A 57311-nucleotide genomic window follows, 5' to 3' on the forward strand; every position below is an offset into this window, starting at 1 on the left:
CGTTGTAGGCGAGCACGGCGGTGACGCCGGCCCGGTGGACCTGTTCCGCCTGGGCGAGACCGCCGGTCTCGGTGGGCGGGTTGGGACCGAGGACCGTCAGGTCCGCACCCGCGGCCCGGGCGGCGGCGCTGGCCGCCCGCCGGAGTTCCCGGCTGGTCCACGAGCCGCGCGGCCCGGCGAGCAGCGCCATCTGCCGGTGGCCCAGACCGGCGAGGTGCTCGATGGCCGAGCGGGCGCCCTGACCGACGTCCATCAGCACGCACGGCAGCCCGGCCAGTTGCCGGTTCACCACCACCAGCGGCACCTCCCGGCTGAGCTGCTCGATCAGGCTGTTGCTCATCCGGGGGCTGCACAGCAGCACCCCGTCGACCTGCTTGGCCAGCGCGTGGACCAGTTCCTCCTCGGCGGCGGCGTCCTCGTTGGTGTCGGCGACGAAGACGTGGTAGTCGCGGTGGCGGGCCTGGCTCTCCGCCGCCTTGATCAGTGGCGGGAAGAAGGGGTTGGCGATGTCGGCGATGATCAGCCCGATGTTGTGGGTACGGCCGGTGATGAGTGCGCGGGCGGCGCGGTTGGGCCGGTAACCCAGGTCCTCGGCGCACGCGAGCACGCGTACCCGGGTCTCCGGGTTGACCAGGTGCGGCGCCGAGAAGGTGCGGGAGACGGTGGAGATGTGCACTCCGGAGGCCCGGGCGACGTCCCTGATGGTGACTGGCATCCAGGCCCCCTTCGTCGATGTGTCGGCGGTCACGGTGCCGCCAATTAATGCAAACGGTTGTGCCACTGTCAACGGTGGATGGTTACAACTGTGTTTCGGCAGACCGCTTGCCATGCACAGGTAAGCCCTTCAATCGGGGCAAAGGCCGCCGATTTTTCCGCCGTCGTTGACGCGAGCCGATCGACCGTGGTTACTTCGATGCAAAGGTTTGCAGAAAGATCGAGGAGGATCGCTCCGTGTCACCGCTACCCGGCACCCGGGCCCGGTACGCCGTGGTCGGCACCGGCGCCCGTGCCGAGATGTTCGTCCGGGCGCTGGTGCGCGAGCACGCCGACACCGCCGAGCTGGTCGCCTTCGCCGACGTCAACCAGGCCAGGATGGACGCCCACAACCGGTGGCTGGGTGAGCTGGGCCACCGGCCCGTGCCGACCTACCACGCGAGTGACTTCACCGCGATGCTGGCCAAGGAGCGCGTCGACGTGGTGCTGGTGACCTCCGTGGACGTCACCCACGACGGGTACGTGGTGGCCGCGCTGGAGGCCGGCTGCGACGTGGTCTGTGAGAAGCCGATGACCACCGACGCGCCGCGCTGCCAGCGCATCCTCGACGCGGTACGTCGCACCGGCCGACGGGTGACGGTCGCCTTCAACTACCGCTACAACCCGCTGCACGAGCAGCTGCGGCGGCTGCTGGCCGACGGCGCGGTCGGCGAGATCGGTTCGGTGCACTTCGAGTGGTTGCTCGACGTACGCCACGGCGCCGACTACTTCCGCCGCTGGCACCGCGACAAGGCCAGCTCCGGCGGCCTGATGGTGCACAAGGCGAGCCACCACTTCGACCTGGTCAACTGGTGGCTGGACGCCACACCCGTGCAGGTGTACGCGGCCGGCCGGCTGTTCTTCTACGGCGACGACGGCCGCCGGCACGGCTACGCTCGGGACTACGACCGGGCGCACGCCTCGCCGGCCGCCGACGACGACCCGTTCGCGTTGCGGCTGGCCGAGCACCCCCGACTGCGCGAGCTCTACCTGGACGCCGAGGTCGAGGACGGTTACCACCGCGACCGCAACGTCTTCGCCCCCGGGGTCAGCATCGAGGACGACATGGCGGTGCTGGCCACCTACTCCACCGGGGCGACCATGACCTACCACCTCACCGCGTACGCGCCCTGGGAGGGATACCGGGTGATGGTCAACGGCAGCCGGGGCCGCCTCGAACTGGAGGTCACCGAGAGCGAGTTCGTCAGCCCGGCGGCCGCGGGCGCGCTGAAGGGTGCCGCGCTGCACGGCGACCAGGCCGCCGCCGAGGGTGGCGCCGCCACGCTGACCCTGCGCCCCTTCTGGGCACCGCCGCAACGCATCGAGGTCGACGGCTACACCCGGCACGGGCACGGCGGGGCGGACGCCCGGATGACCCAGGTGCTGTTCGGCGGCGTACCCGATCCGCTGCACCGCGCGGCGACCGCCCGGGACGGGGCGCTGGCCCTGCTCACCGGCCTGGCCGCCAACCGGTCCTTCGACACCGGCGCCCCCGTGCGGGTCGCCGACCTGCTCACCCTCGACTGACACCGACCACAGGAGCCGCTGCCCGTGCCCACCTCGACCAGACCCGACCTGCTCCTCCCCGCCGAGCCGGGCCAACGCGCGCTGGCCCGGGAGCTGTACGCGCTGGTGGCGCGGTTGCCCATCATCTCCCCGCACGGGCACGTCGATCCGGCGTTGCTGGCCGAGGACCAGCCGTTCCCCGACCCGTCGCAGCTGCTCATCGTGCCCGACCACTACCTGACCCGGATGCTGCTCAGCCAGGGCGTCTCCCCCGGCGAACTGGGCGTGCCCAGTCGCGACGGCAGCCCGGTGGAGACCGACGGGCGGCGGATCTGGCGTCGCTTCGCCGCCGGGTGGCACCTGTTCCGGGGCACCCCGTCGCGACTGTGGCTGGAGCAGACCTTCACCGAGGTGTTCGGGGTCGACACCCGGCTCACCCCGGGCACCGCCGACCAGGTGTACGACGCCCTCGCGGCCCGGCTCGCCGAGCCCGGCTTCCGGCCCCGGGCACTGTTCGAACGGTTCAACATCGAGGTGCTCGCCACCACCGAGTCGCCCCTTGACGACCTGGGTCGGCACGCCAAGCTCGCCGCCGACGGCTGGGGCGGCCCGGGTGGGCGGGTGGTCACCACCTTCCGCCCCGACAACGTCGTCGACCTGGACTTCGAGGGCTGGTCGAGCAACGTCGACGCGCTCGGCGAGATCGCCGGAGAGGACACCGGGACGTACGCCGGCTATCTGGCCGCCCTGCGGGCGCGGCGGGCCGCCTTCATCGCCGCCGGTGCCACCTCCTCCGACCACGGCCACCCCACCGCCCGCACCCTCGATCTCGGTGCCGACGCGGCGAGGCTGTTCGACCGGGCACGGCGGGGCGCGGCGGAGCCGGGCGACGCGGAGGCGTTCCGGGCCCACATGCTGCTGGAGTTCGCCCGGATGTCGCTCGACGACGGCCTGGTCATGCAGTTGCACCCGGGCGCGGTGCGCAACCACAACCGCTGGCTGCACGCCCGGCACGGTCGCGACGTGGGTGGCGACATCCCGCAGGTCACCGAGTACGTGCACGCGCTCGCTCCGCTGCTGGACGCGTACGGCAACGATCCCCGGCTGCGGGTGGTGCTGTACACCCTCGACGAGGACACCTTCACCCGGGAGCTGGCGCCCCTGGCCGGTGGGTACGCCGCGCTGCTGCTCGGCGCTCCCTGGTGGTTCCTGGACTCCCCCGAGGTGCTGCGGCGCTTCCGGGAGTCGGTGACCGAGACCGCCGGCTTCTACAACACGGCCGGGTTCGTCGACGACACCCGGGCGTTCTGTTCCATCCCGGTCCGCCACGACGTGGCGCGCCGCGTCGACGCCGGCTTCCTGGCCCGGCTGGTCGCCGAGCACCGGCTGCCCATGGACGAGGCCGCCGAGACCATCGTCGACCTGGCGTACCGGCTGCCGAAGCGGGTCTTCAAGTTCGGGGAGAGCGCATGACCAGCATCACCGAGGTGACCGTGCACGACGTGCGGTTTCCCACCGCCGCCAGCGGCGACGGCTCCGACGCGATCAACCGCGGCGACTACTCGGCCACCTATGTGGAGCTGAGCACCGACGACGGCCCGACCGGTGCCGGGTTCACCTTCACCAACGGCCGCGGCAACGAGATCACCTGCGCCGCCGTCGAGGCCCTGGCTCACCATGTACGGGGACGGGGCCTGGCGGAGATCACCGCCGAGCCGGTGGCGTTCTGGCGTTCGCTCGTCGCCGACGTGCAGTTGCGCTGGCTCGGCCCGGAGAAGGGGGTCATCCACATGGCCACCGGCGCGCTGGTCAACGCGGTGTGGGACCTGCGGGCCAAGGTGGCCGGCAAGCCGATGTGGCGCTACCTGGCCGAGCTGCCCACCGACGAGTTGGTGGCCAACGTCGACTTCACGCACATCACCGACGCGCTCACCGCCGACGAGGCCGCCGCGATCCTGGACAAGGGACGCGACGGGCTCGCCGACCGGCTGGCGCTGCTGGAGCGGGACGGTTTCCCCTCGTACACCACCTCGGTGGGCTGGCTCGGCTATCCCGACGACAAGGTCCGGGCGCTGACCCGGGCCGCGTACGCGCAGGGGTGGCGGGCGATGAAGATGAAGGTCGGCGGGCCGCCCGCCGACGACCTGCGGCGGGCCCGGATCATCCGGTCGGAGATCGGCCCGGACGCGCTGCTGATGATGGACGCCAACCAGGTCTGGGACGTCGACGAGGCGATCACCAACATGACGGCGCTGGCCGAGGTCGACCCGTACTGGATCGAGGAGCCGACGCACGCCGACGACATCCTCGGCCACGCCCGGATCGCCCGTGCGATGGACGAGCTGACCGACGGACGGTGCCGGGTCGCCACCGGCGAGGTGGCCGCCAACAAGGTCATCTTCAAGCAGCTGTTGCAGGCCGAGGCGATCGGCGTGATGCAGATCGACGCCTGCCGGGTCGGCGGGGTCAACGAGGTGCTCGCCGAAATGCTAATGGCGGCGAAGTTCGGGGTGCCGATCTGCCCGCACGCCGGCGGTGTCGGCCTCTGCGAGTACGTGCAGCACCTGGCGATCTTCGACTACCTGCGGGTGGGCACGAGTCTGGAGGGACGGATGGTGGAGTACGTCGACCACCTGCACGAGCACTTCGTCGACCCGGTGCGCACCCGCGACGGGCGCTACCTGCTGCCGACCGCGCCCGGTTACAGCGCCACCATGCGGCCGGAGTCGATCGCCACCTTCCGCTTCCCGGACGGCCCGGCATGGCGGTGACCGTGGGCGCGTCCCGGCTCGGGCTGGGCGCGGTGCGCAGGTTGCCCGCCGAGGCCCGCCCACTGGTCCGCCCCGGCACCGTGCCGGCCGGCGTGGTGCACCTCGGGCTCGGCGCCTTCCACCGCGCCCACCAGGCGGTCTACACCGAGCAGGCGATCGGCCTGGCCGGCGGCGACTGGGGCATCGTCGGCGTGGCCCCCCGCAACGCGGCGCTGGTGGCGACCCTGACCGACCAGGACAACCTGTTCAGCGTCAGCACGCTCTCCGCAGCCGACCAGCGCACCCGGGTGGTCGGGTCACTGGCCGGGGTGCGGCTGGCCGCCGCCGATCCGCAGGCGGTGGTGGCCCTGCTGGCCGACCCGGCGATCCGGGTGGTCACGCTGACCGTGACCGAGAAGGCGTACCAACTCGATCCGGCCGCCGGCACGCTGCGTCCCGACGCCGACCTGGTCGCCGACCTGACCACCGAGCGACCGCCGGCCACCGTGCCGGGGCTGCTGGTGCGTGGCCTGCTGGCCCGCGCCGCCGCCGACGCCGGGCCGATCGCCCTGGTCAGCTGCGACAACCTGCCCGCCAACGGCCGCCGGCTGCGCGGCCTGGTGACCCAGTCCCTGGCGTACGCCGGCACACCGCACAATGTGGTCGACTGGGTCGAGGCGCAGGTCGGTTTCCCGGGCACCATGGTGGACCGCATCGTCCCGGCCAGCACCGCGCAGACCCTGTCGGCAGCCCAGCGGGCGCTCGGCGTCGAGGATCTCGCGGCGGTGGCGGCCGAGCCGTACACCCAGTGGGTCATCGAGGACGACTTCCCCGGCGGTCGGCCCGCTTGGGACCGCGCCGGGGCGGTGCTCTGCGCGGACGCGGGCCCGTGGGAGCGGCTGAAGCTGCGCGCCCTCAACGGCGTGCACTCGGCGACCGCGTACCTCGGCGCGCTGGCCGGCTGCGAGACGATCGCCGAGGCCCTCGCGCTGCCGCACCTGGACACCGTGCTGCGCCGGCTGATCGCCGAGGACGTGGCCGCCAGTTTCGTCCCGCCCGACGGGGTGGACGTGGTCGACTACGGCGAACAGGTGCTGGCACGATTCGGCAACCCGGCGATCCGGCACCGTACCTTCCAGGTGGCGATGGACGGATCGCAGAAGCTGCCGCAGCGCATCCTGCACACGGTCGCCGACCTGCGCGCGGCCGGACGGCCGGCCCGGTGGGCGGCGCTGGTCGTCGCCGCCTGGATCCGGTTCGCCCAGGGCAGCGCCGACGACGGCCGGTCGCTCCCCCTCGACGACCCACTGGCGGAGCGGATCGGAGCCGCGCTGGCCGCCGCGCCACGGACCCCGGCGGGTGCGGTGGATGCCATGCTCGGCCTCGACGAGGTCGTGCCGCCCGAGGTGGCCGCCGACGCGCAGGTCCGCACCGACGTGATCGGCTGGCTCACCGACCTGCACCAGCACGGGGTACGCGCCACCCTGGCCGGTGCACGGTGACGTCGGCTGATGGGGCCGCGGCGGGATCGACCCGCGTCGACCCCGCCCGCGCCGCATTGGCTCGCACCACGGCAACTCGGGGGTCGCGCGGCACCCAGGTGCCCCGGGTGGCGCTGGTGGGGGCGAACGGGCACGGGCGCTGGCACCGTCGGGTGATCGGGCCGCTGCACGAGACCGGGCGGGTCCGGCTGGTCGCCCTGGTCGACACCCGGCCGATCGAGTGCGAACCGGCGGCGCCGGTGCCGACCGGCGTGCCGGTGTTCACCGACCACCGGGCGATGCTCGCCGACGTCACCCCGGACGTGGTGGTCATCTGCACCCCGCCGCACACCCACCTGCGGATCGCCCGGGACGCGGTCACCGCCGGGGCGGACGTGCTGCTGGAGAAGCCGCCGCTGCTGTCCACCGCCGAGCACGAGGAACTGTCCGGGGCGCTGGCCACCACCGGCCGGGTGGTACAGGTCGGGTTCCAGGCGCTCGGTTCGGCGGCCCTGAGCGCGTTGACGGACGCGGTGTCGGCCGGCCGGGTGGGCGCGGTGAACGGCATCGCCACGGTGGCGGCCTGGCAACGCCCGGACGCCTACTACGCCCGCGCGCCGTGGGCCGGGCGCCGGCTGCTGGACGGGCGACCGGTGCTCGACGGCGCGCTGGCCAATCCCCTCGCCCACGCGGTGATGCAGTGCCTGGCGGTCGCCGAGGCGCTCGGTGGCGGACCGGTGGAGCCGGTCAGCATCGAGGTGGAGCGGTACCGGGTACGGCCGATCGAGGTGGACGACACCGCCGCGCTGCGGGTACGGACTCGGCACGGACCACCGATCGTGGCCGCGGTGACCCTCGCCGGGGAGGACTTCATCGCCGGAGAGGTGATCGTCACCGGCGCCGCCGGGCGGGCGGTGCTGGAGTACCCGACCGACCGGCTGCTGCTGCCCGGCGAGGCCACCGCCCGCACGGTGCCCGGCCGGCGCGGGCTGCTGGAGAACCTGCTTGCCCACCGGGCCGATCCACAGGCACCGCTGATCGCGCCGCTGGCCCGGACCGCCCCGTTCACCGCCGTCCTGACCGCCCTGCGGGCGGCACCCGAGCCGGCGCTGCTGCACGGCGACCTGGTGGAAACTGTCGGTGCCGGCGCGCAGCGGGTGCTGCGAATACGCGGGATCAACGAGGTGCTACGTCGGGTGGTCGACGAGGGCCGACTGCCGTCGGAACTCGGCGTGTCGTGGGCGACGGCGCCCTGGCGCGCCGAACCAGGCGGGCAAGAATAGGAGGCACCACCGCAACAAACTGCAAATTCCCAACCCACGCAGAATCAGCAACAACGCGATGAGCAGCGATTTCCCGACAGAGCATGTCGGGGCGATGCCACCCGACAGAACTGACTGCAACAAATCTGCACATCATTAATATTGACCCTTGTGAAAACGCGACCGTAACCTTCGTCACTAATAAGAAACAACGACGAAGGAAACGGAACGAGCCGATGCGCAGACTTGCCGCCGCCGCGGCATCGACGATTATCGCCCTGACCGTCCTCCCCACCGCCGCCGTGGCGCAACCGTCGGACGACGCGGGTACGCCCTCCGGTAACCACCGCGACCGGGCCGTCCGGGCTCCACTGTCCACGTTGGCCCGACAGCTCGGCCGGCAGGCTCTCCCGGCCGGTGACGGCTGGGCCGCCGCCGGTCCCGGCACCACCGGCGGATCCGCCGCCGCGGCCGAGCAGATCCACGTGGTGAGCAGCCGCGCGGAGTTGGTCGCGGCGCTCGGTGGCGACAACGCCACGAACGCGACGAACGCCACCGCCAAGATCGTGTACGTCAGCGGCGACGTCGACGGGTTCGAGGACGCCGACGGTCGACTGCTCGACTGCGCCGACCTGGCCGATCCCGGGTACTCGCTGGAGGCGTACCTGGCCGCGTACGACCCGGCGGTGTGGGGTCTGGTGGCACCGAGCGGGCCGCTGGAGGAGGCGCGGCGACGGTCGGTGACCAACCAGACCCACCAGACCCAGATCAACGTCGGCCCGAACACCACGATCATCGGGTTGCGCGGAGCGCGACTGACCGGCCTGACCCTGATGATCGACCGGGCGACGAACGTGATCGTCCGCAACATCACCTTCGACGACGCCCGGGACTGCTTCCCCGCCTGGTCACCGACCGACGGCGAGGCCGGCAACTGGAACTCGCAGTACGACCTGGTCTCGGTGCGCCGCAGCGAGAACGTCTGGATCGACCACAACACCTTCACCGACGGCGACAACCCGGACAGCGCCCAGCCCGTGTACTTCGGACGGCCCTACCAGGTGCACGACGGCGCGCTGGACATCACCCACACCGCGAGCCTGGTGACCGTCTCCTGGAACCGGTTCTCCGGTCGCGACAAGCTGATGCTGATCGGCTCGTCCAACACGGTCGGCCCGGACGTCGGCCGGCTCAACGTGACCCTGCACCACAACTTCTTCGACGGCGGGCTGCAACGGCTGCCCCGCGTCCGCTTCGGCCAGGTGGACGTCTACAACAACGCCTACCGGCTCGGCGGTGACGGCTTCCAGTACGCCATCGGCGTCGGCGTCCAGTCCGCCGTGCACGCCGAGAGCAACCACTTCACCCTCGGTGCCGACGTCAGCTCCGCCGATCTGCTCTACGACTGGGGCGGCACGGCGATCACCACCCGGGGCAACTGGGTCAGCTCGGCCGGTGCGCCGTCCCGCCCGGTGGACCTGGTGGCCGCGTACAACGCCGGACACGATCCCGACCTGGGCCCCGACGCCGGCTGGACGCCGACGTTGCGGCACGGCCCGGTGCTGCCGGCTCCGCTGGTGCCGCTGGTGGTCCGTCCACTCGCCGGGGCCGACCGCCTACCGCTGTAGATCCCACACCACCACCAACCAGGAAGGTGAGACGAGGATGAAACGACAAGTCGCACTCCGGCTCCTCGCGGGGCTGGCCACCACCGCCGTGGGAGCCGCGGTCTGCGTGACGCTGACGACGCCGCAGGCGTCGGCCGCGGTCGGCAGCGCCACCGGCTTCGCGACCGGCAACGGTGGCACCACCGGCGGCGCGGGCGGGCAGACCGTACGCGCCACCAGCGGCACCCAGATCCACGCGGCCCTGTGCAACCGGGCCAGCAGCAGCACCCCGATCACCATCCAGGTCGAGGGAACCATCAACCACGGCAACACCACCAAGGTGTCCGGTTCGAGCTGCAACACCGCCGCCGACGTGATCGAACTCAAGCAGATCAGCAACGTCACGATCCTCGGTGTCGGCAACGGGGCCGTCTTCGACCAGATCGGCATCCACATCCGCGAGGCCAGCAACATCATCATCCAGAACGTGACCGTCCGGAACGTCAAGAAGTCCGGCTCGCCGACCTCGAACGGCGGCGACGCCATCGGCATGGAGGCCGACGTCCGCAACGTCTGGGTCGACCACGTCACCCTGGAGGCCTCCGGTGGCGAGTCGGAGGGCTTCGACGGCCTGTTCGACATGAAGAACAACACCCAGTACGTGACGCTGTCCTACAGCATCCTGCGCAACTCCGGCCGGGGTGGCCTGATCGGGTCCAGCGAGAGCGACACGTCCAACGGTTACGTCACCTTCCACCACAACCTGTACGAGAACATCGACTCCCGTACGCCGCTGCTGCGCGGCGGCATCGCCCACATCTACAACAACCACTACGTACGCCTCAACGAGTCCGGCATCAACTCCCGGGCCGGAGCACGCGCCAAGGTGGACAACAACTACTTCCAGAACTCCAAGGACGTGCTGGGCACCTTCTACACCGACGCGGCCGGTTACTGGCAGGTCAGCGGCAACATCTTCGACAACGTGACCTGGTCCTCGCGCAGTGGCGACACCAACCCGGCCGGCCCCAACCCGACCTCCAACACCAGCGTCAGCATCCCGTACTCGTACCGGCTCGACGCGGCCAGTTGCGTGCCGAGCATCGTCAGCCAGACCGCCGGCGCGAACAAGGGCATCCGCACCTCCAACGGCAACTGCACGCCGCAGAGCCCGACCGCCGGGCCGACCAGCCCGACCCCCGGACCGACCACCACCACCGCGCCACCGACCAGCAACCCGACGCCGACGCCGAGCCAGCCCACCGGCACCAACCTCAGCATCGGTGCCGGATCCGACGGCTCCAGCAAGGCCAGCGGCACCAGCTACGGCGACGTGCGCGACGGCAACATGAACACCGCCTGGTCACCGAGCGGCACGACCGGCCAGATCTCAATCAAGTGGGGTTCGGCCACCACCGTGTCGAAGATCAACATTCGGGAGGCGTCCGGCTCCGTCGGCACCATCCGCAACTGGCGGGTGCTCAACCACGACACCGGCGCCGTCCTCGCCACCGGCACCGGCGCGGGCGTCATCAGCTTCAACTCGACCTCCCTCCGCAAGATCACCTTCGACATCACCAGCTCGACCGGCACCCCACGGGTCGCCGAGTTCGAGACGTACGCCAGCTAGCCCGCACCGACCCGGTGGGAGCCGTCGCCACCCGACGGCTCCCACCACTGTTCCCTCCGCCCCCTTTGCTCTGCTTCAACCCACGCACAGGTTCCGGGGTGAATCCGTTGCGTCGGTTGAAGCAGAGCAAAGGGGGCGCACCATCGCCTCCGGCCAGGTGCACGGCCCGGCCCGGCAGCCCGACGCCGCCCAGCCACCCGGGTCGAGGCCTGGTACGCGGCGGTCTCCGGCCGGATGTGCCACGCCACGGGCGCCGGGGCACCGCCGCGTCCACCGACGGGAGCACGGCAGTGATCGCGTACGGCAGAATCTGCGGGCGATGCACGCGGCGACCATCCTCACCGCGCTCGCCGACCTGGCCCCGGCCGGTGCCGAGCGGATCCTCGACGTGGCCGGAACCGGCCGACCGCTGGTCTGGCTGCCGGAACCGCACCGGGGCCCACGCGGCGCACGACTGGACCGGCTCGCCGCGCTGGACGCCCTGCACCGCGACGAACGGATCCTCCGCCTCGGGCTGGCCTTCCTGGTCGGCACCGCCGACCTGGACGGCACGCGGCGACGAATCCGACTCCCCCTGCTGGCCCAGCCGGTACGCCTGCACCGCGGCCGGCGCGACTACCGGGTCGTGCCAGCCGGTGACCTCGAACTGACCCCGCTGATCGAGGACCGGGAACTCGCCGCCCGGCTGGAGGCCGCACCGGGGCTGGCCGGACCCGGCTGGCTGACGGCCCCCGGCACCACCGCCTGGATCACCGCGGCGGCCGAGGCCGTCGGCGCGAAGGTGACCAGGGTGCAGGCGCGACCGCCACGTGGCGTCGACGACGACGTCATCGGGGTCGCCGCCGCAGCGCTCTTCGTCACCCGCGACGTGTTCGCCGGTCGCCTCCGGGACACCCTGTTGAGCTGGGCAGGCCGGCCCGGGCTGGCGGACACCGCCCTGAGCCGGCTCTACCTCGGCAGCGACGGCGCCACGGATCCGACCGAAGACGACCACGGCGACGGGGACGAGGTGCTGTCGCCGCTGCCGCTGAACGCCGCGCAGCGGGACGTGATCCGGCGGACCAGGACGGCACAGGTGGTGGTGGTCTCCGGTGCACCGGGCAACGGCAAGAGCCACGCCCTGGTCGCCGCCGCACTGGACACCGTGGCGCGCGGCGGGTCGGTACTGGTGGCCACCCAGTCGACCCACGCCGCCGAGGTGCTGGGGGAACTGCTGCGCCGGCATCCTGGCCCACCACCGGTGCTCTTCGGTGACGCGGAACGGCGCGGGACCATCGCCACCGAACTCGCCGGAGGCGTCGCCGTCGGGGTGGACGACGCACAGCTGCGCCACGACGCCAGTGCCGTGTCGGCCGCCCGCGACCGGGTCGACGGGGTCCGGGCCGGCATCGCCGCCGCGCTGGAACAGGAACGCCTCGCCGCCACCCTGCCCGACTGGCAACCGCTGCTGCCCGCCCTGAGCCACGACGTCCCGGCCGTGTTCCAGCCGGACACCGACCTCGACGCGATCCGCGCCGCCCTGCACGCCGCGAGCCGAGCCGGCGAGCGCTGGTGGTCCCGGTGGCGCCGGTCCCGCGCCGCCCATCGACTCCACCGGCTCACCGGCGCCGGCCCGGCCGTACCCGTGTCCCAGCTACGGGCGGCCGTGGACGCCGCACACGCGGTACGTGCCGCCGCCCGACTGTCCGCCAACGGCGGCACCGACCTGACCGCCGCCTGGCGCGCGCTGGCCGAGGCGGACATCGCGCTCGCCCAGGCGGTCGGCACGGCGCTGCGGAACCAGACCGCCAGCGCGCGACGGTGGACCGGAGACGCCCGGCGCGCCGCCAGCGGCCTGGGCACCGCACTGCGGGCCGGACGCAACCGCCGCCGGGAACTGCTCGCCACGCTGGACGCCGAGGCGCTGGTCCGGGCGCTGCCCCTGTGGGTGGGCACGGTGACCGACGTCGAGGACCTGCTGCCACCGGCGGCCGGCATGTTCGACCTCGTGGTGCTCGACGAGGCGGCACACATCGACCAACTGCGGGCCGCTCCGGTGCTGGCCCGGGCCCGCCGGGCACTGGTCGCCGGCGATCCACGGCAGCTACGGTTCGTGTCGTTCGTCGCGGACGCCGACGTGACCGCGACGCTGCACCGGCACGGCTTGGACCACTACACCGACCGGCTCGACGTACGCCGGGCGAGCGCCTTCGACGTGGCGGCCGGCGCCGCACCCGTGACCTGGCTCGGTGAGCACCACCGCTGCGCGCCGCACCTGATCGGCTTCTCCGCCCGCCGGTTCTACGACGACCGGCTGGAACTGGTCACCCGGCACCCCGGCAACGAACGGGCCGACGCCATCGACGTGGTGACCGTCGCCGACGCCGCCGTCGCCGACGGCGTCAACCAGGCCGAGGTGGCGACCGTGCTCGACCTGGTCGCCGCCCTCGCGGCCCGCCCCCCGCAGGGCGGCGTCGCGGTGATCAGCCCGTTTCGCGCCCAGGCCGACGCGGTGGAGACGGCGCTGCTGGCGGCGTACGACGTCGACGAGATCGAACGGTTGGGCCTGCGTACCGGGACCGTGCACGCGTTCCAGGGCAGCGAGGCGGACGTGGTGATCGCCACGCTCGGGCTGGTCGACGACGACCCGACGGCCCGGCACCGGTTCGTCGCCGAACCGAACCTGTTCAACGTCCTGGTCACCCGGGCCAGGAAACACCTCACGGTGGTCACGTCGCTCCGGTCGCCGGAGGGCATCGTCGGCGACTACCTCCGGTACGCCGGACAACCGCTGGACGCCACCCAGGCCGGAGCGCTGGACACGACCTCTGCCGGACCGCCGGACACGACCGGGACGGGAGCCGCCAAGCAGGAGTCCTGGACCCGGGCGCTCGCCGTCGAGCTGACCCGGATCGGGCTGGCCGTGCGGCCCGCCTACCCCGTCGGCCGCTGGCGGGTCGACCTGTGCGTCGGCGACCACGGCCCGGTCGGCCTCTGCTGCGCGGTGCATCCGGACGGCGTTGCGGCACACGTGGAGCGGCAACGCACCCTGACCCGGGCCGGCTGGCGACTGTACGACGCGTTCGCCAGCCGCTGGGCCGACGACCCGATCCGCGCCGCCCTCGACCTCGCCACCCGCATCCGCGACGCCGGCAGCGGTCACAGGTAGGCGAACCGGACCGGTTCCTGACGTACTGTCGGGCGCGAATACGGGGCCAGCATGGCGGGTCCGTGACCGTGGTTAGACAGCTTTAAAGACGGTGTCCAGGTGCCATTCGAGGTACTCGGCGTTGGGTCGGTCTATCCGCCGTTCCGGGAGTGCGATGGACGTCCCGGCCCTTGCGTAGAACTGGTCGCCGTTGCCGAATTCACTACGCAACCGAGGGCTGACCATCAGTCGGAACTTGGGGTCCACACCAAGATATCCCCGGTCGAAGAGGATATGCACGTCCGACTTGAGCAGCAGGCCGTTGTCGATCCGGTGCTCCCCGCCCTGCGGCAACGGCCGGATGTGAGCCGCCTGCAACACCGGCTGGACCTTGTTGCCGGTGATGGCGCAGCGCCGTCCGTAGGCACCCAGCACCACGGCTTTGAACGACTGCTGACCAAGGCGCTGCGGCACGAGGCGCGGGTCACCGTATACCGGCCCGGGCCGGTGCCAGGGCTCGCTGAAGTCCACTTCAATGGCCACCCCCAGCAGGCGGTGCAACAGGACGTCGAAGTACCCGGCCGCGGACGGGTCGGCGAGATTGTACGTCTTGCCCTGCACCACGTTGGACGCGAATCCCGGTGGTGGGCCAACCGCCGAGTCATCGGGGAAGAAGACGCTGTCGCGGACGAAGATGCAGCCGATGACCGGATCCTCGTCGGTCCCAATCTGCTGCTTGCGGTACCGGCCGACGCTGCGACGCATTTCATCCAAGCTGGCGACACCGTTGGCCTCGCCGAACAACTCCCACGCCTCGGAGATCCTCAGCCGAACGAAACCGCTGAAGAAGCCTCCGCCAACAACGTGATTGAGCGGGTAGTGGGCCTTGAAAAAGAAGGGTTCGCCGGGCGTCAGAGCACGGAAGCCGCCGCCGGAGGGTCGCCAGAAGTTGACCTCGGTGAGGCCAGGTCGCTTGGCCAGGAACCGGTACCACTTCTCGTCCGTCACGCCGACGAAAGCCTTCACATCGGTCAGACTGCACCGGTTTTGATCTACTCGCTACCCTCCCAACGGTCGGTTCTCGCCGGACGCCGACGTCAGGGCTCCCGCATCCAGAGCTTGGGATCATTGACGAATACGCCCTTGCCTTGGTGTCGCCAAATGACCCGAAGGGCCTCCAGCCGCACGTAGACCTGCTTGACCGTTGACGGGCTGACGTTGTACCTCGCTGCGAGTTGCGCGATCGAGGGCAGCTTGTCACCCGGCGTGAGCTTCTTCGCTCTGATGTCGGCGACGATCTGATCGGCGATGCGGATGTAGTCGGCGGTAATCGGCATGACCTTCCCCTTGCGCGGCATGCCAATTCGATCACGCAATGACACTCCACAACAACTCACCGTTTGACTAGGATGACTGGGACAGCTAAGTTGATTCCTGCCTCTCCCCTTGCGTGGCAACAAGGAGCAGAGGCATTCCCCCTGGTCGGGGCGGGTGCGCGTGCCCGTCCCGACCCACAAGGCTGCTCTGTCGTCGTACCGCCGAACTGGGCTGCGGCGGCCGAGCGGGCGGGCCGTGCGGACGCCGGCCACGCACGGCCCGCCCTTCCAACCGCACCACACCTTCGCGCTTCCGACTATCCGGAGAGGACCCACGTGGCCCAGGTGTATCGAGGTGGCCGGCCCTTCGGGACCGGCTATCCGACCCGGCTGACCCCGCACGAGGTGCGGACCCGCGCGTTCGACCCGCGTCGTCGTGGGGTCGACGCCGATCAGGTACGCGAGTTCCAGGCCACGGTCGCCGACGAGCTGGCCGACCTGCACCAGGAGCTCCGCCGGCTCGCCCAGGAGAACGACCGGCTCAAGCGGACGCTGCGCGACTGGCAGTCGATGCATGCCCGGCACTGCCGACCACCGAACCAGGGCCCCTGGTGACGGTACGCCCCGAGCCCGGCGACCTGCTCCGGATCGACAGCCGCGCCTCGGTGCAGTTCGCCGGCAGGCGAGCGCTGACCCTGCGGGTCGTCTCGGCCAGCGACCGTCATGCGTACGACGGGTGGATCTGGCTGACCGGATACGTCATCGACCGGCGCGGCAACGCCACCGCCAAACGCGAGGTCTATGTCCGACTCGCTGGCCTGCGCGCCGCCCCGGAGTCCGCGCCAGCCGCTCGGACGGTACGCGGCACGGCACGGCAACGGCCCTGGCGGGGGCCGTTGGTCGGGTCGCTGTCGTCCACTGGGCAGGCGTCGTTGTCTCCGCCGGCCGCCAGACGTGCCTCCGCGCACCAGCCCGCGACGAGTGGTCGGGCCAGGTGAGGCTGCGACTCTCTGCGTCCGTGCCGGTGCCGGGTCAGCCCTGGTGGGCTGCGGCGGGTCGGCGGGCCGCGAGGATGGCCAGGGTTTCCCGGCGTACGGTGTCGGGCTCGTTGATCAGGCGACGATGGGCGAAACGGACCACCTGGATGCCGATCGTTGCCAGCAGCGCGTCCCGGCGCAGGTCGATTTCGCGCTGGCGCGGGTCGCCGTGGGTCGTCGCCCCGTCGAGTTCGATGTTGACCTGTTCCCGCTCGGCGAACAGGTCAAGGTACATGGTGCGGCGTCCGACGGTGATCCGTACCTGCCGTTCGAAGGCGGGCATTCCCGGGCCGACGAAGACGTGCTCGTGTCCCCAGATCTCCAGCGGGCTGCGGCAACCCTCGGCCAGCAGGGTCAGCAACATGCACAGCGCGGCCCGGTCCGGCAACGTCGACGCGGCACGCAGGGTCGATGCCATCCGCTTCGGTGTGGTCAGCCGCGCGTTGACGGCCCTGATGATCGGCTCCCGTCGCTCGGCGGGCGACAGCATCGGCCACGAGTCGACGAGGGCCTGCTCGACGCGGGTCACCGGATGTCCCTGGCGCACCACCACCTGCGGCGGTTCGACGGTGAAGCCCCGTCGTCGGTGCACCCGTGCACCGGGCTGGCCGCGCAGGCCGCTGTCGAACGGCACGCTGAGATGCAGCGGCTCACCGTCCGCGGGGCGGCGTAGGCCCCACAATTCGAGCGCGGTGAGGTGACTGAACGCAGCCCGGCCCCGCGTCCACGCGCACACCGCACGGCGGGCCACGAACGGGTCGAGTCGGTTGAGCGCGGGAACCTGCTGTGGCCCGCGAGCCAGCAGGTGCGCCGCCACGAACACCCCCGGCAGCACCCGCACCAGGTCGCCGGTCCCACACGCACGCTGAAGAATCCACCGCGGCACCACCTGCTGGACCCCGGTCCGGGTCACCACACCGCCGCCCCGCGCCACCAGTTCCCGAAGCACCCCGTTCACGCCGCCGACCGTGCCGCCCCACCCACCCGCTCCGCCACCCCTCGGGACGCCGCCTGTGGACAGCCACCCCACTGTGGAAAACCCCCACAACGCCACCAAATCTGCTACCAAACCCACCACGCCGGACCCCGGGACTAGGAGCTGTGGCAGTGAAGGTGGACCGAGTTCGGCGTGTCGAGCGCCAGGACTGCCACAGATCGAGAGACGTCACCTGGGTTCGGCGTCAGCGGCGGCGGGCGGCGGGCGGCGGGCGGCGGGCGGCGGGCGGCGGGCGGCGGGCGGCGGGCGGCGGGCGGGGATGGTGTCGCGGGTCCGCCGGATCGTGGGGACGATCCGATATAAGGGACGGATGGAGTTGCCGCCGTATCTGGCCAGCATGCCGATGCACGCGATCACCGAGATGCACGGTGAGGCCGGGCTGCGGGAGCGGTTCCGGCTGGAGATCGAGGGGTTCGGTGCCGCGGAGCGGCAGCGGCTCGACGAGGCGTTTCATCTGGCCGCACGACTGCACCGTGATGATCGACGGTCCCGGGAGCCGTACGTCAATCACCTGCTCCGGGTTGCGATCCGGATGCTGCACCACTATCAGGTACGCGACGTCGACGTGATCGTCGCCGGGCTGCTGCACGACGCCGTCGAGGATCATCCCGCCGAGCTGGCCGGCGGCGGGGGCGACGCCGAGAATCTGACCGAGGCGGCGTTGGCGGTGCTGGCCGGGCGGTTCGGGGTACGGGTGGCGCGGCTGGTCGCGGCGGTCACCAACCCGCCGTGGGATCCCGGGCGCGACCGGTACGAGCAGTACCGGGAGCATGTCGCGGCCAGTCTCGAACGGGAACCGTGGGCGCGGGTCATCAAGATCTCCGACTTCACCGACAACGGTGTGGGGGTGATCCATTCGGTCGGCCCGAAGGTCGAGTCGTCGGCCCGCAAGTACCGGCCGTTGGTGCCGGTGTACCGCGACCTCGTCACCCGTGCCGACACTCCCCTGCCCGAGGCGGTCAAGCGACACATCCTGGACCAGCTCGACCTGGCCGAGCAGCGCTTCAGCGCCATCCTCGACCAACCCGCGCACCCCGCCTGAAAGCCTTCCGATCGACGCCGCGTAGGCCACACGAGTGACGCTGCGATGCCGCGCCGAGGTTGCGCCAGGGCACGTGGAACACGTCGCCGCCGGAGACGACGACGCCCCTGATCCGTCCGGGCCCTCAGCTCGACAGCGCGCGGCACACAGGGCGTGGACGCCCGCGTCACCCCACCTGAGCAGCACCGTCCGAACCCCGAGTCCGCCTCGGTAGAAGCCGTCCCGTGCTGTTGGCTCGATGCAGCAATGCCGTCCGTCGCCGGACAGCCTGGCCACGGCGGGCGCGGATCGTCCACCCGTCGCGGGTGCGTCCACGCTGGGTAGGATGCGGTGATCTAGGCGCTTTCCGACGACCTCTCCGATAGGAGCTCCGGCATGCCCAGCCCGCCCCCTGATCGGCGGTGACGGTGAATCCGCTGACCCAGTTGTCCCTGGCCGAGCTACGGCGACGCACCAGCGTCAAGTGGCGCCAGTACGCCGACGACGTGCTGCCGCTGTGGGTGGCCGAGATGGACGTCCCGCTGGCCGCGCCGGTCGCCGAGGCACTGCACGACGCGGTCGGGCGCGGTGACACCGGGTACGCCTGCGGGACGCACTACGCCGAGGCGCTCGGCGATTTCGCGGCCCGCCGGTGGGGGTGGTCCGACCTGCCGGTCGACCGTACGACCCTGGTTCCGGACGTGATGCTCGGCATCGTCGAGGTGCTCCGGTTGCTCACCGGTCCCGGCGACGCGGTCGTGGTCTGCGCACCGGTCTACCCGCCGTTCTACGCCTTTGTCAGCCACGCCGACCGGCGGGTGATCGAGGCACCGCTCGGCGCGGACCAGCGGATGGACACCTCGACGCTGGAGGAGGCGTTCCGCCGGGCCCGCGCGGACGGTCGCCGGGCGGTGTTCCTACTGTGCAACCCGCACAACCCGACGGGCGTGGTGCACCGCCGCGACGAACTCGAAGCCGTCGCCGACCTCGCCGGCCGGTACGGGGTGCGGGTGGTCTCCGACGAGATCCACGCCCCGCTGGTGCTGCCGGGGGCGCGGTTCACGCCGTACCTGACGGTGGCCGGTGCCGAGGACGCCCTGGCCGTGCTGTCCGCCTCGAAGGCGTGGAACCTGGCCGGATTGAAGTCGGCGCTCGTGGTGGCGGGCCCGCAGGCGGTCGCCGACCTGCGGCGGATCCCGGAGGAGGTCAGCCACGGGCCGAGTCATCTGGGCGTCATCGCGCACACCGCCGCGTTCCGCGACGGCGGTGAATGGCTGGACCGGCTGCTGGTCGGACTCGACCACAACCGCGAGCTGCTGGGAATGTTGCTGGCGCGGCACGCCCCGGCCATCCGGTACCACCGTCCCGAGGGCACCTACCTCGCCTGGCTGGACTGCACCGCACTCGGCATCGACAGTGGTCCGGTCGGCGACGAGCCGGGGGTGGTGACCGACGTCGCCGGGCCGGCGAAGCTGTTCCTCGACCGCGGGCGGGTCGCCCTCAGCTCCGGGCATGTCTTCGGCACCGGCGGTGCCGGCTTCGTACGGCTCAACTTCGCCACCGCACCGGACATCCTGACCGAGGCGGTGACCCGGATGGGCCGTGCTGTCGCCGAGCACCACGCGACGGCCGGTTAGGGCTGCGTCGCGGCGGGGGCACGGTCAGGCGAAGAACCCCTCGCGCAGGTTGATGCCGTGTTCCAGCCACGCCTTGAGGCAGCAGAGCATCTGGGTCCAGCCCTGGCAGTTGCCGTACGAGGCCTCCTGGCCCTCCGGGGTGGGCCGCCACCCCTGCTCGGCGATGGTAACCAGGGTTTTGTCGTCGCCGAGTGACTCGAACTCCATGGTGACGGTGGTGAAGTAGGACGCTCCGCTGACCGGGGTGTCGGTGGTGGACTGGGCGCCGTCGGCGGCCTCCCAGCGCAGCACGATCCGCCGGTCCTGCTCCACCTCGACCACCTCGACCGGGAAGGCTCCGGGGAAGTCGGCGAAATCCCAGGTGACCGTGGCGCCGGTGACCAGCCGGCCCTTCGCGCCACCGGTGGTGAAGTACCGGGAGAGCTGGTCGGGGTCGACCACCGCTTCGAACACCTCGTGCACCGGGCGGCTGATCCGCCCGGCGATCTTGAATCGCAGGTCCACGGCGTTCCCCTCTCACATCCTCGACATGTTATAGCTTTATAACATGTCGAGTCGCCAGGGAGAGCGTTCCGGCCCGGAACCGGTCGACGAGGACCGCGTCTTCAAGGCGCTGGCGTCGTCGACCCGCCGACAGATCCTCGACGCGTTGAAGAACCAGCCACGCACCACCGGTGCTCTCTGCGAGCGGTTCCCTCAGCTGGACCGCTGCACGGTGATGCAGCACCTGCGGGTGCTGGAGGCGGCCGGGCTGGTCATCGCCCAGCGCAAGGGCCGCGAGCGGTGGAACCACCTCGATCCGCTACCGATCAAGCACATCCACGACCGGTGGATCGGCGACTACGCCAGCGCCGCAGTGGGAATGCTGGCCACCCTCAGATACGACCTCGAAGGCCGTGCGCCCGGCCACCGGGCAGGGTGACCGCCGTACCGGCGCCGTCAGCCGGCGGCCGTCACGAAGACACAGAACGGGTGCCCCTCCGGGTCGGCGTACACCCGGAACGGTTCGTCGGGGCCGGCCAGCCGGTCGGCCAGCAGGCGACCGCCGAGGGCGAGCACCCGCTCGTGCTGCGCCACCAACTGCTCGACAGAGGTCACGCTGAGATCCAGATGCAGCTGCTGGGGCACCGGGCCGTCCGGCCAGCTCGGTCGCGGCAACGAATCAACCTGCTGGAAGGCCAACTGCGGGCTGCCCTCCGGGGTCCTCAACACCAGCCAGTCAGCTCCGCGCTCATCGACCTGCCCGGGCTCGGGCGGCTCGTCGCCGGGCCGGTAGACCAGGCCCAGCAGCGCCCGGTAGAACTCCGCCAGCGACCTGGCGTCGGTGCAGTCGAGCACCACCTGACACAGCCTGGGAGTGTTCTCCCGCTCGACCATCCCGGGTCACCTCCGACATAGGTGGGAAACGCGGCTCGGTCAGTCCCGGCTGGGTGCCGGCCCGTTGTCGTTGAACCGGAAGCTGCTCGTCGGCGGCCCGTCGCCCAACTCCTCCAGGATCAACCCGGCGTCCCGTGACGTCCGCAGGTACGCCGCGTTGTTGCTGATCAGGAACCCCTCATCCGCGTCGGCGGCGGTGATGGCGAACTGCTGTCGTGGCTCGTCCTTCCGACAGGCGGCGCCCTCCACCAGCAGCGGCCGGCCGCCACCGGGGTTGCGGACCTGCCAGCAGACCGGGTCGCCGGTGCCGGGGCCACCGCCGGCCCCACGGTACGACCAGATCAGAAAGTCCTGCCCGCCCAGCGGGGTCGGCACGAACAACTGCCGACCACTGTCGTCGTCCACCTCGGCCAGGCGGCCGTCGTCGGTCAGCGACAGTCCGGCCTCGAAGCCGTCCATCCGGGTGATGGTGATCTGGCGGGTGCCGGACAGCACCGCCGGAGTGGCGGTCGGCTCCGGGCTGGCCGACGTCGACGCCGTGGGCATGGGCACCGTCGTGGTGGTGGCCTCGGCGATCGGTGAACCCGTCACCGTCGGCGAGGCGGAGACGTCGTCGGTGCCACCCGGGTCACCGCACCCCACGGCGCCCACGGCCAGTGCCACCACCCCCGCCGCGGCGAACCGGCTTCGCTTCGACATTCCTCGCTCCCCATCCCGGCCCGTGCAGGCTTTCCGGTCGGCGCACCGCCCCGGGGCCGTCCTCGTTGATCGACGTACCCGGAAGGCCGCACGGGTATGCAAGGGAGCTGATCGAGGCGGTCCGGCGCCCCGACGCGCGATATCGATGCATACCCGGTATTCTCGCGTGTCATGCGGTCTGGACCCGACAACCGACACGTGGCGCTCGCGGCGGTGCTGGGCGGCATGCTGCTCGGCGCCGTCGACTTCATCTGGATCAAGTACGTGCCGTATCCGGTCGGCAACCTCGGCAACTCCAGCGCGGTGTGGGCGGTTGCCGCCTTCATCTTCGGCTGCTGGGTCCGGTCGGGCCTGCTGCGCGCGGCGGCGGGCGCCGCTGTCGCGCTCGTGATCGCGGTGCCCGGCTACTACGTCACGGCGGCACTCGTGCAGGGCGACGACTGGGCCGTGCTGTGGGCACCGACATCCCTGCTGTGGATGTGTTTCGGTGTCCTCGCCGGGGTGCTCTTCGGCATCGCCGGGACCTGGGCACGCGGCACAGGCTGGCGACAGGTGGTCGGACCGGCACTGCCGGCCGCCGTGCTGTTCGCCGAGGCGGGGCTGGAGATTCGCCGGATCGGCGACCCCAACTACGGCGACGACCCGATCTGGGACGCGCTGATCAGGATCGCGCTCGGCCTGCTGGCCCTCGTCCTGGCCGCGCGGACGAACCGGCAGCGGGTACTGGCCCTCGCCGCGGCGGTGCCGCTGGCGCTGGCGGGCCTGGCGGCGTTCCTGCTGGCCGGGTTCCGCTGACCCAACCAGACTGCGCACCTCAGGCCAGTGACAGGAACAGCTTCTCCATCTGTTCGAGGTTGGCCTTGCGGTCCTCCCCGGCGGAGCCGCTGACACACTGCTCCAAGCCGCTCGCAATGATCTTGAATCCGGCCCGGTCCAACGCGCGCGAGACCGCCGCCAACTGAGTCACCACCTCGGCGCAGTCACGCCCGTCCTCGAGCATGCCGATGACGCCGCGAATCTGACCCTCGGCACGGCGCAGTCGCTTGACCACATCACCGACCGCGTCCTCGTCGACCTGCATCTCCCACCCCTCCCGGCTCGTCGAACAACAGTACACCGGGGGGTATTTCCCGACGCCCGGCCGCGAGCCGTTTGCCGTTCGCCGATTCGTGGTCAATACTCGAATCAGATACCCCCTAGGGTATATCACCGAACCTGAGGATGGAGTGTCCGTGACCGCCAGGAGCAGTTCCCCGACCATCGACGTGCCCACCGCACGAGCCCTGATCGCCGACAACCCCGACGTGTTGATCGTCGACGTGCGCACCCCGGGCGAGTTCGAGACCGCACACGTGCCGGCCTCGATCAACCTGCCGCTCGACCAGGTCGACGCGCACCTGGGTCGGATCGTCAACGACGCGGGCGGCCGGATCCTGCTGATGTGTCAGTCCGGCAACCGGGCCACGGCGGCCTGCACCCGGCTGGCCGACGCCGGTCTGACCGACGCCACCGTCATCACCGGCGGCATGAACGCCTGGGTGGCCGCGGGTGGCCCGGTGGAGCGCGGCCGGCAGCGGTGGAGCCTGGAACGCCAGGTCCGCCTCGTCGCCGGCGGGGTCGTGCTGCTCGCCGTCGTCGTCAGCGTCTGGGTGCCCGCCGCCCGATACGTGGCCGGTCTCGTCGGCGCCGGCCTGACCTTCGCCGCCCTGACCGACACCTGCGCGATGGGCGCGATGCTGGCCCGGCTCCCCTACAACCGCGGCGCCGGTTGCGACGTCGACCGGTCCCTGGCCCGGCTGCGCACCGAGCGGCACCAGGCATGAACGGTACGCAGTACCTCCGACCGGACCGCGACGGCCTGGCTCGGGTGGTGCCCCTGCTCGGATGGCTGCGCCACTACGACCGCCGCACCCTGCGCCATGACCTGATCGCCGGGCTGACCGTGGCGGTCATGCTGGTCCCGCAGAGCATGGCCTACGCCGCCCTGGCCGGCATGCCGCCCGTCGCCGGCCTCTACGCCTCGGTCGTGCCGCTGCTGGTCTACGCGCTGCTGGGCAGTTCCGGATCACTTGCCGTCGGGCCGGTGGCCATCACCGCGTTGATGACCGGCACCGCGCTGGCTCCCCTCGCCGACGGCGACCCGGCCCGGTACGCGGCCCTCGCCGGCCTGCTCGCCCTGCTGGTCGGCGCGATCCAGGTGCTGATGGGGGTGCTGCGGCTCGGCGCCCTGGTCAACTTCATGTCCCACTCGGTGTTGTCCGGCTTCACCTCCGCCGCGGCGATCGTGATCGCGGCCAGTCAGGTGAAGGACCTGTTCGGGCTCGACGCCGGGCGGGCGGAGACGTTTCCGGCGATCGTCGCGTCGCTCTGGCGGTCGGCCACCACGATTCACCCGTTGACCGTCCTCGTCTCGCTGGCCAGCGTCGCCGGTCTGCTGCTGGCGCGTCGACACCTGCCGAAGCTGCCCGGTGCCCTGCTCGTGGTGGCCGGCGTCACCGTGGCCAGCGCCGCGTTCTCCCTCGGCACACACGGCGTACGGATCCTCGCCGAGGTTCCCGGTGGGCTTCCCGCCCCGACCGTTCCCGCCCTCGGCGGCTCGGACGTGACGGCGTTGCTGCCCTCCGCCGTGGCGATCGCACTTGTCGCCTACCTGGAGGGCATCGCCGTGGCCAAGTCCCTCGCCGCGCGGGCCCGCCAGCAGGTCAGCCCCAACCAGGAACTCGCGGCGGTCGGCTCGGCGAACGTCGCGGCTGGTCTGTTCCAGGCGTTCCCGGTGGCCGGCGGTTTCTCCCGCAGCGCGGTGAACTTCTCCGCCGGGGCCCGGACGCCGCTGGCCAGCGTGGTCACCGCCGTGGTGGTGGCGCTGACCGCGGTGTTCCTGACGCCGGCCTTCCATCACCTGCCCAAGGCGGTGCTCGCCGCGATCGTGGTGGTGGCGGTGCTCGGACTGGTCGACCGCCGGGCCGCGGTGACCGCGTGGCGGACCCGCCGCTCGGACGGCCTGACCCTGGTCCTCACCTTCGTGGTCACCCTGCTGTTCGGGGTCGAGCCCGGTCTCGCCGCCGGCGTCACCTTCGCGCTGGCGATCTTCCTGTGGCGTTCGGCCCGGCCGCACCTGGCCGAACTCGGCCGGGTGCCGGGCACCCAGACGTACCGCAACGTGACCCGCTACACCGGACTGGTCACCGACCCTCGGGTGGCGATCGTCCGGGTGGACGGACCGCTGTACTTCGCCAACGCCCAGTTCCTGGCCGACCGCCTGCTCGGCCTGGCCGAGCGCCGGCCGGAGCTGACGGCGCTGGTGCTCGACGCCAGCGCGATCGGCGACGCCGATGTCGACGGTGCCCATGCCGTCGCCGAGCTGCACGAACGCCTCACCATCCGGGGTGTGGCGCTGCACCTGGCAACGGTCCGTGGGCCGGTACGCGACCTGCTCGCCCGGGCGGGTGTGTGGCAGACGGTGCATGGCGCCGGTCGGGTGCACCCCGACCTGACCGCCGCGCTGGCCGCCGTGGACGGCCGGGCGGAAGAGCGGCTGGTCGACGCGGCCGCACGGCCGCCGTCACCCCAGGAGGTGTTGTAGTCGTGTCCGATCGGTTCGCCACCCTGCTCAGCTGTATCGACGGCCGCATCCAGCGCCCTCTCGACGAGTGGGTGCGACGGCATCTCGACGTCGAGTACCTCGACACCATCACCGAGCCCGGACCGGAGGCGGTGCTGGCCACGACGGGTGAGGCCCGGCTGGACGCGCTCCTGGCCAAGGTGCGGGTCTCGCAGCGCGCGCACGGCAGCGCGACCCTGGTCGTCGCCGCACACTCCGACTGCGCGGGGAACCCGGTGAGTCTGACCGAGCATCATCGCCAGCTGCGTACCGGCCTGTCCCGGCTGGCCGGACGGCTGCCGGGCACCCGCCTGCTGGCCGTGCACGCGGGCCGATGCGGCCACCGGTGCTGGACACCGGAACTCGTCGCGGAGGTGACGCCGCCGGAGAGCGGCCCGTAGCCCTTTGCCCATCATATACCCCCAGGGGTATACATGACCTATCAGCCGTACCGTCCGTGAAGGAGCTGACCATGCTGTTCACCCAGTACTACCTGGACTGCCTGTCCCAGGCGTCGTACCTGATCGCCGACGACACCACCGGCCGGGCGATCCTGGTCGACCCGCGCCGCGACGTCGAGGAGTACCTCGCCGACGCCCGGGCGCGCGAGCTGAGCATCGAGGGCGTCATCAACACCCACTTCCACGCCGACTTCCTCGCCGGCCACCTGGAGGTGGCCGCGGCGACCGGCGCCTGGATCGGGTACGGCCGACGCGCCGAGACCGAGTACCCGATCCGCAAGCTGACCGACGGCGACCGGATCAGCCTCGGCGAGGTGACCCTGCAGATCATGGAGACGCCCGGCCACACCCCGGAGTCGGTGAGCGTGCTGGTGTACGAGCACGCCGACGACCCGGTCCCGTACGGAGTGCTGACCGGTGACGCGTTGTTCATCGGCGACGTGGGTCGACCCGACCTGCTCGCCTCGCTCGGCGTCACCGCCGACGAGCTGGGCAGCATGCTCTACCACAGCGTGCACCACAGGCTGATGACCCTGCCCGACCAGGTGCGGGTCTTCCCGGCCCACGGCGCGGGCTCGGCCTGCGGCAAGAATCTGTCGACCGAGCGGCAGTCCACGATCGGTGAGCAGCGCCGCACCAACTACGCCTGCGCACCGATGAGCGAGGAACAGTTCGTCGCGCTGGTCACCGGCGGTCAGCCGGCGGCACCGGGATACTTCGCGTTCGACGCGGTGCTCAACCGTAAGGCCCGCGAGCTGTTCGACCACGCCCGCCGCCCCGCCCGGCCGCTCACCCCCGCCGAGTTCCTCGCCGCCCGGGCCGACGGCGCCGTCGTCGTCGACACCCGTGACCCGCACGAGTACGCCGCCGGGCACGTTCGTGGCGCGCTCAACATCCCCGCCGACGGCCGCTTCGCCGAGACCGCCGGCAGCGTGGTCGCCCCGGATCGCACCATCCTCGTCGTCGCCCACCAGGACCGCGAGGAGGAGATCGTGACCCGCCTCGCCCGGATCGGCTTCGACCATGTCGCCGGTTACCTGCGCGACCCCGAGCACGCGTTCCGCGAGATGCTCGCCGAGCTGACCCCGGCCAGCCGGGTCACCGCCACCGAGCTGCGCGACGCCCTGGACCGGCCCGAGCCGCCGCGCGTACTCGACGTGCGCAACGCCGGCGAGCGCGAGCAGGGCGCCATCGACGGGTCGCTGCACATCCCGCTGGCCGAGCTGCCCGGGCGACTCGCCGAGGTGCCCGACGACCGGCCCGTCGTCGTGCACTGCGCCGGCGGCTACCGCTCCTCCGTCGCCGCCAGCCTGCTGCGGGCGGCTGGCCGTACCGACGTCTCCGACCTGCTCGGCGGCTACGGCGCCTGGCAGGCGCTACGACAACCCACCGCGGCCTGAGCCCTGACCGGGTGCGGGCGGGGCCGCCGCTGTCGCGGTCACGCCCGCACCGGGCAGCATGAGAGACCCGCCCTGCGTCAGGTCAGCAGCCGGAGCGCCCGTTGGCGGATGTCGACGTAGCGCTCGTACACCTCCGGGGTGCCGGCGGCGGCGACCTCCTCGGCCACGACCGGCCACTGTGGCGGTTCGGCCGCACCGGACAGCGCCCAGGCCGCCTGACGCGCCGCGCCGAGCGCGACGTACTCGCCGGGGCTCGGCACGCCCACCGGCGTGCCGAACAGTGCCGGCGCGATCGCCCGCACCGCGCGTGACCTGGCCGCGCCACCGACCAGTAGCACCCGGTCCACCGGAATGCCCTGGGCCCGCAGGGCGTCGAGGGCGTCGGCGAGGCCACCGAGCATGCCCTCCACCGCGGCCCGCGCGAGGTTCGCCGCCGACGCGTTCGTCCGGGTCAGCCCGGCGAGCAGACCGCGGGCGTCGGGCAGATTGGGCGTGCGTTCCCCGTCCAGGTACGGCAGGAGCGTCAACCCGCCCGCGCCGGGCGACGCCGACAGCGCCAGGTCGTCGAGTTCGGCGAGTGACCGGCCCAGCAGGTCGGCGACGGCGACCAGCACCCTTGCCGCGTTGAGCGTGCACACCAGCGGCAGGAACCGGCCGGTCGCGTCGGCGTAGCCGGCCACCAGCCCACTCGGGTCGGCGGTCGGCACCTCACTCAGCCCGAACGCACACCCCGAGGTGCCCAGCGAAACCACCACGTCGCCGCTTCGCAGACCGACCCCGAGTGCCGCGCCCATGGTGTCGCCGGTGCCCGCCGCGAGTATCGCCCCGGACGCGGTCTCGCCGACCGTCTCGGCAGGCCCGGCGACCCGGGGCAGCGCCACGTCCCGACCGAAGGCGAGCCGCACCAGGTCTCGCCGGTACTCCCCGGTCGCCGGAGACCAGTACCCGGTGCCGGAGGCCTCACCGCGATCGGTCGTCGGCTCTCCCCCACCCGCGCGCAACCGGTGGGTGAGCCAGTCGTGCGGCAGCAGCACCGTGCGGGTCCTAGCCGCGAGTTCCGGCTCGGCGCGGGCGAACCAGCGCAGTTTGGTGACCGTGAAGCTGGCCACCGGAACCAGCCCGACCGCGTCGGCCCAGGCCTGCGGGCCACCGAACTCGTCGGTGAGGTCGACCGCGGCGCGCGCCGATCGGGTGTCGTTCCACAGCAGCGCGGGACGCACCACCTCGCCTGCCTCGTCGAGGCAGATCATGCCCTGCTGCTGCCCGCCGACGCCGATGGCGGCCACCCCGTCCAGCAGCCCGGCACTCGCCCGCTCGAAGGCGGCCCACCACAGGTGCGGGTCGACCTCGGTCCCGTCGGGGTGTGCGGCACGACCCTCACGGAGCACCTCCCCGGTGTCCGCGTCGCACACCACGACCTTTGTCGACTGGGTGGACGAATCCACGCCGGCAACCAGTGCCATCGCACGCTCCACAGGGTCCGGTGCCGGTGGGTGGCGGCACTCGACCGATGTTGTCGAGGCCGACTCTACGGGCGTCGACCAAACGCTCGGCTTGGCCAACGTGGTGACCGCCACCGACCGCGTCGTGCCGTCGCTCCGAACGGTCACGCGGCTCGCGCGCCGGGCGACGGGTACGGCTCCCGAAAGGTGAAGGCCTCCGGCGACGGGCCGGCGGTCAGCAGTTCCAGCCGTTCGGCGGCCTCGGTGATGGTGGGCAGGACGCCGGCGGGAATCCACCACAGCACGAGGTGGGGGCGGTCGAGTGGGACGAACCACTCCCGCCGCCGGCGCATCGGCTCCAGGTGCGCGGTGCGGTACACGAAGCCGCGCAGTGCCTCGACCGACTGCCAGACGGTCAGGTTCACGATGATGTCCGGTCCGAAGGGCCGCAGCGCGGTGGCGTCGCCGGACTCGTCCTGCAGTCGCCAGACGTAGCCGGGCGACCGCTCGGCCAGGCCGTTGATCTCCGGAAGTTGGGCGACGAAGTCGGCGAGTTCGGGGCTGTCGATGGGGGCGCGCAGTCGGGCGATGTTCAGTTGCGCCAGATGATGGTCGGCCATGCGACCAAGCCTATGTTCTATGTCAATCCTGATTGTTTTTAGACCGGATCACGACGCAGCACCCGGTCGGGCCGGGGTCGAGCCGGACGTCCCAGCCACGATCGCCCACCAGACCGTCGAGCAGCGCCAGGTTCAACCCGCAGACCAGCGCGGGATACGCCTCGGCCAGCGCGTGGAAGGGACAGTTGCGCAGTCGGATCGTCTGGTCGGCGTCCACGAACGGCTCGTAACCGAGTGTCCCCAGGCGCGCGAACACCTCGCCTCCGGCGAGCTTCGCACCCAGCTCGCGCGCCGCCGCGTGGACCGCCGGTTCCACACCGGACCGCTCGACCGCACTCGCCAGCACATCGGCCAACAACCGGTAGTCGCGCGGCGGCAGCGTCACCGCGTGTTCGGCCGCCGACCGGCGGTACAACTTGGCCGGCCGGCCCGCACCCGGCCCACCGCTGCGCGGCGCGTACGCCGTCTCCAGCAGCCCCGCCTCGGCCAGCTTTTCCAGGTGGAAGGCCGCCAGGGTACGGCCGATGGCCGTCGCCTCGGCCACCTCGTTACGGCTCACCGGCTCCGCCCGCGCGACCACGTACTCATAGACTGCCCGGCGCACCGGCTCCCGCAGCGCCCCGATGGCCTCCAACGACATGCTGCCGACGCTACCCGCCCGAGCACGGTCACCGGCCGAGGCCGCGGCGACCGGCCAGGGCCGCCGGTCCGGGCGGCGGCACCGTCAACATGTCCGGGTACCGCACTAGTCTGCCCGTCATGGCGAGCGCTGAACTGGATGAGTTGATCGTCGCGGACGCCGACGCGCTGCGTACCTGGTTGTCGGCCAACCACGCCACCTCACCCGGCGTCTGGCTGGCCCTCACCAAGAAGGGCGGCTCGGTCACCACCCTCACCTGGCAGCAGGCGGTCGACGAGGCCCTGTGCTTCGGCTGGATCGACGGGCAGGCCCGGAAAGGGGATCACCAGACCTCCTGGATCCGGTTCACCCCGCGCCGGCCGCGCAGCTCCTGGTCACAGCGGAACGTGGCACACGTCGCCCGGCTGGAGGCGCAGGGGCGGATGCAGCCACCGGGTCGCGCCGTCGTGGAGGCCGCGAAGGCGGACGGCCGGTGGGCGGCCGCGTACGCCCCACCGTCGGAGGCCGAGGTGCCGGCCGACCTGCTCGCCGCCATCGCGGCCGACCCCGCCGCCCAGGCCATGTTCGACGTCCTCACCAAGACCAACCGGTTCGCCCTCATTTACCGGCTCAACGCCGTCAAGCGGGCCGAGACCCGCGAACGGAAGATCGGCGAGTTCGTCGCCATGCTGGCCCGCCACGAGACGTTCCATCCGCAGAAGGCCCGGCCCGCACCGGCGGACTGAATTCCTCGAAAAAATCTTGGCGCACCTGTCGATCGGGGCTGGTCCTCTTCGTAGCTGTGGTGAGAGCCCGGCACCGAGCCGGGACACACGCCTGGAGGGCACGATGAGCACCACCGCGAACACGACCCGCGCCATCACGTCGACCATCGGGACCGGCGTCGTCGCCACGGCTGCCGCCAGCGCCGCCACGATGGCCGTCGCCGCCGCCGGCAACGCGGCGGGCATCAGCCTCGACATCGGCGGAGCCCCCATCCCGATCACCGGGTTCGGCGTGCTGACCGCCGTCTTCTCGCTGCTCGGCGTGGCCATCGCCGCGCTGCTGTCCCGCTTCGCCCGGCATCCCCGGCGTGCCTTCGTCCGTACGACGGTGGTGCTGACGATGCTGTCGCTGGTGCCGGACGTGATCGTCGACGCCAGTCCGGCGACCAAGGCGCTGCTGATGTTCACCCACCTGGTCGCGGCCGCGATCGTGATCCCCGCTGTCGCGCGCCGCCTGGCCGCCTGACCACACCCAACCATCGAACCACCGGAGGATCGTCATGAAGCAGTACCTGCTGTCCGTGCACTTCGTCGAGGGCGCGCCGGAGCCGACCGAGGAGGAGATGCAGACCGTGTTCCGGGAGACCGCTCTGATCAACGACGAGATGCAGGCCGCCGGCGCCTGGGTCTTCGGCGGCGGACTCCGGTCGCCGGACACCGCCACCGTCGTCCGGAACGAGAACGGCGCCACCACCATGAGCGACGGGCCGTTCGCCGAGACGAAGGAACACATCGCCGGCTTCTGGGTCATCAGGTGCGCCGACCTGGACGAGGCCCTCGCCTGGGCCGAGAAGTGCGCGGCGGCCTGCGGCCCGGTCGAGGTACGCCCCTTCGACGACCTGTCCCAGGCCTGAACCGGACCGGTCACCCGAAATGGACCTGGCGAGCGTCTACCGCGCGGAGTACGGCCGCTGCGTCGCCACCCTGACCCGCCTCCTCGGCGACCTGCACCTCGCCGAGGAGGCGGTCCAGGACGCCTTCGCCACGGCGGTGCAGAAGTGGCAGACCCTGCCGCCGAACCCGGGCGCCTGGATCGTGACCACCGCCCGCAACCGGGCCGTCGATCGGCTCCGCCGGGAGACGACCCGCGAGGCCCGGTACGCCGAGGCCCTGCTGCTGCACCAACAGGACGAACCCCAGGAGGTGGGACCGGTGCGCGACGACCAGCTACGACTCATCTTCACCTGCTGCCACCCGGCGCTCGCCCCAGACGCGCGTACCGCCCTCACGCTCCGCCTGCTCGGTGGCCTCGACGTGCCGGAGATCGCCCGGGCCTACCTGATCCAGGAGGCGACCGTCGCCCAGCGGATCGTGCGGGCCAAGAAGAAGATCCGTGACGCCGGCATCCCGTACCGGGTGCCCGCCGAACACGAGTTGCCGGATCGGCTGCCGCCCGTGCTCACCGTGCTCTACCTGATGTTCAACGAGGGCTACACGACCACCGCCGGGCCGCTGATCAGAACGGACCTGTGCACCGAAGCGATCCGGCTCGCCCGGGAACTCGCCGCGCTGATGCCCGACGAACCCGAGGTGCTCGGCCTGCTCGCCCTGCTGCTGCTCACCGAGGCGCGCCGACCGGCCCGGCTCGGCCCGGCCGGTGACCTGGTGCCGCTGGCCGACCAGGACCGGTCGCTGTGGGACCGGACGCTCATCGCCGAGGGCCACGACCTGGTCCGCCGCTGCCTGCGCCGCAACCGGCCCGGGCCCTACCAGATCCAGGCCGCGATCGGCGCGGTGCACACCGACGGTGCCGCCACCGAATGGCGCCAGGTCCTGGCACTGTACGACCAACTGTTCGCGCTGGTACCGACCCCGATCGTCGCGCTCAACCGCGCGGTCGCGGTGGCCGAGGTACACGGACCGGCGGAGGCCCTCGCCGCATTGGCAGAGATCGACCTCCCCGGCTACCACCGGCTGCCCGCCACCCGCGCCGAGTTGCTGGCCAGGCTCGGCCGCGTCACCGCCAGCCGGGCCGCCTACGACGAGGCCATCGCGCTGGCCACCAACGACACCGAACGCACCCACCTGGAACGGCGTCGCACCGAACTCACCCGCACGAGGAGAACAGCATGATCGTCACCTACACCTTCGACGTCTTCTCCAGCCTCGACGGCTTCGGCACCCACCGTGGGGACTGGGGCGGCTACTGGGGCAAACAGGGCCCCGAACTGCTCGCCCACCGCCTCGCCGCGTACCGCCCGCGGCAGCGCATGGTCTTCGGCGCCGACACGTACCGGATCTTCGCGCGGTTGCTGGCCGAGAGCACCGACGAGTCCGAGGTACGGGACGCCTGGGTCACCCAGATGCGCCACCTGCCGGCGACGGTGGTGTCGTCCACCCTCGACGGGCCCCTCGACTGGCCGGACGCGACAATCGCGCGCGGCGACGCCGTCGACGTCGTCGCCCGGCTGAAGGAGGAGTCCGAGGTGCCGCTGCGGTCGCACGGCAGCCTGTCGATGAACCGGGCACTGATGGCCGCCGGACTGGTCGACCGCGTCCAGGTGACGATCTTCCCGGTGATCACGGGCCAGACCGGCACCGAACCGATCTTCCAGGACGCGGCCGACTTCGACCTGGAGCTGATCGAGAGTCGGACCCTCGACGGTCACATCCAGGAACTCGTCTACCGTCCCACCCGGCACGGCTGACAACGCGGCCACGCCGGTCGAAGGAGACCGCATGACCCGCGACACCGAGGTACCCGCCCGGGTGCGCCGCGCGCTCGCCCGCGCGTCCGCGCTCGGCTTTCCGGGGGTCTGCGAGGACCCGATGGGCCCGCTGCTGGCGACGTTGGCGGCCGCGGTCCCACCGGACGGTCGGATCCTGGAACTGGGCACCGGTACGGGTGTCGGCACCGCCTGGCTGGCGGAGGGGCTCGGCCAGCGCGACGACGTGCGGCTGGAGACGGTCGAGCTGGACGAGTCCCTGGCCACGGCCGTCCGGGCGGACGACTGGCCGCCGTACGTGACGGTCCACACCGGTGACGCCGAGGCGTTGCTGCCCACGCTGGGCCGGTTCGATCTCATCTTCGCGGACGCGGTGGCCGGCAAGTGGACCGGCCTCGATCTGACGATCGACGCGCTGGCCCCCGGTGGGCTGCTGGTCGTCGACGACATGGACCTGGCCCGGTACACCGACCCGCGGCACCGTGCCGCGGTGCAGCGGGTCGAGCGGACCCTGGCCGACGACCCCCGCCTCGTCGTGGCGCGGATCCCGGCCGGCACCGGCCTGATCATGAGCACCCGACGGCCGGACCGCCGCCCGTCCCGGAGCCGGTACAGCTAGTGCGGTGTCACGTCAGTCTGATGCGGACTCGCCGGTTCTGCCGGCCCTTGCTCTCGACCTTCGTGACCGTGACCCGGCCGATCTGAGCGGTCGACGCCACGTGCGTGCCCCCGTCGGCCTGCACGTCGAGGCCGACGATGTCCACCACCCGCACCTGCGGCAATTCCGGAGGCGCCTTGAACTGGGTGCGTACCAGGTCGGGAGTCGCGTCCGCCTCCTCCCGGGAGAGCATCCGCACGACGATCTTGCGGTCCGCGGCGATCTCGGCGTTCACCGCGTCCTCCAGGCTCTGTTTGAAGCCCGGCGGGATCTCCGGCAGGTTGAAGTCCATCCGCGCCTCGCCGGGCTCCATGTTGCTCCCGGTCACCAGGACGTTGAAGTCGCGGAAGACCGTGCCGCACAGCACGTGCAGTCCCGAGTGGGTACGCATGAGCGAGGTGCGGCGGTCGTCGTCGATCGCTCCGGTCACCGTGGTGCCGACCGGGGGCACCGGGTCCCCCGGGGCGGGCAACAGGTACAGGTCGTCGCCCTTGCGGGTGCCGACGATCCGCGTCTGCACGCCCTGCCAGATCAGCACGCCGTGGTCCGGCGGCTGACCACCACCGCCGGGATAGAACGCGGACCGGTCCAGCACGATGCCCTGCTCGGGATCCGCCGGATCCGACCACAGCACCGTGCAGTCCCACTCGCGGAGGGTGACGTCGGCCCAGTCCAGCCGGTGGGTCCGGCCATGGTGATCAATACCCATAGGTTGATGGGAGGGCGGCCGTCACCGACCCGCCACTCCGTCTCCCTTCAGCACTCGTACGGTCATCAGGACTATTCGTAACTGGACACCGGCGACGAACATCCGATGTCGCTAGGTGATCAGACGCAGCACCGCCGCGGTGCCGGCGCCCAGGGCGACGACCAGCAGGAACGGTGCCCGCAGCAACGCCGCCACCAGGGCGACGGCAAACCCGGCGGCGCGCGCGTCGAGCACCAGATCGTGGCCGGTGGCGAAGGTCTGCACCGCCACCAGGGCGGCCAGCAGCGCCACCGGCAGCAACCCCGACGCCTGCTGCACCTGCGGCTGTTCCAGCACCGACTTCGGCACGCACAGCCCGACCAGCTTGAGCAGGTACACCCCGAGGGTGCCCAACAGGATCGCCGTCCACATCAGCGGCCACCCGCCCGACGGGCGGCGAACGCCGCGACGATGGCGGTCAGCCCGGCCACCAGCACCGGTGTCCCGGCCGGCAACAACGGCACCATGACCAGCGCGAGCCCGGCCGCGGCGACCGCGAGCGCCCACAGCCGCCGGCCGCGCAACCGCGGCAGCAGCAGGGCGACGAACGCGGCCGGTGCGGCCACGTCAAGGCCGAGTGCCTCCGGGTCGGGCAGCACGTGCGCGCCGAGCGCACCGCCCAGCGTGGCGATGTTCCAGAGGACGAAGACGGAGATCCCGGTGGCCCAGAACGCCAGCCGTGCCTCGCGTGGGTCGTCGCGGGCCGTCGCCATCGCCGAGCTCTCGTCCAGCACCAGATGAGCGCCGACCAGGCGCCGCACCCCCCGCAGCCGCAGCAGGGATGCCAGATTCAGGCCGTAGAGGCTGTTCCGCACCCCCAACAGGGTTGCCGTGGCCGCGCCGGTCAGTGCGCCACCGCCGGCACCCAACACCCCGACCACGGCGAACTGCGACGCGCCGGAGAACATCAGCAGCGACAACGCGCAGGTCTGCGCGACGGAGAAACCGGCAAGTACCGACAGCGCGCCGAAGGAGAGCCCCAGCGCACCGACCGCCACGCCCACCCCGAACGCGTCGCGCAGGACGGCGGTACGCGCCCTCGGCCAACTTCGATCCGCGATCGTGCCTGTCGTACTCACGTCGGCGTCCCTTCGCGTACCTGCTCGCACCGCTCGTGCTGTCTTGCCGTACCTACTCGCATGCCGGATCGCGGCGGCGCGGTCGGATTGTCGGCGGCACCGAGGGTTCGGGAAGCCCGCACCTCATTGGGCACAGCTCGGCGCAGCGGGCACCAGTGCGCTTCTCACCCGCGAGCAGAATACCGAGGTCGGTGCCGTGGTGGGGGCCCGCCAACCCCGGGCCAGCGACGCCCAGCCGGTGACGCTGCCTACGGCGGCGCCCCGGACCGGGCATCGCGGCCAGGACGCACAGCGGGAGGTTCCGCCGCTGGTCCTCGCTGAAAGTCGGGTGGTCAGCAGCGGTCACCCGGCATGCCGGACGTCCACCGCGAGGACGTTGTCGAACACCTGAACCCGGAACGGCAACTCGTCGCGCACGCCTACCGCCCAGGAGAGACGCCCTCGAAATCACCGATTCGGCCGACCTCGGTCACGGCGAAGGTGCCGGCGCCGTCGAACCGCTGCGGCCCGGTGTACGTCGGCTGCCCCGTACCGGTCCGCTCCCGGCCCGACGCGAGCTGCATGCGGACGACGATCACGGCGTCGCCCCGGATCGTCACCTCCGCGCCGGAGCCGGCTTCGACGATCGGGCGTTCCTCGTACGACACCTCGTAACCGGGCACGCCCTCCGGGAACCGGAACGTGATCCGGTCGTAGCCGGCATGCAGCCCGGTCTCCACGTCGTTCAGGAGATGGAACTCTTCGGACGGCTCGGTGTTCTCAGGCTGCGTATTGACGTCGGGCAGCACCTCGGTGGGCTCGCCTCGGGCATCGAGCGTAACGGCGATCTCGTCGGCATCGGTGTACCCGATCACCCGATCGGTCCGTGACTGCGCGACGGGCACGACCCAGGCCCGCACCTCGGTCCCGCCGATGTCCGACGGGCGGAACCCGGCGGTGCCGTCGCCCGCGGTGCCGACCAGGACGCGAGGCAACCGCGGCGCGGCCAGGCCGCCGATCGCTGCGGCATCGCCTGGCACGTCGAGCGGACTCACCGTGAGATCGGCGGCCGGCCCACCGCCGGGCCAGCACGCCTGATCACCTTCGGTGCCGTCGGCACGGGCCACCAGGCACAGCTCGTCGGCGGTACGGATGGCCACGACGTCGAACAGCTCGTAGCGGGCGACGACGGTCCGTTCTCCGCCGCCCCCGGCACCGTCGCCGTCGTCCGGTGGCGGTGCGGTGAAGGTGAGGCTGGCGATGATCTGGTCGAGCACCTTCGAGTTGCGCGAGAAGTCACGCCCAGGCGTGTCGTGGGTAGTGGCGATGAAGCTGCCGTCGGCGATGTTGACGACCCAGTCGTAACCCAGCGTGCCCTCGTCGAGCAGCCCTTCTCCCGTGGCTTCGGCGACGACGGCCACGGCCTCCCGACCGTCGACCATGCCGGAGTCGCGGGAGCGAACCTCGCCGAACGCGTCGGGCGACGACGCGGTCCGGTAGCCGGTCTCGGTCGCGCGCAAGACGATCGCCACGGCTGGTTCGGTGCCTTCGCCGACCGATATGGGTTCGGGGTCGAAGTAGCTGCATGCCGCCACCACGTCGCCTGAGTTGGTGTGCCAGTCGCTGGGATACTGCACGGCGTACCCGACCTGGTCGTTGCTGCATTCCGCCAGCCCGGGAGCCGGTGCCGTCCCGGTGGTGGGGGCGGGGCCCCCGGTTCCGTTGTCGCCGCCGTCGGCGCATGCGGCCAGGCTCAGTGACAGCACGGAGACCGCGCAGACCGTCCAGATGGTTCGCATTCTCTGCCTCCTCGTCGACATCGATGAAGAAGTTCTCCGTCCCGCAACGGTGCGTGCTCGTACGCCCCCGGTGGTTCTGCTCGACGGCGTCGCCGCCCTCGTCGGTGGCAGCTACGGGTCACCACGACTCGATGGCGGGCTGGCTTCCTACCGCCTGCGCCATCGACTGTCGCGGAACTCAGTAGACCCAGACCGTGGTGCCGATCGGCATCTGGTCGGCTCGCCACAACCAGTCCATGGCGGCGATGGTCACCCGGACACAGCCGTGCGATGCCGGGTAGGGCGGAACCTCGGGATAGCCGTGGACGGCGATCCCCTGGCTGTGGAAGTACTTCGGCCGGTACAGCCGGCCGAGGGGGCCCGGGTCCCAGGCGTCCACCTGCCAACCGATCTCCCAACGCCCGCGTGGCGTGTCCGCCAGAAAGCGTTCACCGTCGTGGGTGTAGTACTCCCAGGTGCCGGTCGAGGTGCTGAAGATCTGCTCGACGGTGCCGTCGTCGACAAGCATCATCAGCTGCCGATCGAGATCCACCTCGACCACCCGGCCCTCGTCGCTGCGGGCCGACGGGCGGATGCCCTCGTCCAACGCCTCCCGGGTTTCGGGCCCGACGATGCCGTCCCGGCTTCCCCCGGCGGCCTTCTGGACCGCGTAGACCGCCTGCTCGGTCAACTCACCGAAGACCCCGTCCACCGAGCCGACCCAGTACCCCAGCTCGCGCAGCCGCCGCTGCACCGTCTCGACCGCCTCGCCGGTGTCACCGCGCCGCAGCAGCTTCGCACCGGATGGAGTCGGCGAGGGTACGTCAGGCGGCGACTCCGGTGGTGTGCTCGGAGGCGCGGATGACGGGCTCGAAGGCGTGGCGGTGACTGGTGGCGTGGTACGCGGCGGCGTGCCGCCCGGCACCGTGGCGCTCGGTGTCGCCACGGTGGGCGAGCCCGTCGCCCCAGCCTGCTGCCCGTTGTCCGGTTGGCATCCGCTGGCTCCGACGAGCACACTCGTCCCGACGATCGCCAGCCATCCGGCGAACCTTCGCACTACTCTTCACTCCTCCGGCTTCGACTCGAGATGACCGGCCACCAGCACCGCGCCGGCCACCAGCGCGAGCGCGCCGACGATCACCCACTCCAGGTCGAGCTCCAGCCACACCAGCAAACCACCCACGGCCGCTCCGAGCACCGCGTCTACGGCGGCGAGTCGCGCCACCACCGCGAGCCGGTGTCGCCATCCGATCCCGGTCACCAGCCCCACGAGCAGACCGGCACCGGCGAGGCCGGCAGCGGGCAGGGCTGCGGGCGCGTCCAACCCGGTGGTCGCCAGGAGTACGAAGAATCCAGCGTAGAACCCGACCGCCGCTGCGACGACCGCAGCGGCGGTGACGATTACCGCCCGCATGCTGGCACTGCTCCTCGATAGCCTCGGTCGGCCCGGTGAGCTGGACGAACCGACGGGCGGCCGCGGCCGTCCGGTCGTCACCACCGGGATGTCGGTCTACCTAACTCTTCTCCGGCCGGGTTGGGTCGATGGCGCCTCACCTCTGTGCCGTACCCAGGCACCAGGCGAGGTGAAACCGGCAAACGGGAATGCATCTGGCGCCTCCGGGTGTACCGGGCAACCGGCAGCACGTCTGTCGTGGGCACTCACCGGGCACCAGTGACAGCGGGCGGGGTCACCCTGTACCGCACTTTCACCACAGGGTGGGCCGGTGGGTCATCGCGACCGTGCCCGCCGCGCTCTCCGCCGCGTCGGGTGAGTGCTCGGGAGGCAGCAGAACCACGAGGAGGGAGGCCCCGCTCCTTCATGCCATCAAGACACCGCCGGGTGGAGGGTTCTATCCTGGGTCTCGGCGGTTCCGGGAAGTGACTGCTCCGAAGAGCCGGCTTGGGGATGCGAGTCGGTCACGCTGGAGCCAGCTGTCGTTCCCGTTGTCCTCCCGGGCCGCCGTCGTGGTCACCGCGTCGTTGGTCATGTTGCGGTAGACGATGTCGGACAGCAAGCAACGATCGGCGGTCGTCGATTGTGTTTCGGATTTTCAGCGCCCGTTGTGAGTGCTTGTGGGATGTCCCGCCGCAGTTGCCTATCACTTCGTCGCGGTCGCACAGCAGCACGCTCATGGGGACTGCGCTCCTGTATGTGGCGGTGATCCTGTCGGTCACCACATGGGTGGCCCGCTCTCCCCCCGCGGGAACGAGATTGGGCAGCTCGCCCACCGAGCTGTGTCCATGCCTTCTGCACAGGGCGCCGGTTGCTATCGTTACTGACCCCCGCGTTGACCGTCGTCGCTGGGGCCCTGACCTGCCTGCTGTCCCTGCGCGGGCTGGTCGTCCTGCCCATGTGAGCTGCGGCGCAGCGCACGAGCGGAATCCCGGTCGGAAATTGCGCCAGTGATCGGGCCTCGAGCGGCCGGCCGACGGCGTGGCGGGCGTCGTCCAGGCGAAGCCGAGCAGGACGAGCACGGGTCGGACGGTCAGCCGCCAGGCGAGGGACGCTCTAACCGATAGGGCACCGCTGCTCCGCCCTGCGCTTCGGCGGCTACGTCCGAGGCCGGATCCGAATCTGCCTGAGCTGCTTATTCAGGTGGTGGTCGGCGGCGGATGACGAGCAGGGCGATGTCGTCGGTGGGGTGTTCCTCGGTGCGGGACATGATGTGGTCGCACAATGCGTCGGCCGGCCCGGCTTGTACGGCATTGGCGAGGCGGTCGATGCTGGTGTCAATCAGTTCGCCGCGGCGTTCAATGAGTCCGTCGGTGTAGAAGACCAGCGCCGAGTTCGGCGGCAGGTCCAGAACCTTAGTGTGGCGGTTGGTCGGTGGCCTGCCCACGCCCAGTGGCCGGTCCACGGTCAGGGTCACCGGTCGGGTCGGCCGGCCGGGGAGGGCCAGCAGCGGTGGTAGATGTCCTGCGGAGGAGAGGTGCACGGTGGTGCGGTCGGGGGCGATGAGGGCGTAGATGGCGGTGGTGAGGGTGCCGGCCTCGAAGTGGTGGATCTTGCGGTCGAGGGCGGTCAGCGCCTGGGCCGGATCGTCGCAGTCGAGCGCGTAGGCGCGTAGCGCGCTGCGGATGCGTCCCATGACAACCGCGGATGGCAACCCGTGACCGGAGACGTCGCCGATGACGACACCCAGCCAGCCGGACGGCAGCGTGAATACGTCGTACCAGTCGCCACCGATGCCCAGGTCATGACCGGGCACGTACCGGGCGGCCAAGTCCAGACCGGAGATGTCGGGTAGCCGGCTGGGCAGCAGACTGCGTTGCAGGGCCAGCGCCGCCTGCTGGTCGAGGATCTGCGATCGGGCCTGACCTACGAGGCTGGCCCGATCGGCGACGAGTTGCAACAGCCGCACATCGTCGGCGCCGAACCGCCGCAGGGTCAGGGCACCGACGTGCAACACGCCGACGAGGTCGCCGTTGGCGAGCATGGGGACGCCCAGCAGGGAACGAACGCCCGCGTGAAGGAGAATGGGGTTGACCACGTCGGCAGGCGTGACGTCGTAGATCGTGACCGGCAGGCGTGTCGCCGCCACCCGACCGGCGAAACCGCGCCCGACCCGGACGCGGAATCCTCGGCGTACCTCCTCCTCCAGGCCCTTGGCCGCCGTCGCGATTAGTTCGCCGGTATGGCCGTCGAGCAGCAGGATGGTGGCGGTGTCAACCTTGAGCAGGTCCCGGACCCGTTCGAGTAGCTCATCGAGGAGTTCGGCGACGCTCAACCCCGATAGGGCGGCATCGGTGATCGCCTCGATACGGCGTAGCCGTTCCTCATTCGTCATCAACTCGGCGTCGGCCACACACGCAGCCTAGACGCCGGCTGGTGCGCAAGGAGTTGCAGCATCAGGTGTCGGTTCAGCCATGTCGGGTAGCTGCCGTGGTACGTGGGTGCTTCGGTCGGTGGTCGGGACCGTTTGGTCGCAGTCGCCTTCCGCGGTGCCGTCGGTAAGGTCATCGGCCTACACGTTCGCAGCGAGGGGGAACAGTGGCGGACCCGACGTTCGACCCGCGACCTCGCGCCGCCGCGAAGCCCTTGCTCTCGACATCGTTCACCCTCAAGGACCTCGCCCGTGTGCGCGGCGAGGTCGAGGCAGCCAGTCGCCGGTGCGGCCTCGACGACGACCAGGTCGAGGACTGGATCACCGCGGTCAACGAATTGATGATCAACGCGATCCGGCACGGGGGCGGCCGGGGTACGGTACGCCTGCTGCTGGTGAACGACCGGATGGCCTGCGAGATCGGCGACTGCGGGCCTGGGTTCAACATCGCTGACTATGTTCCGCGCCGAGAGCGGCCATCCTTGTCCAGCAATGGCGGAATGGGGCTGTGGGTGGTGGAGCAGATGACCAAGTTTCTTCTGCTCGACAGCGGCCCCGCAGGCACCACCATCCGCATCACGCCGCGCACCGGCGACGCCGGAGAATTCCCCGCGCCCTCTTGAGAGTGGCCCGTCCATGCCCGTCCTGAGCTGGACGTACGGTTGACCTGTCGTTCCCAGCGTAGTGGCTGCGGCTGTCCGCTGTTCCGGCTGGCGGTCAACTGCCGGATCACTCCGCCGCTGATGAGCAGGGTGGGCGCCGTGATCCGGGCGACGATGGCGGACCATTCTGGATCCGGATCGTCGATCGCGGGCCGGACCTGCCCCACCAACTGCCAGTCGAAGGAAAGGTCTCCTGCGGGACGGTCGGGAAGTCCCGGGGGCCGAGGGTGCGGGTAACCGATGTCCTCCAGCAAAAGTTCTCGGACGTGTCCCTGGCCTTCGGCGGCCACCCGCAGGCCACCAGACCGCCGAGGGAAATGACCGACCAGGTCCACCGCGCCGAGGTCCAGCTGGTCCAGGATGCCGGTGACGTCTTGGATAAACAGTTTCAGGCTGCACGTGCCGGGCCAGTCAGGCCGTGTCGCAGCACCTTCATGTGCTCGAGCGATTCGGCCGAGTGCAGGCGCCATTGGACCGTCGCCCTTGCAGGATGTCAGTGCGCCATCCGCCCTTCGATGACCTGCAGCTCCCGGTTCGAGGATGAAGAGGGGTCGCGGGAGATCATGATAGCTGGTGCAGCCGCGTCGCCGCAATCGCCCGTTCACCCTGAATTTGTTGCGGCGCCTACTCAACCAGTACACGTGTTCCGCCGCGACCTTCTCGAGCCATTCCTGGTCCTTTGGGACGGTGGGAGTCGAATCGTGACGGGGACGTCGTCACGACTCCAGCGGATCCGTTCGAGGACGAGGTCTTCGTAATTCCTGAGGCATGGAAGTTCCACCTGAAGCGGGCCTTGGGCGAAGAGTCGAGACCAATATCGGAATCCGGACTGCCGGTTAAACCTTTATGCCTATGTTGTCCGGAATCGGGGTACCGATTCGCCCTTGCGGGCCGTGGTGGGCTCACCCACAATGGGTAACGGTCCACGAAGCGCCACTCACTTCCATTGGACGACCCCACCACATCATGACCTCTTATCTTTGTGGCGCACTCGTTGACCTGAGCGATCCCGAATCTCCAAGACGGGAAGGGACAACATGCCCTTGTCACTGGCGGACCTGCGAAACATCGGAAACACGCCGATCAGGTTCGAGTCGACCTCCGATCCGCGGGTCTTCCTCCGTATGGACGGCACTGGGGTGCCTACTACCATGGCGGGAGGCGGGACAGTCAACTGCAACTTCGACGCCGCCGAGAAGGAAAAGTTCAAACTTCACCATCACGGCAACGACAACTATTCCATCGAATCAATCGCATTCCCCGGGAAGTTCCTACGCATGGTGGCGAGTGATGTCAACGCCCAAAAACCCACCGGCGGGATCGTCAACTGCCAGATCAACGCCAACGGCGGCGGCCATGAAACGTTCAGGTTCCGGGCCCAGAACAACGGGTCGTACTCTATCGAATCGCTGGGCTTCCCAAACGTGTTCCTGCGCATGCTGGGCGGCGGCGTCACCACTCACACAGCGCAGGGCGGTGGGACGGTCAACTGCCGGTTCGACGCCAACGGTGGCGCTGAAACCACATTCAAGATCAGCATGGCTGATCAAAGCCTGAACTTCGCCAACGCTCAACTTCAGTCGCAGAACATGTGGTGCTGGGCCGCCAGCTCGGTGAACATCGCAAGGTTCTACGACCCGAACACCCCACACACCCAGTGCGCCCAGGCAAACGCGCAGTTCGGCCAGAATGGGTGCTGCAACGTTGCCCAGGCCAGCGGCGCGGCCTGCAACCGGGGGGCCTGGCCGACCAATGCACTGACGAGGATGGGCCACCTACGCGAAGAGGTCTTCGCGGCCCTGACGGTGCAGCAGGTCGCCGCCGAGCTCGCACAGTCGCAGCCGGTCGGGGTCGACACACACTGGCGGAATGGCGGCGGCCACATCGTCGTGATCTGGGGGCGCTGGGAGTCCGGCGGCGTCGAGTGGCTCAGGATCCACGACCCCTGGGACGGGTTCGTGGATGTCACGTTCGACAATTTCAGAGACAACTACACGGCCAGTGGCGGGGTTTGGGCCCGCAGCTACCGGACCGTACGTCAGGCCTAAGGAGCATGGGGATGCCGCTACACCTTCCGGACCCGCCGAACAGCGTGGCCGACGTCAGGTCGAAGCTTCACAAATTCGCCGACGAGGGCAAGTTCGCCTCCCGAGCGCTTCGTAGCGCCCGAAAAGAACAGCTTGACGTATCCACCCCCCATCAGGTTTTCACCATGGGCCTCGACAGCGTCCTCGCGGGAGGTGGTGTCGACCGAGCTGAGCCGGCGGGCTGGCGTTATCTTATCGAGGACGGTGGGCAACCGGTCGCCAGCGCTGAGACCACGACGGGCCCAGACGGCACAGAGGAGGTGGCACAGTTCACGGAAGGTCCATTCGTGGCCGCCACCGACAAAGCCATGAAGATCATCCGGAAACTTCCCAAGCTGACAGCCTCCGGCTTCGAGCTGCGACTCCTACGCATCCCTGCCGTATACCAGATGGCACTGTGGCTGCACTCCGACAACGAGGACCTCATCGTCCCGTTGGAACCATCGTCGATCGGCAAGGAAGGCAAAGCCATGCCGGCGGACGAGTTCTTCACCGACCTGGCCGAACTTGCCCGTACGACTTCATTCCGCACCGATCCGAATTAGTCCTTGCACCTCACCTCATCCCTCACCCGTCTGCCGCTGTTCGTAGGATTGTGAGGCTCGCGCTCGGATTGTTCGTTGCCAGATCGGCCAGTTCCGGGTGTGCGCGGCTGGGAACGTCACGGCGAAGACGAAGCCGTTGAGGAGGCGGCAGACCTCGGCGACCGTCATCACAATGATTCCGAGCTGGAATAGGATTGTGCGGCGGCGAGGATGGTCAGGACGGCCAGAGCGAGCATAACCAGGGTGATGAGCCGGTGACAGCCGGCCCACGAACCTTGGAAATGGTCCAGGCCGTCCTGGCCCTTGCCGTCCTGAAACAGATCCTCGCAGATGGGCGGAGACGTTACGTAGCTGGTGTGGATTACGATGACGTCGTCGTCGGCGTTGCCGGTGTACACAGCGGCGTCGTGGGCACGTGCGGTGACGGCAATGAGAAGGTCCATCACCCTCACCGTCGGTCCGCGGCAGGTCTCGACGACGCAGGCGGCCAAGCGTGCGTACCTGGCGGCGATGGCGTCGCCATGGGCAACGGATCAAATCGGCATGGGATGACACCCAGCCGAGCCAACCGCAGCGCCCTCGCCTCGGCGGTTTCGCGACCAGGACACCGAACTGGGGAATAGCGAGGCTGGCGACACTGATCGCCAGTTCACCGGGGATCGGGATGACACCGGCGGCGATGAAAATGCTGGTGTCGAGGATCCCGCGACTCACCGCTGAAACCACGGATCGGTGATGGTGTCGTCGAGCAGGTCCCGATCGCCCGCCCACTCGGGGGTCAGTCCTCGAAGCTGGCGCGCGTGGAACGACCTTGCCGGTGTGTACGACCAGCCCACCGACCCGGGCCGAGCACGGCCGCCGGGCGGCCGGCGCCGTGATCGTCACACGTTCGCCCGCCTGCGCCCGGCGTACCAGTTCGCCGGCGTCTGCCGGTTGCGTCCCGCCGGGTGGTGTAGAAGCTGACCTGCTCCGGCGTGCCGCCGAGATAGGGGTGGGTCATCGCGTGAGTCTCTGTGTGAACGACCAAGAACACGCAGAGGACGGAGTACGCGATGACCCTTGACCAGTCTGCCTTGTTGGAGGTGCTGGACGCAGTCAAGGCAGCGGATGTGAATGATCGTGTCCGGCAGGCGGCGGAGACGATTTATCAGGCGTTGATCGAGGCGGAGTTGACCGCGGTGATCGGCGCCGCCCCGCATCAGCGCAGCGAGGCCCGGGTGGCGCAGCGCAACGGCCACCGGTCCCGGACGCGGGCCACGACCGCCGGTGATCTGGATCTGCGGATCCCGAAGCTGCGCACCGGATCGTTCTTTCCCAGCCTGCTCGAGCGGCGCCGGCGAGTGGACCAGGCGCTGTTCGCGGTGGTGATGGAGGCCTACCTGCACGGGGTGTCCACCCGCAAGGTTGACGACCTGGTCAAAGCCCTCGGTGCGGACAGCGGGATCTCCAAGTCGGAGGTGTCGCGGATCTGCGCCGACCTGGACGAGGAAGTCGGTGCCTTCCGCGACCGGTCCCTCGCCTCGGCCGCATTCCCCTACGTCTTCCTCGACGCGACCTACTGCAAGGCCCGGGTCAACCGGCGAGTCGTCTCCCAGGCCATCGTGGTCGCCACCGGGGTTAGGGGCGACGGCTGGCGGGAAGTGCTCGGCTACGCCGTCGGCGACAGCGAGGACGGCGCCTTCTGGACGGCGTTCCTGCGCTCACTCAAGGCCCGCGGACTCGGCGGGGTGCAGCTGGTCATCTCCGACGCCCACACCGGCCTCAAACAGGCCATCGCCGCGGTGCTGCTCGGCGCGGCCTGGCAACGCTGCCGCGTGCACTTCCTGCGCAACGTCCTGGCCCAGGTCCCCAAGGGCAACGCGGAGATGGTCGCGGCCGCGATCCGCACCATCTTCGCCCAACCCGACGCCGCCCATGTCCGCGAGCAACTCGACGTCATCGCCGGCATGCTCGGCCGCCAGCTGCCCAAGGTCGAAACGATGCTCCGCGACGCCGCGCATGACCTGCTCGCCTTCACCGGGTTCCCGCCCAGTCATTGGAAGAAGATCTGGTCGACGAACCCGTTGGAGCGGTTGAACAAGGAGATCAAACGCCGCACCGACGTCGTCGGTGTGTTCCCCAACCCCGAAGCCCTGCTCCGCCTCGCCGGCGCCGTCCTCGTCGAAGCCCACGACGAATGGCAGACCGGCGACCGCCGTTACCTCGCCGAAGGCAGCATGGCCCAGATCAGCACCCCCGCGAAGGCCCCCACCAGCGAACTCATCGCTGCCTGACCAGATCCGTTGTCAGCTCGACAACGCACCGGAAAACTGAACAGCGCACAGAGCCTCACGCAGGCGATCTACACCACGCCACGGGACGTGACCGGCGGCCCTCCGTCGGCATACAGCTGCGAGTGCAGAGATAGGTACGACCGCAAGTACGCAGCGGCACTGAGTTCGATTCGCGTCCGGCAACCCGTCGCCTGACCCAGGGGCTTTGCGTAGTCGCCTGAGGGTGCTTCCGACCTGGGCTTTCGCCGGGTCATTGGCCTGATTGGAGGGTGGCGTAGGACGGGTGCGGTCCGTCGGTGATCATGGAGTTGCTGAGACAACATGACACCGAGAAGGACCACACCCGCGCATGTCATCATCGCTGATCGACGTGATCCGTCACCATGCCCCCGCCCCGCCCGGCTCCTCGACTGTTGGCGGTGAGGCGTTTGGCCTGTTGGAGGCCCTGGAGAGGGTGCCCGATCCGCGTGACCCGCGTGGTGTCCGGTACCCCCTAGCCAGCGTGCTCGCGGTCGCGGTGTGCGCGGTGATGGCCGGGGCTTGCACTTTCGCCGCGATCGTCGACTGGGTCGATGATCTCGATGCGCCGGCGTGGGGCCGGCTCGGGTTCACTGGTCGGGTGCCGGTGCTGAGCACGGTGTGGCGGCTGCTGGTCCGCGTCGACGCCGAGACGTTGACGGCGGTCCTGGCCGACTGGCTGTGCTCCCGGGTGTCGGCGCCGTCGGTGCGGCGGGTCATCGCCGTTGACGGCAAGGTGGTGCGCGGTGCGGTCCTGACCGAGGGACGGGTTCATCTGCTGTCGGCCTACGACACGTCAACCGGTGTGGTCCTGGCGCAGGTCCAGGTCGCGGCGAAGTCGAACGAAATCCCGGCGTTCGCCCCGCTGCTGGAGCAGGTCAAGGTCCGGCTGGGCGGCCTGGCCGGGGTGGTGATCGTCGCGGACGCCCTGCACACGCAAGTCGCTCACGCCCGAGCCGTGGCCGCTGCCGGCGGGGACCTGTACGTGTCGGTCAAGGCCAACCAGCCGACCTTGTACGCCCAGCTCAAACGGCTGCCGTGGGCGCAGGTGCCGATCGGGGACCAGCACCGCGACACCGGCCACGGCCGCTGCGAGACCCGGACCGTCAAGGCGTTGACCCTCCAGACTCCCGGCGGCATCGGCTTTCCTCATGCCCAGCAGGCCGTCCGGATCACCCGCACCCGCATGATCACCGGCAAGCGCACCCGGGAGACGGTCTATCTGGTGGCGTCACTGCCCGCCGCGCACGCCCAGCCTGCTGACCTGCAGCAATGGGCCCGGCTGGAATGGCATATCGAGAACCGGCTGCACTGGGTCCGCGACGTGACCTTCCGCGAGGACGGCCACCGAGCCCGCACCGGCAACGGCCCCGCCGTCGCAGCCGTCCTCCGCAACACCGCCATCGGATTCCACCGCGGCAACGGCGAAACCAACATCGCCCGAGCCACCCGACGCGCCAACCGCCGCCCCCACGACCTCATCACCACCGTGACCAGCAGCTACTCGACTACGCAATGACCCTGCCGAGTACGGCGAGAGCGTGATGACGCTGGCCCTACGCAGTTTGGAACGTAAGACGCTAGATCCGTACCTGGCCGGGTGGGCGCAAGCGGGTGGTGCCGACGCTCGGCCACATTCCCGTTCGGATAATCACCAATGGTGCGGTGGATCGCGCCGTGCATTCCTGGATCGCCGACGAATACAGCCGATCCACGGTGAAGAACAGCCTTGCCGTGCTGGTCCGGGTGATGGAACAGGCCGTACGAGACGGCATCATCCAACGGAATCCCGCACAGGTGACCGGGTGGCAGCGCGAATACCAGCGGGCCGAAGACGAGTTGGACGATCCTCGCTCGCTGGCACTGCCCGATTGGGAAACGCTGACCGCTCTTGCCGATGCGCTGGTCGACCGGTCCGCGAATCACTTCACCGGATGGGCCGACGTGGTGGTATTCGCCGCCTGTACCGCCGCGCGAGTCGGGTGAGGTGTCCGGCGTCCGGGCCGAGGACATCGACCGGGAAACGTGGATGTGGACGGTACGCCGCCAGACCACGCCCGGCCCCGGTGGCCTCATCGACAAAGGCACCAAGGGAAAACGCGCACGGACCGTGCCCCTGATCGAAGAGGTACGGCCGATCGTGGCTCACCGCCTGGACGCCGCAAGCAAACCCGATTCCCGGCTGTTCACCGGGCCACGCGGTGGCCGGATCAGTACCGCCGTGCTGCGCGACGCGACGCATTGGGATGAGGTGGTCACCACGCTCGGATACGAGCACCTACGCCGGCACGACCTGCGGCACACCGGCCTTACCTGGATGGCTGACGCAGGCGTGCCGGTGCACGTCCTACGGAAGATCGCCGGTCACGGGTCGCTGACCACCACCCAGCGCTACCTACACCCCGACCGGCAGTCGATCACCGACGCGGGAACGGCGCTCAGCGCTCACTTGAAGGCTCGTCGGTCCCCAGGTGGTCCCCAGCTACGCGCCGTCTAGATCAGCAAACCTCTACTACCCCGATACGAATTAGAGGCCGTTGACCAGGGTTTTCACACCCCGGTTGACGGCCTCTTTTCGTGCTGTCGGGACGGCCGGATTCGAACCGACGACCCCTTGACCCCCAGTCAAGTGCGCTACCAAGCTGCGCCACGTCCCGATGCCACCGCCGGGCGTAGCCCGCGACAGCCGGTACAGCTTAGCGCAGCTACTCCCTCCCGTCGCACAGCCCCCACCCATGCCACCACCCCTACAGCGTCCTAGGAGGATAGGTGGAAGGGTGGGGCAGGAGTGATCGGCGTGGCTGAGGTCAGCCGTGGGCCTTGCCACGGCCGCCGGGGCCGAGCTTCTTGCGGGGGCGTACCGAAATCTCGATCGGGCTGCCCTCGAAGCCGAACTCCTCGCGCAGCTTGCGCTCGACGAAGCGCTGGTAGCCGGCGTCCAGCGGACCGGTGGTGAACAGGACGAAGCGTGGCGGGGCCACGCCCGCCTGGGTGGCGAACAGGATCCGGGGTGCCCGACCACCGCGCACCGGGTGCGGAGTGGCCTGGACCAGGGCGGTGAGCCACGCGTTGAGCTGCGCGGTGGGGATCCGGGTCTCCCAGCTGTCCAGCGCCCGGTGCAGGGCGGCGGCGAGCTTGTCGACGGCCCGGCCGGTCTTCGCCGACAGGTTCAACCGGATCGCCCAGGGAATCCGACGCAGCTCCCGTTCGATCTCCTTGTCCAGGTAGTACCGGCGGTCGGCGTCGACCAGGTCCCACTTGTTGAAGGCGATCACCAGCGCCCGGCCGGACTCGGTGACCATGGACAGGATCCGCTGGTCCTGCTCGCTGATCGGCTCGCTGGAGTCGAGCAGCACCACCGCCACCTCGGCCGCCTCGATCGCGGAGGCGGTACGCAGGCTGGCGTAGTACTCGGTGCCGCTGGCTCGGCCGACCCGCTTGCGCAGCCCGGCCGTGTCCACCAGGTGCCAGGTGTCGCCGCCGATGGTGACCAGGCTGTCCACCGGGTCGACGGTGGTGCCGGCGACGGCGTCGACCACCGCCCGTTCCTCGCCGGAGAAGCGGTTCAGCAGGCTGGACTTGCCGACGTTCGGCCGGCCCACGAGCGCCACCCGACGTGGGCCCCGGGGGCGGTACTCGGCCACCTTCGGTGCCTCCGGCAGCGCCGCCAGGATGGCGTCGAGCAGGTCGCCGGAGCCCCGTCCGTGCAGTGCCGAGACCGGATGCGGTTCGCCGAGGCCGAGGGACCACAGCGAGGTGGCCTCCAACTCGACGCTGGCGTTGTCGGCCTTGTTGGCCACCAGGATCACCGGCTTGGCGCTGCGGCGGAGCATCTTCACCGCCGCCTCGTCGACGTCGGTGGAGCCGACTGTCGCGTCGACCACGAAGACCACCACGTCGGCGGTGGCCACGGCGGTCTCGGCCTGGGCCGCGATCGCCGCGGCGCGATCCTTCGCGTCCGGTTCCCAGCCGCCGGTGTCCACCACGGTGAAGGCCCGCCCGGACCACTGCGCGTCGTAGGGCACCCGGTCACGGGTCACCCCCGGCACGTCCTCGACCACCGCCTGACGGCGGCCGATGATGCGGTTCACCAGCGTGGACTTGCCGACGTTGGGACGGCCGACCACGGCCACCACCGGCTGCGGACCGGTCTGCTCCTCGGTGTCCAGGTCCGGCTCACGCAGCTCGATCCAACCGTCGTCGCTCACGCCACTGACCGATCGGTAAGTAGTGCCCGCAGCCGCGTCACGACCTCGTCGATGCCCAGCTCGGTGGTGTCCAGGACCACCGCGTCCGGCGCCTGGGCCAGCGGATCGGCCTTGCGGGTCGAGTCCAGCTGGTCGCGTCGGGCCAGGTCGGCGGCGGTGGCCGCGACATCGGAGGCGTTCTCGGCGCTGCGTCGCGCGGCACGTGCCGCCGCCGAAGCGGTCAGGTACACCTTCAGGTCGGCGTCGGGGGCCACCACGGAACCGATGTCCCGACCCTCGACCACGATCCGGCCCGCCTTGGTGATCATGTCGCGTTGACGGGCCACCAGCAGCGCCCGGACCGCCGGCACGGCGGCCACCGACGAGACGGCGGCGGTCACCTCGGGGCCGCGGATGTCGGTCTCGACGTTCACCCCGTCGACAGTCACGCCGTACCCCGCGGGGTCGGTGCCGATGCGCAGGTCCACCTCGCCGGCAACCTTCGCCACCGCCTGCGTGTCGGTCAGGTCGACGCCGGAGCGCAGCACCGCCCAGGTGATCGCCCGGTACATCGCACCCGTGTCAAGGTAACGCCCGCCGAGGCTCGTGGCGAGCCGTCGGGAGACGGTGGACTTACCCGAACCGGACGGCCCGTCCACAGCGACCACGCAGCGTCCGGCCGGCACGTTTTCCTCCACCGTCGTCCTCCTCAGCCCGTACCTCACGATCCGTCGGCGACGACCGCGAGCGGTTGACCACACCTGTCCAATGATGCCCGGCGTCGTGGCGCGCCACCGGCCGGGCCGTCAGGCAGCCTACCCGCAGCCGTACCCGCGACCGCCGCCTCAGTCACCCACGGCCTTGAACAGGGCGGCGACCTCCGCGTTGGTCAGCCTCCGAGTCCGCCCGGCACGCAGGTCGCCGAGCCGGATCGGCCCGATGGAGGTACGCACCAGCCGGCTCACCGGGTGGCCGACCTCCGCGAGCAGCCGCCGTACGATGTGTTTGCGGCCTTCGTGCAGGGTCAGCTCGACCTGAGCGGTACGCCCCAGACTGTCCACCACCCGGAAGGCGTCGACGGTCACCGGGCCGTCTTCCAGCTCGATCCCGGCCGCCAACCGCTTGCCCAGGTTGCGCGGGATCGGGCCGGAGACCTCACACAGGTAGGTTTTCGGCACCCCGTAGGAGGGATGCGTCAGCCGGTGCGCCAGGTGGCCGTCGTTGGTGAGCAGCAGCAGGCCCTCACTGTCGGCGTCGAGCCGCCCGACGTGGTAGACGCGCTGTTCGACCCGGTTGCCGAGAAAGTCGGCGAGCGCGGTACGTCCCTTCTCGTCCGCCATGGTGGAGACCACCCCGCGTGGCTTGTTCATCGCCAGGTACACCAGTCGGGTGTCGGCCGCCAGCCGCTCGCCGTCGACGTGGATGACCGCCGTGGTCGGGTCGACCTTGTCGCCGAGCTGCGCCACCCGCCCGTCGACCGTCACCCGCCGACGGAAGATCAGGTCCTCGCAGGCCCGTCGGGAGCCGACACCGGCGGCGGCGAGCACCTTCTGCAGGCGTTCCGGGCCGGTGTAGACCGGGGCGTCGGGGCGGGGGGTGCGGTCATCGCGCGGCATCGGCAAGCTCTTCCACGTCGTCGGGCAGGAACGGGGCCAGGGGCGGCAGGTCGTCGAGGCTGTTCAGGCCGAGCTTCTCCAGGAACAGGGTGCTCGTCCGGTACAGGTGGGCGCCGCTGTCGGACTCGGTGCCGCACTCCTCGACCAGCCCGCGAGTGACCAGGGTACGGATCACCCCGTCGCAGTTGACACCGCGGATGGCGGAGATGCGTGACCGGGTCACCGGCTGCTTGTACGCCACCACCGCCAGGGTCTCCAGCGCGGCCTGGGTCAGTCGCACCGACTGCCCGTCGAGCACGAACCGCTCGACGTAGGTGGCGTATTCCGGCCGGGTGTACAGCCGCCATCCGCCCGCCGCCCGGCGCAGCTCGAACCCGTGACCGGCGGCGGTGAAGCCGGCGGCGATCTCGTCCAGCATCGGGCCGATCCGCTCGGCGGGCTGCTCCAGTACCTGGGCGAGGACCAGCTCGCTCACCGGTTCGTCGACCACCAGCAGGATCGCCTCCAGTGCGCCGCGCAACTCCGCGTCGTCGAGTTCCGCCGCCGGCTCCGGCACCGACCGCCCCCGCGGCCCCGACCGCTTCCGCCCCGAGCCCGGAACGCCTCCCGCCGCGCCATCCTCCCCTCCCCCGCCCCGCTCCGCCACCACCTCGATCTTGGCCGGGAGCGGCCCCTGGAGGGGCACCTGCGCACCAAGATCCGCAGCGCCTACCGCAGTGGCGGGTGGGGTGGCGTCGTCTGCTGGGGCTGGGGCGGGGCGCTGCCACGGCGGCACCCAGGCGGCGGCCTGCTCGGCCAGGGAATCCGGCCGCTCGTCGTTGCTCATCCAGCTCGCTCCTCGGTCGTTCCCGTCGGATCAGTCTCGCCGCCTCCAGCAGCCCCGACACCACCATCGTCAGCACCCGCCGCGGTGGCAGGCTCGGGTGGGGTGCCGGCGTACTCGTCGATGGCCAGCGCCGGGCCGCCGTCGGCCGGACCCGTCCAGCGGACGGTCAACTCCTCGAGCGCCTGCTCCTGGACGAAGGCCACCACGCCCTGCCGGTACAGCTCCAGCAGGGCGAGGAACCGGGCCACCACCTCGAGGGTGGCCTCGCAGTCGGCACAGAGCAGCGAGAAGCTGGCGGTGCCGGCCCGGCGCAGCCGTTCGGCGATGATGTCGGCGTGCTCCCGGACACTGACCCGGACCATGTGCACGTGGGCGACGGACACCTCGGGTACCGGTTTCGGGGTCATCGCCCGTACCGCCAGCTTGAGCAGCCGTTGCGGGCCGATCCCCAGCACCAGGTCGGGCAGGGCGTCGGCGTAGCGGGCTTCGAGGCTGACGGCCCGGGGGTAGCGGCGACCGCCGACCTCCTCCAGCGCGGCGATGTGCGCTGCCGCCTCCTTGTAGGCCTTGTACTGCAACAACCGGGCGAAGAGCAGGTCCCGCGCCTCCAGCAGAGCCAGGTCCTCCGGGTCCTCGACCTCGGCGGCGGGCAGCAGCCGGGCGGCCTTCAGGTCGAGCAGGGTCGCTGCGACCAGCAGGAACTCGCTCGCCTCGTCCAGGTCCCAGTCGTCGCCCATGGCCCGGATGTAGGCGATGAACTCGTCGGTCACCTGGTGCAGGGCGACCTCGGTGACGTCGAGCTTGTGTTTGCCGATCAGTTGCAGCAGCAGGTCGAACGGGCCGGTGAAGTTGGCCAGCCGCACGGTGAACCCGGTCGCGTCCGCCGGCGCGGGTGGGTCAGCCACCACGGGCTGCGGTGCCGCCGGGGCGGTCGGGTCGAGGGGCGGGGCGCTCACGCCGACGACGGTAGTCCACGGTCGGGACACCTCGGTTCAGCGCCTCCTACCGCTCGGCCTGCGCGGCGATCACCTCGCGGGCCAGCTGACGGTAGTTGCGAGCCCCCGAGGAGGCCGGGTCGAGCGTGGTGATGGGTGAGCCGGCGACGGTGGACTCGGGGAACTTCACGGTCTTGGTGATCACGGTCTGGTAGACCTTGTCGCCGAACGCCTCCACCACCCGCTGGAGCACCTGACGGCAGTGGGTGGTGCGGCTGTCGTACATGGTGGCGAGGATGCCCTCGAGTTCCAGGTCGAAGTTGAGCCGCTCGCGGACCTTGTCGATGGTGTCCAGCAGCAGCGCCACCCCGCGCAGGCTGAAGAACTCGCACTCCAGCGGGATGAGCACGCCGTGCGCGACGGTCAACGCGTTGATCGCCAGCAGACCGAGTGACGGCTGGCAGTCGATCAAAATGTAGTCGTACTCCTTGCGGATGCTCTTGAGCACCCGGGCCAGGGCCATCTCGCGGGCGACCTCGTTGACCAGTTGGATCTCGGCGGCGGAGAGGTCGATGTTGGCCGGCAGCAGGTGCAGCCCGGCCACGTCGGTCTTGATGAGCACGTCGTCGGCGGTGACGTCGTCCTGCATGAGCAGGTTGTAGACCGACAGGTCCAGGTTGTGCGGGTTGACGCCCAGCCCGACGGAGAGGGCACCCTGCGGGTCGAAGTCCACAAGCAGCACCTTGCGGCCGTACTCGGCCAGCGCGGCACCGAGGTTGATCGTCGTGGTGGTCTTGCCGACCCCGCCCTTCTGGTTGGCCATCGCGATGATCCGGGCCGGCCCGTGCCGGTCGGTGGGCATCGGCTCGGGGATCGGCTTACGCATGGTGTAGGCGGCCGGGTCCGCCGGGCCCAGATCCGAGCCGAGGGCGTTCTGCTGCTCGCGGAGCTCCGACGTCCAGGTCTCGGCACGGTCACCGTTGCCAGCCATGTCCTCGTTGCCCCCTCCCGGCGACCGTGCGGCATCGGAGCCGCCCGACGTCCTTCGCGGCGCCGCTGCGCACCCCGGTCCACTCGCCGCGAGGGCCGCGCCATGCCGACTGTACGCCACCGGCCAGCAGGGCGTTCGGCACCCGCTCGGCGTGTCGGGCGGCGGCACCGGCCACCGGCAGGTCAGCCCGCCGACGCGCGCGGTCCACGGCGGGAGCGGTGGACTGCCACCGCACCGTCGACCAATAACGGGGCGGCGGCGGTCAGTGCAGCGCGCGGGGATGGGCGGTGGCGTAGACCTCACGCAGCCGTTCGACGGTCACCAGGGTGTAGACCTGGGTGGTGGTGACCGAGGCGTGACCGAGCAGTTCCTGCACCACCCGCACGTCGGCCCCGCCGTCGAGCAGGTGGGTGGCGTACGAGTGGCGCAACGTGTGCGGCGACACGGCCCGGGGGCCGTCGACGGTCAGTCCCGCCCGCTGCGCGGCGCGGCGCAGGATGCCCCAGGCACCCTGCCGGGTGAGCGGCCCACCCCGGGCATTGAGGAAGATCGCCGGGGTGCCCCGGCCTGCGGCGGCCAACCCCGGTCGGGCACGCACCAGGTACGCACCGAGGGCCCGCAGCGCGTATCCGCCGATCGGCACGAGACGGGTCCGGCCGCCCTTGCCGCGCAGCACGGTCACCCCGTCGTCGAGGTCCACATCGTCCACCGCGGCGCCCACGGCCTCGGAGATCCGCGCCCCGGTGCCGTACAGGAACTCCAGCAGCGCCCGGTCGCGCAGCGCCAGCGGCGCGGTGTCCCCGGCCGCGTCGACCGGTCCGGCGGTCTCCAGCAGCGCGACCACGTCGTCGAGCGGTAGCGCCCGGGGCAGCCGGCGGGATGCGGCGGGGGGCCGCACGTCGCGGCTCGGGTCGGCGCCGGTCAGGCCCTCGCGTAGCGCGAACCGGTGCAGTCCGCGTACCGCGCTGGCGGCGCGGGCCGCCGAGGAGACCGCGAGGGGCGGGTGTCCGTCGGCACTGGCACGCAGCCGGGCCAGGTGACGTTCGATCTCCTCGGCGGAGACGGCCGACAGGTCGGTCACCCCGGCGGCGGCCAGCGAGCCGAGGTAGCGGTCCAGATCCCGGCGGTACGAGGCGAGCGTGTTCGCGGCAAGTCCACGTTCGACGGTGAGGTGGTCGAGGTAGCCGCGGACGGCACGGCGCAGGGCCGGCGCGGGCTGCTCGCCCCCACCGGCCCCGTCCGGGGTCGGCCGCTCGCCGGTCAGGCCAGCACCTCGGTCAACGGCAGGGTGGGCAGGCCGTGCGCCTCGGC

General features: G+C 70.7%; 56 protein-coding genes, 1 tRNA gene and 1 pseudogene (2 of these 58 running past the window's edge). 30 read left to right on the top strand and 28 right to left on the bottom strand.

What is annotated here, in order from left to right; all coding sequences use genetic code 11:
- Positions 1 to 715 carry the 5' portion of a LacI family DNA-binding transcriptional regulator gene (locus O3597_RS14030; RefSeq protein ID WP_164450210.1) on the bottom strand. It extends 416 nt beyond the left edge of the window, so 715 of the gene's 1131 nt are visible here — the first part of the coding sequence; its start codon is at positions 713 to 715; its stop codon lies off the left edge, out of view.
- Between the two features lie 236 nt (positions 716 to 951).
- On the opposite strand from O3597_RS14030, the gene O3597_RS14035 reads away from it, so the two are divergent.
- The 8 genes from O3597_RS14035 to O3597_RS14070 all read left to right on the top strand — a co-directional run bounded on the left by O3597_RS14035 (position 952) and on the right by O3597_RS14070 (position 14137).
- Positions 952 to 2280, top strand: a complete 1329-nt coding sequence (locus O3597_RS14035; RefSeq protein WP_164450211.1) for a Gfo/Idh/MocA family oxidoreductase — start codon at positions 952 to 954, stop codon at positions 2278 to 2280.
- Between the two features lie 24 nt (positions 2281 to 2304).
- Positions 2305 to 3732: a glucuronate isomerase gene (uxaC, locus tag O3597_RS14040; protein ID WP_281604410.1), complete on the top strand. Its 1428-nt coding sequence runs from the start codon at positions 2305 to 2307 to the stop codon at positions 3730 to 3732.
- Positions 3729 to 5030 (top strand): enolase C-terminal domain-like protein, encoded by a 1302-nt coding sequence (locus O3597_RS14045; protein ID WP_281604411.1) that lies wholly within the window; start codon positions 3729 to 3731, stop codon positions 5028 to 5030. The genes uxaC and O3597_RS14045 overlap by 4 nt, the downstream gene beginning before the upstream one ends.
- Positions 5021 to 6511 (top strand): mannitol dehydrogenase family protein, encoded by a 1491-nt coding sequence (locus O3597_RS14050; RefSeq protein WP_281604412.1) that lies wholly within the window; start codon positions 5021 to 5023, stop codon positions 6509 to 6511. Before O3597_RS14045 ends, O3597_RS14050 begins: the two co-directional genes overlap by 10 nt.
- Positions 6512 to 6618: 107 nt before the next feature.
- On the top strand, positions 6619 to 7773 hold the full coding sequence (locus O3597_RS14055; protein ID WP_281604413.1) for a Gfo/Idh/MocA family oxidoreductase: 1155 nt from the start codon (positions 6619 to 6621) through the stop codon (positions 7771 to 7773).
- Between the two features lie 215 nt (positions 7774 to 7988).
- On the top strand, positions 7989 to 9380 hold the full coding sequence (locus tag O3597_RS14060; protein WP_281604414.1) for a polysaccharide lyase family 1 protein: 1392 nt from the start codon (positions 7989 to 7991) through the stop codon (positions 9378 to 9380).
- A 37-nt stretch (positions 9381 to 9417) separates the two neighbouring features.
- Positions 9418 to 10989: a pectate lyase gene (locus O3597_RS14065; RefSeq protein WP_281604415.1), complete on the top strand. Its 1572-nt coding sequence runs from the start codon at positions 9418 to 9420 to the stop codon at positions 10987 to 10989.
- A 319-nt stretch (positions 10990 to 11308) separates the two neighbouring features.
- A complete protein-coding gene (locus O3597_RS14070; protein WP_281604416.1) occupies positions 11309 to 14137 on the top strand; it encodes an AAA domain-containing protein in 2829 nt (942 codons plus the stop codon).
- A 72-nt stretch (positions 14138 to 14209) separates the two neighbouring features.
- On the opposite strand, the gene O3597_RS14075 is transcribed toward O3597_RS14070, so the two are convergent.
- Both O3597_RS14075 and O3597_RS14080 read right to left on the bottom strand, forming a co-directional pair.
- Entirely contained in the window at positions 14210 to 15142 is a 933-nt protein-coding gene (locus O3597_RS14075) for an HNH endonuclease (protein ID WP_281604417.1), read from the bottom strand.
- A gap of 71 nt (positions 15143 to 15213) precedes the next feature.
- A complete protein-coding gene (locus O3597_RS14080; protein WP_281604537.1) occupies positions 15214 to 15453 on the bottom strand; it encodes a winged helix-turn-helix domain-containing protein in 240 nt (79 codons plus the stop codon).
- A gap of 315 nt (positions 15454 to 15768) precedes the next feature.
- Here O3597_RS14080 and O3597_RS14085 point away from each other — a divergent pair, with 315 nt between their 5' ends.
- Together O3597_RS14085 and O3597_RS14090 are read left to right on the top strand one after the other, a co-directional pair.
- The gene (locus O3597_RS14085; protein ID WP_281604418.1) at positions 15769 to 16047 is read left to right on the top strand and encodes a DivIVA domain-containing protein; all 279 of its coding nucleotides are present in this window, start codon (positions 15769 to 15771) and stop codon (positions 16045 to 16047) included.
- A complete protein-coding gene (locus O3597_RS14090) occupies positions 16044 to 16430 on the top strand; it encodes a hypothetical protein (protein WP_281604419.1) in 387 nt (128 codons plus the stop codon). Before O3597_RS14085 ends, O3597_RS14090 begins: the two co-directional genes overlap by 4 nt.
- A gap of 34 nt (positions 16431 to 16464) precedes the next feature.
- On the opposite strand, the gene O3597_RS14095 is transcribed toward O3597_RS14090, so the two are convergent.
- Entirely contained in the window at positions 16465 to 17427 is a 963-nt protein-coding gene (locus O3597_RS14095) for a DUF559 domain-containing protein (RefSeq protein WP_281604420.1), read from the bottom strand.
- Positions 17428 to 17776: 349 nt separating this feature from the next.
- Here O3597_RS14095 and O3597_RS14100 point away from each other — a divergent pair, with 349 nt between their 5' ends.
- On the top strand, positions 17777 to 18508 hold the full coding sequence (locus O3597_RS14100) for an HD domain-containing protein (RefSeq protein WP_281604421.1): 732 nt from the start codon (positions 17777 to 17779) through the stop codon (positions 18506 to 18508).
- Positions 18509 to 18909: 401 nt separating this feature from the next.
- Positions 18910 to 20124, top strand: coding sequence for a MalY/PatB family protein (locus O3597_RS14105; RefSeq protein ID WP_164450220.1), 1215 nt, complete (start codon positions 18910 to 18912; stop codon positions 20122 to 20124).
- A 24-nt stretch (positions 20125 to 20148) separates the two neighbouring features.
- On the opposite strand, the gene O3597_RS14110 is transcribed toward O3597_RS14105, so the two are convergent.
- On the bottom strand, positions 20149 to 20628 hold the full coding sequence (locus tag O3597_RS14110; protein WP_164450221.1) for an SRPBCC family protein: 480 nt from the start codon (positions 20626 to 20628) through the stop codon (positions 20149 to 20151).
- 43 nt (positions 20629 to 20671) lie between these two features.
- On the opposite strand from O3597_RS14110, the gene O3597_RS14115 reads away from it, so the two are divergent.
- Complete coding sequence (locus O3597_RS14115; protein ID WP_281604422.1) at positions 20672 to 21046, top strand: metalloregulator ArsR/SmtB family transcription factor; 375 nt, start codon at positions 20672 to 20674, stop codon at positions 21044 to 21046.
- A 17-nt stretch (positions 21047 to 21063) separates the two neighbouring features.
- Here O3597_RS14115 and O3597_RS14120 read toward each other — a convergent pair whose 3' ends face one another.
- Together O3597_RS14120 and O3597_RS14125 are read right to left on the bottom strand one after the other, a co-directional pair.
- Complete coding sequence (locus O3597_RS14120; RefSeq protein ID WP_164450223.1) at positions 21064 to 21501, bottom strand: VOC family protein; 438 nt, start codon at positions 21499 to 21501, stop codon at positions 21064 to 21066.
- 39 nt (positions 21502 to 21540) lie between these two features.
- On the bottom strand, positions 21541 to 22200 hold the full coding sequence (locus tag O3597_RS14125; protein ID WP_281604423.1) for a hypothetical protein: 660 nt from the start codon (positions 22198 to 22200) through the stop codon (positions 21541 to 21543).
- Between the two features lie 171 nt (positions 22201 to 22371).
- Here O3597_RS14125 and O3597_RS14130 point away from each other — a divergent pair, with 171 nt between their 5' ends.
- Entirely contained in the window at positions 22372 to 22995 is a 624-nt protein-coding gene (locus tag O3597_RS14130) for a DUF6518 family protein (protein WP_164450225.1), read from the top strand.
- Between the two features lie 19 nt (positions 22996 to 23014).
- Here the strand turns inward: O3597_RS14130 and O3597_RS14135 are convergent, their stop codons facing one another.
- Positions 23015 to 23281 carry a metal-sensitive transcriptional regulator gene (locus O3597_RS14135; protein WP_099846331.1) on the bottom strand — a complete coding sequence of 89 codons (267 nt, stop codon included), beginning with the start codon at positions 23279 to 23281 and terminating at the stop codon, positions 23015 to 23017.
- Between the two features lie 151 nt (positions 23282 to 23432).
- Here O3597_RS14135 and O3597_RS14140 point away from each other — a divergent pair, with 151 nt between their 5' ends.
- The 4 genes from O3597_RS14140 (at position 23433) to O3597_RS14155 (ending at position 27662) form a co-directional block, all read left to right on the top strand.
- Positions 23433 to 24023 carry a rhodanese-like domain-containing protein gene (locus O3597_RS14140; protein ID WP_281604424.1) on the top strand — a complete coding sequence of 197 codons (591 nt, stop codon included), beginning with the start codon at positions 23433 to 23435 and terminating at the stop codon, positions 24021 to 24023.
- The gene (gene sulP / locus O3597_RS14145) at positions 24020 to 25783 is read left to right on the top strand and encodes a sulfate permease (RefSeq protein ID WP_281604425.1); all 1764 of its coding nucleotides are present in this window, start codon (positions 24020 to 24022) and stop codon (positions 25781 to 25783) included. Before O3597_RS14140 ends, sulP begins: the two co-directional genes overlap by 4 nt.
- A 2-nt stretch (positions 25784 to 25785) precedes the next feature.
- Positions 25786 to 26202: a carbonic anhydrase gene (locus tag O3597_RS14150; protein WP_281604426.1), complete on the top strand. Its 417-nt coding sequence runs from the start codon at positions 25786 to 25788 to the stop codon at positions 26200 to 26202.
- 71 nt (positions 26203 to 26273) lie between these two features.
- Entirely contained in the window at positions 26274 to 27662 is a 1389-nt protein-coding gene (locus tag O3597_RS14155; protein WP_281604427.1) for an MBL fold metallo-hydrolase, read from the top strand.
- Between the two features lie 77 nt (positions 27663 to 27739).
- On the opposite strand, the gene xylB is transcribed toward O3597_RS14155, so the two are convergent.
- From xylB to O3597_RS14170, 3 genes are all read right to left on the bottom strand, one after another.
- Positions 27740 to 29125 carry a xylulokinase gene (gene xylB / locus O3597_RS14160; RefSeq protein ID WP_281604428.1) on the bottom strand — a complete coding sequence of 462 codons (1386 nt, stop codon included), beginning with the start codon at positions 29123 to 29125 and terminating at the stop codon, positions 27740 to 27742.
- A 143-nt stretch (positions 29126 to 29268) separates the two neighbouring features.
- On the bottom strand, positions 29269 to 29724 hold the full coding sequence (locus O3597_RS14165; RefSeq protein WP_164450121.1) for a DUF3291 domain-containing protein: 456 nt from the start codon (positions 29722 to 29724) through the stop codon (positions 29269 to 29271).
- A gap of 22 nt (positions 29725 to 29746) precedes the next feature.
- Entirely contained in the window at positions 29747 to 30364 is a 618-nt protein-coding gene (locus tag O3597_RS14170; RefSeq protein WP_281604429.1) for a helix-turn-helix domain-containing protein, read from the bottom strand.
- A 119-nt stretch (positions 30365 to 30483) separates the two neighbouring features.
- Between O3597_RS14170 and O3597_RS14175 the strand changes: the two genes are divergently transcribed.
- From O3597_RS14175 to O3597_RS14200, 6 genes are all read left to right on the top strand, one after another.
- Positions 30484 to 31089: a YdeI/OmpD-associated family protein gene (locus O3597_RS14175; protein ID WP_164450119.1), complete on the top strand. Its 606-nt coding sequence runs from the start codon at positions 30484 to 30486 to the stop codon at positions 31087 to 31089.
- 103 nt (positions 31090 to 31192) lie between these two features.
- Positions 31193 to 31594, top strand: a complete 402-nt coding sequence (locus tag O3597_RS14180; protein ID WP_164450118.1) for a DUF6069 family protein — start codon at positions 31193 to 31195, stop codon at positions 31592 to 31594.
- A gap of 34 nt (positions 31595 to 31628) precedes the next feature.
- Positions 31629 to 31982 carry a YciI family protein gene (locus O3597_RS14185; protein WP_164450117.1) on the top strand — a complete coding sequence of 118 codons (354 nt, stop codon included), beginning with the start codon at positions 31629 to 31631 and terminating at the stop codon, positions 31980 to 31982.
- A gap of 19 nt (positions 31983 to 32001) precedes the next feature.
- Positions 32002 to 33201, top strand: coding sequence for a sigma-70 family RNA polymerase sigma factor (locus O3597_RS14190; RefSeq protein WP_281604430.1), 1200 nt, complete (start codon positions 32002 to 32004; stop codon positions 33199 to 33201).
- On the top strand, positions 33198 to 33776 hold the full coding sequence (locus O3597_RS14195) for a dihydrofolate reductase family protein (RefSeq protein WP_281604431.1): 579 nt from the start codon (positions 33198 to 33200) through the stop codon (positions 33774 to 33776). The genes O3597_RS14190 and O3597_RS14195 overlap by 4 nt, the downstream gene beginning before the upstream one ends.
- Before the next feature lie 31 nt (positions 33777 to 33807).
- A complete protein-coding gene (locus tag O3597_RS14200; RefSeq protein WP_281604432.1) occupies positions 33808 to 34413 on the top strand; it encodes a class I SAM-dependent methyltransferase in 606 nt (201 codons plus the stop codon).
- Between the two features lie 7 nt (positions 34414 to 34420).
- On the opposite strand, the gene O3597_RS14205 is transcribed toward O3597_RS14200, so the two are convergent.
- From O3597_RS14205 to O3597_RS14235, 7 genes are all read right to left on the bottom strand, one after another.
- Entirely contained in the window at positions 34421 to 35161 is a 741-nt protein-coding gene (locus O3597_RS14205; protein ID WP_281604433.1) for an alanyl-tRNA editing protein, read from the bottom strand.
- Between the two features lie 111 nt (positions 35162 to 35272).
- On the bottom strand, positions 35273 to 35572 hold the full coding sequence (locus tag O3597_RS14210; RefSeq protein WP_281604434.1) for an AzlD domain-containing protein: 300 nt from the start codon (positions 35570 to 35572) through the stop codon (positions 35273 to 35275).
- Positions 35572 to 36279 (bottom strand): AzlC family ABC transporter permease, encoded by a 708-nt coding sequence (locus O3597_RS14215; RefSeq protein ID WP_281604435.1) that lies wholly within the window; start codon positions 36277 to 36279, stop codon positions 35572 to 35574. Before O3597_RS14215 ends, O3597_RS14210 begins: the two co-directional genes overlap by 1 nt.
- 419 nt (positions 36280 to 36698) lie before the next feature.
- The gene (locus tag O3597_RS14220) at positions 36699 to 38057 is read right to left on the bottom strand and encodes a hypothetical protein (protein WP_281604436.1); all 1359 of its coding nucleotides are present in this window, start codon (positions 38055 to 38057) and stop codon (positions 36699 to 36701) included.
- Positions 38058 to 38235: 178 nt separating this feature from the next.
- Entirely contained in the window at positions 38236 to 38961 is a 726-nt protein-coding gene (locus tag O3597_RS14225) for a L,D-transpeptidase family protein (protein ID WP_281604538.1), read from the bottom strand.
- A 138-nt stretch (positions 38962 to 39099) separates the two neighbouring features.
- On the bottom strand, positions 39100 to 39450 hold the full coding sequence (locus O3597_RS14230) for a hypothetical protein (RefSeq protein WP_164450109.1): 351 nt from the start codon (positions 39448 to 39450) through the stop codon (positions 39100 to 39102).
- A gap of 1174 nt (positions 39451 to 40624) precedes the next feature.
- Positions 40625 to 41842, bottom strand: coding sequence for a GAF domain-containing SpoIIE family protein phosphatase (locus tag O3597_RS14235; protein WP_281604437.1), 1218 nt, complete (start codon positions 41840 to 41842; stop codon positions 40625 to 40627).
- Positions 41843 to 42027: 185 nt separating this feature from the next.
- Between O3597_RS14235 and O3597_RS14240 the strand changes: the two genes are divergently transcribed.
- The 3 genes from O3597_RS14240 (at position 42028) to O3597_RS14250 (ending at position 45154) form a co-directional block, all read left to right on the top strand.
- Complete coding sequence (locus tag O3597_RS14240) at positions 42028 to 42483, top strand: ATP-binding protein (protein WP_164450108.1); 456 nt, start codon at positions 42028 to 42030, stop codon at positions 42481 to 42483.
- Positions 42484 to 43559: 1076 nt separating this feature from the next.
- Complete coding sequence (locus O3597_RS14245) at positions 43560 to 44570, top strand: papain-like cysteine protease family protein (protein WP_164450107.1); 1011 nt, start codon at positions 43560 to 43562, stop codon at positions 44568 to 44570.
- Positions 44571 to 44581: 11 nt separating this feature from the next.
- On the top strand, positions 44582 to 45154 hold the full coding sequence (locus O3597_RS14250) for a hypothetical protein (protein ID WP_164450106.1): 573 nt from the start codon (positions 44582 to 44584) through the stop codon (positions 45152 to 45154).
- A 167-nt stretch (positions 45155 to 45321) separates the two neighbouring features.
- Here the strand turns inward: O3597_RS14250 and O3597_RS14255 are convergent, their stop codons facing one another.
- A complete protein-coding gene (locus tag O3597_RS14255; protein WP_235945189.1) occupies positions 45322 to 45597 on the bottom strand; it encodes a hypothetical protein in 276 nt (91 codons plus the stop codon).
- 609 nt (positions 45598 to 46206) lie between these two features.
- Here O3597_RS14255 and O3597_RS14260 point away from each other — a divergent pair.
- The 3 genes and pseudogenes from O3597_RS14260 to O3597_RS28540 form a co-directional block, all read left to right on the top strand.
- Positions 46207 to 47427 (top strand): IS256 family transposase, encoded by a 1221-nt coding sequence (locus O3597_RS14260; RefSeq protein ID WP_281601447.1) that lies wholly within the window; start codon positions 46207 to 46209, stop codon positions 47425 to 47427.
- A 349-nt stretch (positions 47428 to 47776) separates the two neighbouring features.
- Positions 47777 to 48964, top strand: a complete 1188-nt coding sequence (locus tag O3597_RS14265) for an ISAs1 family transposase (protein WP_281601448.1) — start codon at positions 47777 to 47779, stop codon at positions 48962 to 48964.
- Between the two features lie 4 nt (positions 48965 to 48968).
- Positions 48969 to 49942, top strand: a pseudogene (locus tag O3597_RS28540) (site-specific integrase); the annotation flags it as partial.
- Between the two features lie 86 nt (positions 49943 to 50028).
- Here O3597_RS28540 and O3597_RS14280 read toward each other — a convergent pair.
- The 9 genes from O3597_RS14280 to ald form a co-directional block, all read right to left on the bottom strand.
- A tRNA-Pro gene (locus tag O3597_RS14280) sits at positions 50029 to 50102 on the bottom strand.
- Positions 50103 to 50252: 150 nt separating this feature from the next.
- Positions 50253 to 51653 (bottom strand): ribosome biogenesis GTPase Der, encoded by a 1401-nt coding sequence (gene der / locus O3597_RS14285; protein WP_164450086.1) that lies wholly within the window; start codon positions 51651 to 51653, stop codon positions 50253 to 50255.
- Positions 51650 to 52330 carry a (d)CMP kinase gene (cmk, locus tag O3597_RS14290; RefSeq protein WP_281601451.1) on the bottom strand — a complete coding sequence of 227 codons (681 nt, stop codon included), beginning with the start codon at positions 52328 to 52330 and terminating at the stop codon, positions 51650 to 51652. Before cmk ends, der begins: the two co-directional genes overlap by 4 nt.
- Before the next feature lie 147 nt (positions 52331 to 52477).
- Complete coding sequence (locus O3597_RS14295; RefSeq protein WP_281601452.1) at positions 52478 to 53248, bottom strand: pseudouridine synthase; 771 nt, start codon at positions 53246 to 53248, stop codon at positions 52478 to 52480.
- Positions 53235 to 54074, bottom strand: coding sequence for an SMC-Scp complex subunit ScpB (gene scpB / locus O3597_RS14300; protein WP_281601453.1), 840 nt, complete (start codon positions 54072 to 54074; stop codon positions 53235 to 53237). The genes O3597_RS14295 and scpB overlap by 14 nt, the downstream gene beginning before the upstream one ends.
- A complete protein-coding gene (locus O3597_RS14305; protein ID WP_281601454.1) occupies positions 54071 to 55030 on the bottom strand; it encodes a ScpA family protein in 960 nt (319 codons plus the stop codon). The genes scpB and O3597_RS14305 overlap by 4 nt, the downstream gene beginning before the upstream one ends.
- 46 nt (positions 55031 to 55076) lie before the next feature.
- Positions 55077 to 56000 (bottom strand): ParA family protein, encoded by a 924-nt coding sequence (locus O3597_RS14310; protein ID WP_164450082.1) that lies wholly within the window; start codon positions 55998 to 56000, stop codon positions 55077 to 55079.
- 262 nt (positions 56001 to 56262) lie between these two features.
- Positions 56263 to 57264, bottom strand: a complete 1002-nt coding sequence (locus O3597_RS14315) for a site-specific tyrosine recombinase XerD (RefSeq protein ID WP_164450126.1) — start codon at positions 57262 to 57264, stop codon at positions 56263 to 56265.
- A protein-coding gene (ald, locus tag O3597_RS14320) for an alanine dehydrogenase (RefSeq protein ID WP_164450081.1) crosses the window boundary here: on the bottom strand, positions 57261 to 57311 show its end. Its footprint extends 1065 nt past the window's final position; 51 of the gene's 1116 nt are visible here — the last part of the coding sequence; its start codon lies off the right edge, out of view — the gene reads right to left on this strand; its stop codon occupies positions 57261 to 57263. Before ald ends, O3597_RS14315 begins: the two co-directional genes overlap by 4 nt.

The organism is Verrucosispora sp. WMMA2044, assembly GCF_027497155.1.
Classification (GTDB): Bacteria; Actinomycetota; Actinomycetes; order Mycobacteriales; family Micromonosporaceae; genus Micromonospora; species Micromonospora palythoicola.

Bases quoted from the DNA above. Each gene is read 5' to 3' on its own strand.
- O3597_RS14045 (WP_281604411.1), top strand. From the start codon at position 3,729: ATGACCAGCATCACCGAGGTGACCGTGCACGACGTGCGGTTTCCCACC.
- O3597_RS14050 (WP_281604412.1), top strand. From the start codon at position 5,021: ATGGCGGTGACCGTGGGCGCGTCCCGGCTCGGGCTGGGCGCGGTGCGC.
- O3597_RS14060 (WP_281604414.1), top strand. From the start codon at position 7,989: ATGCGCAGACTTGCCGCCGCCGCGGCATCGACGATTATCGCCCTGACC.
- O3597_RS14065 (WP_281604415.1), top strand. From the start codon at position 9,418: ATGAAACGACAAGTCGCACTCCGGCTCCTCGCGGGGCTGGCCACCACC.
- O3597_RS14070 (WP_281604416.1), top strand. From the start codon at position 11,309: ATGCACGCGGCGACCATCCTCACCGCGCTCGCCGACCTGGCCCCGGCC.
- O3597_RS14080 (WP_281604537.1), bottom strand. From the start codon at position 15,453: ATGCCGATTACCGCCGACTACATCCGCATCGCCGATCAGATCGTCGCC.
- O3597_RS14100 (WP_281604421.1), top strand. From the start codon at position 17,777: ATGGAGTTGCCGCCGTATCTGGCCAGCATGCCGATGCACGCGATCACC.
- O3597_RS14115 (WP_281604422.1), top strand. From the start codon at position 20,672: ATGTCGAGTCGCCAGGGAGAGCGTTCCGGCCCGGAACCGGTCGACGAG.
- O3597_RS14120 (WP_164450223.1), bottom strand. From the start codon at position 21,501: ATGGTCGAGCGGGAGAACACTCCCAGGCTGTGTCAGGTGGTGCTCGAC.
- O3597_RS14125 (WP_281604423.1), bottom strand. From the start codon at position 22,200: ATGTCGAAGCGAAGCCGGTTCGCCGCGGCGGGGGTGGTGGCACTGGCC.
- O3597_RS14130 (WP_164450225.1), top strand. From the start codon at position 22,372: ATGCGGTCTGGACCCGACAACCGACACGTGGCGCTCGCGGCGGTGCTG.
- O3597_RS14135 (WP_099846331.1), bottom strand. From the start codon at position 23,281: ATGCAGGTCGACGAGGACGCGGTCGGTGATGTGGTCAAGCGACTGCGC.
- sulP (WP_281604425.1), top strand. From the start codon at position 24,020: ATGAACGGTACGCAGTACCTCCGACCGGACCGCGACGGCCTGGCTCGG.
- O3597_RS14155 (WP_281604427.1), top strand. From the start codon at position 26,274: ATGCTGTTCACCCAGTACTACCTGGACTGCCTGTCCCAGGCGTCGTAC.
- xylB (WP_281604428.1), bottom strand. From the start codon at position 29,125: ATGGCACTGGTTGCCGGCGTGGATTCGTCCACCCAGTCGACAAAGGTC.
- O3597_RS14165 (WP_164450121.1), bottom strand. From the start codon at position 29,724: ATGGCCGACCATCATCTGGCGCAACTGAACATCGCCCGACTGCGCGCC.
- O3597_RS14170 (WP_281604429.1), bottom strand. From the start codon at position 30,364: ATGTCGTTGGAGGCCATCGGGGCGCTGCGGGAGCCGGTGCGCCGGGCA.
- O3597_RS14175 (WP_164450119.1), top strand. From the start codon at position 30,484: ATGGCGAGCGCTGAACTGGATGAGTTGATCGTCGCGGACGCCGACGCG.
- O3597_RS14180 (WP_164450118.1), top strand. From the start codon at position 31,193: ATGAGCACCACCGCGAACACGACCCGCGCCATCACGTCGACCATCGGG.
- O3597_RS14185 (WP_164450117.1), top strand. From the start codon at position 31,629: ATGAAGCAGTACCTGCTGTCCGTGCACTTCGTCGAGGGCGCGCCGGAG.
- O3597_RS14190 (WP_281604430.1), top strand. From the start codon at position 32,002: ATGGACCTGGCGAGCGTCTACCGCGCGGAGTACGGCCGCTGCGTCGCC.
- O3597_RS14195 (WP_281604431.1), top strand. From the start codon at position 33,198: ATGATCGTCACCTACACCTTCGACGTCTTCTCCAGCCTCGACGGCTTC.
- O3597_RS14200 (WP_281604432.1), top strand. From the start codon at position 33,808: ATGACCCGCGACACCGAGGTACCCGCCCGGGTGCGCCGCGCGCTCGCC.
- O3597_RS14205 (WP_281604433.1), bottom strand. From the start codon at position 35,161: ATGGGTATTGATCACCATGGCCGGACCCACCGGCTGGACTGGGCCGAC.
- O3597_RS14210 (WP_281604434.1), bottom strand. From the start codon at position 35,572: ATGTGGACGGCGATCCTGTTGGGCACCCTCGGGGTGTACCTGCTCAAG.
- O3597_RS14220 (WP_281604436.1), bottom strand. From the start codon at position 38,057: ATGCGAACCATCTGGACGGTCTGCGCGGTCTCCGTGCTGTCACTGAGC.
- O3597_RS14230 (WP_164450109.1), bottom strand. From the start codon at position 39,450: ATGCGGGCGGTAATCGTCACCGCCGCTGCGGTCGTCGCAGCGGCGGTC.
- O3597_RS14245 (WP_164450107.1), top strand. From the start codon at position 43,560: ATGCCCTTGTCACTGGCGGACCTGCGAAACATCGGAAACACGCCGATC.
- O3597_RS14250 (WP_164450106.1), top strand. From the start codon at position 44,582: ATGCCGCTACACCTTCCGGACCCGCCGAACAGCGTGGCCGACGTCAGG.
- O3597_RS14255 (WP_235945189.1), bottom strand. From the start codon at position 45,597: ATGGACCTTCTCATTGCCGTCACCGCACGTGCCCACGACGCCGCTGTG.
- O3597_RS14260 (WP_281601447.1), top strand. From the start codon at position 46,207: ATGACCCTTGACCAGTCTGCCTTGTTGGAGGTGCTGGACGCAGTCAAG.
- O3597_RS14265 (WP_281601448.1), top strand. From the start codon at position 47,777: ATGTCATCATCGCTGATCGACGTGATCCGTCACCATGCCCCCGCCCCG.
- O3597_RS14295 (WP_281601452.1), bottom strand. From the start codon at position 53,248: ATGCCGCGCGATGACCGCACCCCCCGCCCCGACGCCCCGGTCTACACC.
- scpB (WP_281601453.1), bottom strand. From the start codon at position 54,074: ATGAGCAACGACGAGCGGCCGGATTCCCTGGCCGAGCAGGCCGCCGCC.
- O3597_RS14310 (WP_164450082.1), bottom strand. From the start codon at position 56,000: ATGGCTGGCAACGGTGACCGTGCCGAGACCTGGACGTCGGAGCTCCGC.